The 52,520-nt window shown below is 73.0% G+C and carries 39 protein-coding genes (1 of these 39 only partly in view); 16 read left to right on the top strand and 23 right to left on the bottom strand.

Annotated elements, in window-relative coordinates; translation table 11 throughout:
- From ACWCPI_RS35250 to ACWCPI_RS35240, 3 genes are all read left to right on the top strand, one after another.
- Positions 1-393: DUF2461 family protein (locus ACWCPI_RS35250; protein WP_451042032.1), on the top strand; the 393-nt coding region annotated here is incomplete at its 5' end.
- Entirely contained in the window at positions 390-1,481 is a 1,092-nt protein-coding gene (locus ACWCPI_RS35245; protein WP_451042031.1) for a threonine aldolase family protein, read from the top strand. The genes ACWCPI_RS35250 and ACWCPI_RS35245, both read left to right, overlap by 4 nt.
- Entirely contained in the window at positions 1,481-2,062 is a 582-nt protein-coding gene (locus ACWCPI_RS35240; RefSeq protein WP_451042030.1) for a GNAT family N-acetyltransferase, read from the top strand. Before ACWCPI_RS35245 ends, ACWCPI_RS35240 begins: the two co-directional genes overlap by 1 nt.
- A 65-nt stretch (positions 2,063-2,127) precedes the next feature.
- Here ACWCPI_RS35240 and ACWCPI_RS35235 read toward each other — a convergent pair whose 3' ends face one another.
- From ACWCPI_RS35235 to ACWCPI_RS35170, 14 genes are all read right to left on the bottom strand, one after another.
- Complete coding sequence (locus tag ACWCPI_RS35235; protein ID WP_451042029.1) at positions 2,128-3,258, bottom strand: acyl-CoA dehydrogenase family protein; 1,131 nt, start codon at positions 3,256-3,258, stop codon at positions 2,128-2,130.
- Entirely contained in the window at positions 3,255-4,445 is a 1,191-nt protein-coding gene (locus tag ACWCPI_RS35230) for an acyl-CoA dehydrogenase family protein (RefSeq protein ID WP_451042028.1), read from the bottom strand. The genes ACWCPI_RS35235 and ACWCPI_RS35230 overlap by 4 nt, the downstream gene beginning before the upstream one ends.
- Positions 4,446-4,460: 15 nt before the next feature.
- Positions 4,461-5,876, bottom strand: coding sequence for a condensation domain-containing protein (locus ACWCPI_RS35225; protein WP_451042027.1), 1,416 nt, complete (start codon positions 5,874-5,876; stop codon positions 4,461-4,463).
- Positions 5,876-9,229, bottom strand: coding sequence for a non-ribosomal peptide synthetase (locus tag ACWCPI_RS35220; RefSeq protein WP_451042026.1), 3,354 nt, complete (start codon positions 9,227-9,229; stop codon positions 5,876-5,878). Before ACWCPI_RS35220 ends, ACWCPI_RS35225 begins: the two co-directional genes overlap by 1 nt.
- A complete protein-coding gene (locus tag ACWCPI_RS35215) occupies positions 9,222-13,304 on the bottom strand; it encodes a non-ribosomal peptide synthetase (RefSeq protein WP_451042025.1) in 4,083 nt (1,360 codons plus the stop codon). Before ACWCPI_RS35215 ends, ACWCPI_RS35220 begins: the two co-directional genes overlap by 8 nt.
- A 250-nt stretch (positions 13,305-13,554) precedes the next feature.
- Entirely contained in the window at positions 13,555-14,862 is a 1,308-nt protein-coding gene (locus tag ACWCPI_RS35210; protein ID WP_451042024.1) for an MFS transporter, read from the bottom strand.
- Positions 14,863-14,925: 63 nt separating this feature from the next.
- A complete protein-coding gene (locus ACWCPI_RS35205; RefSeq protein ID WP_451042023.1) occupies positions 14,926-16,023 on the bottom strand; it encodes a winged helix DNA-binding domain-containing protein in 1,098 nt (365 codons plus the stop codon).
- A gap of 212 nt (positions 16,024-16,235) precedes the next feature.
- Positions 16,236-20,183, bottom strand: a complete 3,948-nt coding sequence (locus ACWCPI_RS35200; RefSeq protein ID WP_451042022.1) for an amino acid adenylation domain-containing protein — start codon at positions 20,181-20,183, stop codon at positions 16,236-16,238.
- Positions 20,180-21,409, bottom strand: a complete 1,230-nt coding sequence (locus tag ACWCPI_RS35195) for a cytochrome P450 (RefSeq protein ID WP_451042021.1) — start codon at positions 21,407-21,409, stop codon at positions 20,180-20,182. The genes ACWCPI_RS35200 and ACWCPI_RS35195 overlap by 4 nt, the downstream gene beginning before the upstream one ends.
- Position 21,410: 1 nt before the next feature.
- Complete coding sequence (locus tag ACWCPI_RS35190) at positions 21,411-21,617, bottom strand: MbtH family protein (RefSeq protein WP_451042020.1); 207 nt, start codon at positions 21,615-21,617, stop codon at positions 21,411-21,413.
- Positions 21,618-21,750: 133 nt separating this feature from the next.
- Positions 21,751-22,500 (bottom strand): thioesterase II family protein, encoded by a 750-nt coding sequence (locus ACWCPI_RS35185; protein ID WP_451042019.1) that lies wholly within the window; start codon positions 22,498-22,500, stop codon positions 21,751-21,753.
- Between the two features lie 4 nt (positions 22,501-22,504).
- Positions 22,505-24,358 carry a non-ribosomal peptide synthetase gene (locus ACWCPI_RS35180; RefSeq protein ID WP_451042018.1) on the bottom strand — a complete coding sequence of 618 codons (1,854 nt, stop codon included), beginning with the start codon at positions 24,356-24,358 and terminating at the stop codon, positions 22,505-22,507.
- Positions 24,355-25,908: an aldehyde dehydrogenase family protein gene (locus ACWCPI_RS35175; protein WP_451042035.1), complete on the bottom strand. Its 1,554-nt coding sequence runs from the start codon at positions 25,906-25,908 to the stop codon at positions 24,355-24,357. Before ACWCPI_RS35175 ends, ACWCPI_RS35180 begins: the two co-directional genes overlap by 4 nt.
- 88 nt (positions 25,909-25,996) lie before the next feature.
- Positions 25,997-27,631, bottom strand: coding sequence for a BTAD domain-containing putative transcriptional regulator (locus tag ACWCPI_RS35170; protein ID WP_451042017.1), 1,635 nt, complete (start codon positions 27,629-27,631; stop codon positions 25,997-25,999).
- 277 nt (positions 27,632-27,908) lie between these two features.
- Between ACWCPI_RS35170 and ACWCPI_RS35165 the strand changes: the two genes are divergently transcribed.
- From ACWCPI_RS35165 to ACWCPI_RS35155, 3 genes are all read left to right on the top strand, one after another.
- Complete coding sequence (locus tag ACWCPI_RS35165) at positions 27,909-29,507, top strand: tryptophan halogenase family protein (RefSeq protein ID WP_451042016.1); 1,599 nt, start codon at positions 27,909-27,911, stop codon at positions 29,505-29,507.
- Between the two features lie 192 nt (positions 29,508-29,699).
- Positions 29,700-30,338 (top strand): flavin reductase family protein, encoded by a 639-nt coding sequence (locus tag ACWCPI_RS35160; RefSeq protein ID WP_451042015.1) that lies wholly within the window; start codon positions 29,700-29,702, stop codon positions 30,336-30,338.
- On the top strand, positions 30,325-31,605 hold the full coding sequence (locus tag ACWCPI_RS35155) for a cation:proton antiporter domain-containing protein (RefSeq protein WP_451042014.1): 1,281 nt from the start codon (positions 30,325-30,327) through the stop codon (positions 31,603-31,605). Before ACWCPI_RS35160 ends, ACWCPI_RS35155 begins: the two co-directional genes overlap by 14 nt.
- Positions 31,606-31,750: 145 nt before the next feature.
- Here ACWCPI_RS35155 and ACWCPI_RS35150 read toward each other — a convergent pair whose 3' ends face one another.
- Together ACWCPI_RS35150 and ACWCPI_RS35145 are read right to left on the bottom strand one after the other, a co-directional pair.
- Entirely contained in the window at positions 31,751-32,572 is an 822-nt protein-coding gene (locus ACWCPI_RS35150) for an SCO6745 family protein (RefSeq protein ID WP_451042013.1), read from the bottom strand.
- A complete protein-coding gene (locus ACWCPI_RS35145; RefSeq protein WP_451042012.1) occupies positions 32,569-33,459 on the bottom strand; it encodes an alpha/beta fold hydrolase in 891 nt (296 codons plus the stop codon). Before ACWCPI_RS35145 ends, ACWCPI_RS35150 begins: the two co-directional genes overlap by 4 nt.
- A 262-nt stretch (positions 33,460-33,721) precedes the next feature.
- On the opposite strand from ACWCPI_RS35145, the gene ACWCPI_RS35140 reads away from it, so the two are divergent.
- The 4 genes from ACWCPI_RS35140 (at position 33,722) to ACWCPI_RS35125 (ending at position 37,313) form a co-directional block, all read left to right on the top strand.
- Positions 33,722-34,921 carry an acetyl-CoA C-acyltransferase gene (locus ACWCPI_RS35140; protein WP_451042011.1) on the top strand — a complete coding sequence of 400 codons (1,200 nt, stop codon included), beginning with the start codon at positions 33,722-33,724 and terminating at the stop codon, positions 34,919-34,921.
- A gap of 96 nt (positions 34,922-35,017) precedes the next feature.
- Positions 35,018-35,683, top strand: coding sequence for an HAD family hydrolase (locus ACWCPI_RS35135; protein ID WP_451042010.1), 666 nt, complete (start codon positions 35,018-35,020; stop codon positions 35,681-35,683).
- A 63-nt stretch (positions 35,684-35,746) separates the two neighbouring features.
- Positions 35,747-36,436 (top strand): TetR/AcrR family transcriptional regulator, encoded by a 690-nt coding sequence (locus tag ACWCPI_RS35130; RefSeq protein ID WP_451042009.1) that lies wholly within the window; start codon positions 35,747-35,749, stop codon positions 36,434-36,436.
- 172 nt (positions 36,437-36,608) lie between these two features.
- On the top strand, positions 36,609-37,313 hold the full coding sequence (locus tag ACWCPI_RS35125) for an FAD binding domain-containing protein (RefSeq protein ID WP_451042008.1): 705 nt from the start codon (positions 36,609-36,611) through the stop codon (positions 37,311-37,313).
- Between the two features lie 75 nt (positions 37,314-37,388).
- Here ACWCPI_RS35125 and yidD read toward each other — a convergent pair whose 3' ends face one another.
- Entirely contained in the window at positions 37,389-37,829 is a 441-nt protein-coding gene (gene yidD, locus ACWCPI_RS35120) for a membrane protein insertion efficiency factor YidD (protein ID WP_451042007.1), read from the bottom strand.
- A gap of 31 nt (positions 37,830-37,860) precedes the next feature.
- The gene (locus ACWCPI_RS35115) at positions 37,861-38,046 is read right to left on the bottom strand and encodes a hypothetical protein (protein ID WP_451042006.1); all 186 of its coding nucleotides are present in this window, start codon (positions 38,044-38,046) and stop codon (positions 37,861-37,863) included.
- A 96-nt stretch (positions 38,047-38,142) separates the two neighbouring features.
- Here ACWCPI_RS35115 and ACWCPI_RS35110 point away from each other — a divergent pair, with 96 nt between their 5' ends.
- The gene (locus ACWCPI_RS35110; RefSeq protein WP_388796464.1) at positions 38,143-38,439 is read left to right on the top strand and encodes a GlsB/YeaQ/YmgE family stress response membrane protein; all 297 of its coding nucleotides are present in this window, start codon (positions 38,143-38,145) and stop codon (positions 38,437-38,439) included.
- A gap of 277 nt (positions 38,440-38,716) precedes the next feature.
- The gene (locus tag ACWCPI_RS35105) at positions 38,717-39,163 is read left to right on the top strand and encodes a hypothetical protein (RefSeq protein ID WP_451042005.1); all 447 of its coding nucleotides are present in this window, start codon (positions 38,717-38,719) and stop codon (positions 39,161-39,163) included.
- 22 nt (positions 39,164-39,185) lie between these two features.
- On the opposite strand, the gene ACWCPI_RS35100 is transcribed toward ACWCPI_RS35105, so the two are convergent.
- The 4 genes from ACWCPI_RS35100 to ACWCPI_RS35085 form a co-directional block, all read right to left on the bottom strand.
- The gene (locus tag ACWCPI_RS35100) at positions 39,186-43,769 is read right to left on the bottom strand and encodes an nSTAND1 domain-containing NTPase (protein WP_451042004.1); all 4,584 of its coding nucleotides are present in this window, start codon (positions 43,767-43,769) and stop codon (positions 39,186-39,188) included.
- Positions 43,770-43,793: 24 nt separating this feature from the next.
- On the bottom strand, positions 43,794-44,210 hold the full coding sequence (locus tag ACWCPI_RS35095; protein WP_451042003.1) for a CU044_2847 family protein: 417 nt from the start codon (positions 44,208-44,210) through the stop codon (positions 43,794-43,796).
- A 125-nt stretch (positions 44,211-44,335) separates the two neighbouring features.
- Positions 44,336-45,199 carry a hypothetical protein gene (locus ACWCPI_RS35090; RefSeq protein ID WP_451042002.1) on the bottom strand — a complete coding sequence of 288 codons (864 nt, stop codon included), beginning with the start codon at positions 45,197-45,199 and terminating at the stop codon, positions 44,336-44,338.
- Positions 45,196-46,848 carry a protein kinase domain-containing protein gene (locus tag ACWCPI_RS35085; RefSeq protein ID WP_451042001.1) on the bottom strand — a complete coding sequence of 551 codons (1,653 nt, stop codon included), beginning with the start codon at positions 46,846-46,848 and terminating at the stop codon, positions 45,196-45,198. The genes ACWCPI_RS35090 and ACWCPI_RS35085 overlap by 4 nt, the downstream gene beginning before the upstream one ends.
- Before the next feature lie 693 nt (positions 46,849-47,541).
- Here ACWCPI_RS35085 and ACWCPI_RS35080 point away from each other — a divergent pair.
- The 4 genes from ACWCPI_RS35080 to ACWCPI_RS35065 all read left to right on the top strand — a co-directional run bounded on the left by ACWCPI_RS35080 (position 47,542) and on the right by ACWCPI_RS35065 (position 51,699).
- Entirely contained in the window at positions 47,542-48,333 is a 792-nt protein-coding gene (locus ACWCPI_RS35080; RefSeq protein ID WP_451042000.1) for a calcium-binding protein, read from the top strand.
- Between the two features lie 188 nt (positions 48,334-48,521).
- A complete protein-coding gene (locus ACWCPI_RS35075) occupies positions 48,522-49,175 on the top strand; it encodes a calcium-binding protein (protein WP_451041999.1) in 654 nt (217 codons plus the stop codon).
- A gap of 154 nt (positions 49,176-49,329) precedes the next feature.
- Positions 49,330-49,896: a PadR family transcriptional regulator gene (locus ACWCPI_RS35070; protein WP_451041998.1), complete on the top strand. Its 567-nt coding sequence runs from the start codon at positions 49,330-49,332 to the stop codon at positions 49,894-49,896.
- A gap of 84 nt (positions 49,897-49,980) precedes the next feature.
- Positions 49,981-51,699: an acyl-CoA dehydrogenase family protein gene (locus tag ACWCPI_RS35065; protein ID WP_451041997.1), complete on the top strand. Its 1,719-nt coding sequence runs from the start codon at positions 49,981-49,983 to the stop codon at positions 51,697-51,699.
- 158 nt (positions 51,700-51,857) lie between these two features.
- Here the strand turns inward: ACWCPI_RS35065 and ACWCPI_RS35060 are convergent, their stop codons facing one another.
- Positions 51,858-52,520 carry the 3' portion of an L-threonylcarbamoyladenylate synthase gene (locus tag ACWCPI_RS35060; protein ID WP_451041996.1) on the bottom strand. Its footprint extends 309 nt past the window's final position, so the window shows 663 of its 972 coding nt (coding positions 310-972); the start codon falls outside the window, past its right edge; its stop codon occupies positions 51,858-51,860.

Here is a 52,520-nt window from a genome sequence, read left to right as displayed (position 1 = left end):
CCACAACCCCTAGCCCCACACTCTTCCCCACCCCCCCGACATCCCCACCCCCCCTCCACCCCCGGCCCCCCCCCCGCCCCCCCGCAGGCGCCGGGCCCCCCGCAACTCGCCGCGATCACCGCCCGGCTGACCGGGCAGGGCTTCACGATCGGCGGCGACCGGCTCGCCTCCCGGCCGCGCGGCGTGCCCGCCGACCACCCCCGGCTGGACCTGCTGCGCCACCGCAGGATCGACGCCGGCCGCCGCCTCGGTCCCGGCCCCGCCCTGCGATCCGCCCGCGCCGCCGACTTCGTACGTCGGACCTGGGAGCAGGTGCGCCCGCTGCTCGACTGGGCCGAGGCCCGCGGGATCACCCCCCGACCACCGCAGCGAGGAGCTGACCCGACGCCATGACCACGCACCCCGTCGACCTGCGCAGCGACACCGTCACCCGGCCCACCCCCGGGATGCGCAGAGCCATGGCGACCGCCGAGGTCGGCGACGACCTGTTCGGCGAGGACCCCACCGTCCGCGCGCTGGAGGACCGCCTGGCGGACCTGTTCGGCTTCCCCGGCGCGCTGTTCGTGCCCTCCGGGGTGATGGCCAACCAGATCGCGCTGCGCCTGCTCGCCGCACCCGGCCAGGAGATCGTCTGCGACGCGGAAGCGCACATCCTCGCCCACGAGGAAGGCTCGCCCGCCCGCTACGGCGGCATCCAGACCCGCACCGTGTCCGGTGAGCGCGGCCTGCTGTCCCCCGAAGCGGTGCGGCGGATCCTGCGGCCCGGCAACGCCTACACCGTCGGCACCCGGGCGCTGGCGCTCGAACAGACCCACACCCGGGCGGGCGGCACCGTCCACCCGCTGGAAACCCTGCGCGCCCTGCGACGGCTGACCGCACGGTCGGGTGTCGCGGTGCACATCGACGGGGCGCGCATCTGGAACGCGCACGCCGCCACCGGAACGCCCCTGTCCGCGTACGGCGCCCCGGTCGCGGACACCCTGGCGGTCTGCCTGTCGAAAGGGCTGGGCGCGCCCGCCGGGTCCGTCCTCCTCACGCCCGCCGAACACCTGGCGCGCGCCCGGGCGTTGCGGCACGGTCTCGGGGGCGGCATGCGGCAGGCCGGCATCCTCGCGGCCGCCGGCCTGCACGCCCTGGACCACCACCTGGAGCGCCTCGCCGAGGACCACGACCACGCGCGGCTGCTCGCCGAGGGCCTCAGCGAAGCGGGCTGCTCGGTACGGGACCCGGAGACCAACATCGTCCTCGTCGACACGCCCGGCGCCGAGGACCTCGTCGGACGGGCGGCTCAGGAGGGAGTTCTGGTGACCGCGCCCGGACCGGACGTGCTCCGGCTGGTCACCCATCTGGATGTCGGACGACGCGCGTGCCGTCGAGCCGTCGAAGTGCTGGCGGCGGCCGTGCGCGCCCACCGCCGGGAGAAGAGCGGGTCCGCCCAGCCGGAACCCGCACAGCAAGGGAAAGAGAGCGAAGCAGCCTGATGACTCTGGAAGTTCTGCCGGCGACCGCCGAGCGATGGAACGATCTGCGGGCGGTACTGCAGCCCCGCAAGAGCGCCCACACCTGCTGGTGCATGGCCTGGCGGCTGACCACGGGCGACTACGGGCGGATGACCGCCGACGAGCGGGGCGAGCACCTGCGCTCCCTCGTCGAGGCGGCCGACCCGCCCCCCGGCGTCCTCGGCTACCTCGACGGACAGGTGGCCGGCTGGTGCAACGTCGCCCCCCGCAAGCAACTGGACCGCCTGACCTCGTCCAAGACCATCCCCGAGGTCGACGGCCTGCCGGTGTGGTCCGTGACCTGCTTCGTCGTCCGCAAGGAGTTCCGCGGCCGGGGCGTCGCCTCGGGTCTGCTGGACGGTGCCGTCGAGCACGCGCGGGCCCACGGCGCTCCGGCCGTCGAGGGGTACCCCGTCGACGCGGAGGGCGGCCGGGTCAACCCGACGCTCGCCTACGTCGGCACCATGGAGATGTTCGAGCGGTCCGGTTTCCGCCGGGTGCGCAGGACCGAGGCCAAGAGCGACAAGCGCTACCGCTGGGTGATGCGCCGCGACCTCGACTGACCCGGCGTACACGGGAACGGGCCAGGGGCTTCCGCCGGTCGGGAGCCCCTGGCCCGTCGCTTCTGTCAGGTGCCGTGCGCGGCGATGTCCCACAGATGGGCCGGCCGCCCGCAGCGCAGCGCCTCCCAGGCCGCCCGCCGGTAGCATCCGGCCACCAGCCCGTCGCGCACCAGCCCCGACGCGCCGTGCAGATGGACCGCGTCCCGCGTCACGTCCAGGGCGGTCTCCGCGGTCAGCGCGATCAGACCGGCGGCCTCCCCGCTGGTGAGCCGCCCCTCGTCGAGGTCCTTCGCGGCGTCTCCCACCGCCCAGCGCACCGCGTCGAGCCGGGCCAGGAGACCGGCCACGCGCAGCCGGGGAGCCTGGTGCTTGACCAGCGCCTGCCCGAACTGTCGCCGGCTCCTGATCCGGGAGACCACGGCCGTCAGCGCGGCGGCGGTGATGCCCGCGAGCAGCGACGCCTGGTGCACGGCGGCCCGCAACCCCACCCGGGCCAGGGCCTGTTCGGCGGCGACCCCTTGCAGCAGCACCGCGTCTGCGGGCACGCGGGCCTGCTCGAACACCGTACCGGCGACGGCGCCGCCACCGTGGTCGGTCAGCGGGCGCAGCACGACCCCGGCGGCCGGCAGCTCCACGAGCGCCACGCACGGACCGTCCGGGCCGGAGGCCAGGACCAGCAGCGACCCCGGTTCGACCCCGGCTGCGAAGGGACCGCCGGTGCCGTCGAGGACGATGCCGCCGCGGTCCGCGTCGGGCTTCCACGTGATGCCCGGCGGCACCGCGCCGCGCGGATCGGGCAGCCGGCCCGGTACCGCGACGGGGTGCATGCCCTCCCGCACCCGGTCCAGGAGCCCGTCCAGGCCGTCCCGCGCCGGCGGGCCGAGCGCGGACAGCACGTCGAGGGCGAGCAGGGTGTCGGTCAGCGGTACGGGGCGCATCGCGTTGCCGCCCTCCTCGCACACCATCGCGACGACGGCCTGGCCGAGGTCGAGGCCGTCCATGCCGATCGGCAGCGGGAACTCCCAGGCGCCCACCTGCGTCAGGGCCTCCCAGGCGTGCCCGGGGGTGCCGGCGTTCTCCAGGCCCTGGCGCACGGTGAGCCGCAGCTGCCGGAAGAGGGCGTCCTCCTCCTCGCGCTCGCGCCACCGCTCGGCGGGCACCCCGCCGACGGCCTCCCGCTGTGTCCCGTGTGTCACGGCCGTACCTCCGCCCCTGAGTCCAGACGCAGGCGGGCCAGCGTCTCCAGCATCATCTCGGCGGTGCCGCCGGATATCCGCATCCCGGGCGCCTCCCGCAGCGCCGAGTCCAGTGGATGTGCCACCCCGTCGGCACCCGGGGCGTCGAGCGTCATGCTGTGGTCGCCGTCCAGCTCGGCGGCCCACCAGGCCACCTCGGCGGCGAGTTCGGTGGTGTACCACTTCGCCGCGGCGGCCTCGTCCTCGTTGAGCTCGCCGCGGTCGAGACGGGTCAGCACGCGCCGTACGAGCGTGCCGGCGGCGAGCAGCCGGGCGTTCAGCTTGGCCAGGCCGATGTGGTCGTGCTGGCCGGCCTCCAGCCGGTCGGTGTGCCCCTCCAGCCGTTCCACGGCGGCGCGGTACCAGCGCAGCGCCTTGACGTAGTAGTCCAGCCCGGTCCGCTCGAACGCGAGGGTCTTGACGACGATGGCCCAGCCCTGGCCGACGGAGCCGACCACGTCGTCGGCGGTGACGACGACACCGTCCAGGGTCACCTCGTGGAAGGCGTCGTCGCCGATCCCGGGAATCGCCTTGATCGTCACGCCCTTCTGGGCGAGGGGAACCAGGAACAGACTGAGGGCGTCGTTCTCACCGCGCGCCAGACACAGCCCGTAGTCGGCCAGCCCGGCGAACAGCGAGTGCACCTTCGTGCCGTACAGCTTGTAGCCGCCGGAGCCGTCGGAAACGGCGCGGGTGGACAGGATGTTGAGGTCGGAGCCGGCCTGCGGTTCGCTGAAGAGCACGCAGCCGAACGCCGTACCGGCCGCGAAGCCCGGCAGGTGCCTGGCCTTCATCGCGTCACTGGCCACGTTCAGCAGTGTCGAGCCGACGATCTGCACGGTCAGGGTGTGCAGCAGATCGGGGACGTCGTGCATCGCCAGTTCCTCGACGAGGACCGCGGCGGCGACCTGGCTCACGCCACGGCCGCCGTACTCCTTCGGCCACTGCGGGGCCAGCAGCCCCGCCTCGCCGAGGGCCCGGTGGACCGGGCGGGGGTCCCGGGTGCGCCGGGCGGCGGCGACCGGCGCGGACACCAGGACGTCGTGGATCTCCTCGCGCAGGACGCGCATCGGCGTCCGGGGCACGCCCTCGCCGCTGCGGACGAGACCGCAGTCGGCGGGCGCGCGGAAGAACTCGGTGGTGAGCAATGGAACTCCCAGGGGCTAGCGGGTGATCCCGGGGGCGGCGGGGGAGGCGACGGCGCGTCGCAGGACGTCCTCGATGCCGGTGAGCAGCGCCGTGACGTCCTCGGGTGCGGCGGAGCGCCGGTTGAACTCGGCGGTGCCGCCGATCTCGCCGTCGCGTTCGACCAGGCCGACGCAGGCGAAGGTCCTGGCGGGGTCGGGACTGTACAGCTGAAGGTGGCGTGCGGGCGGTCCGGGCAGCTGGCTCACCTCGATTCCGGGCAGGGCGAAAGGCACCGCGGGATAGTTGTGGAGGGCGAACAGCACGCTGTACGGCTGCCTGTCCCCGGCGCACAGCTCGTCGACGGGCAGCCGCTGGTGGCTCAGCGCCTCGGCGACCGCCGCCCGGGTGCGGTGCAGCAGCTCCGTGAACGACGGTGTGCCGGACAGGTCGATCTCCACCGGCACCACGTTCGTGAACTGCCCGACCGCGCCTTCCAGCGGGGTGGCGAAGCGGCCGGCGGCCGGGGTGCCGACGACGGTGTCCGTGCGTCCGTCGCGGCGGGCCAGCACCACCGCGAGGGCGGCGAGCAGCGTCATGAACGGCGTGGCGCCCTGCGCGGCACCGAGCGCCAGCCCCGCATTGAGCGCGCTGCCCGTCCCGTGGCCCAGCCGCACCGGCAGATGTCCCCGCTCGAACCCGCCCGGTGCGGGCGCCGCCATCGGCCTGCGGCCCAACCCCACACGCAGACGCGCCAGTTCGGCCTGCGCGTCGGGCGCGGCCAGCCAGCGCCGCTGCCAGTCGGCGTAGTCGGTGAACTGCAGTTCCGGCGGGGCGAGGCTTTCCGGGCCGTGCAGGTACCCGGCCGCCAGGTCGGTCAGGAACACCCCGGACGACCAGCCGTCGAAGACGGCCAGGTGCGAGGCGAGGACGAGGACGTGCTCGTCGGGGGCGAGGGTCAGCAGCCGGAACCAGCTGGTGCGACCCTGTTCCAGGGACAGCGCCGTCTGCGCGCTCTCGTCGAGGTGGCGCCGCACCGCGTCCCGCCGCGCCACCGCCGAGTGGTCCGAGAGGTCCGCCCGGGTCAGCCGCAGGCAGGGAGCGGCGTCCACGGTCAGCAGCGGCCCCGTACCGTCCGGGGCGTCGTCGATCCGGGTGCGCAGCGCCTCGTGCCGGGCGAGGACGCCGGTGAGCGCCTCGCGCAACCGCCCGTGGTCGAGGCGCCCGGTGAGCCGTACGGCGTGCGACCCGGTGCCGGTGCCCGGCTGCCGCCGTTCACCGTGCAGCAGCCGGGCCTGCAGGGCGGTCGCGGGGACCGGCCCCGCGCCGGAGCGCGGGGCCGGACGGGCGGGGACGGGCTGCCGGGCGGACAGCAGCATCCTGGCCAGTTCGCGCTTGGCCTCCGGCAGCGCGGCGAGCGCCCGGTCGACACCGGCGCCGGTGGGCGCGGCCATCACGGGCCGTCCGGGTTCTGCAGGGAGCTCAGCAGTGCCGCAGCCTCTTCGTCGCTCATGTTCTCGATCTGGTCGAAGACCGCCAGCAGCCGGTCCTGCTCGCCGGCCGCCTCGGCCTGTGCGGCGCGCACCAGGTCGGCGAGGCCCGCGACCGTGGGCCGCCCGAAGAAGTCGGCGAGCGCGATGTCGATGCCGAACACCGCACGGACCCGCGACACCACGATCGTGGCCTGCAGCGAACTGCCGCCCAGGGCGAAGAAGTCGCCCTCGACGTCGGGGTTCTGCCACTCCAGCAGCGGTGTGAGGATGTCGCGGCAGATCTGCTCCTCGACGGCGTCGCGCGGAGCCGTGCCGTCGGCCGCCTGGTCGACGGGCAGCGGCAGGGCGGCGGTGTCGACCTTGCCGTGCGGAGTCAGGGGCAGCTCGTCCAGGACGACCACGACCGGCACCATGTAGCCCGGGAGCCGGGCGGCCGCGTAGGCGCGCAGGCCCTCGGCGTCGGCGACTTCCGAGGCGTACGCCCCGACCTGCTCGACGGTGACGTACGCGACGAGCATCCGCTCGCCGCCCGCGGCCGGCTGGGCGAGGGCGACGGCCTGCTGGACCGAGGGGTGCCCGACGAGGACGGCCTCCACCTCACCCGGTTCGATGCGGTGGCCGCGCAGCTTCAGCTGGCGGTCGGTGCGGCCGAGGAACTCCAGGTTCCCGCCGGGCAGCCAGCGCACCAGGTCACCGGTGCGGTAGAGCCGCTCGGTCTCGGGGCCGTCGGCGAACGGGTTGGTGACGAAGCGTTCGGCGGTCAGGTCGGGCCGGCCGAGGTAGCCGCGGGCGATGCCGGGGCCGGCCACGCACAGTTCGGCGGGCACCCCGGGCGGTACCGGGCGCAGCCGCTCGTCCAGGACGAACGCCTGGTGGCCGGGCATGGGGCGGCCGATCGGCGGGTTGCGGTCGTAGGCGCCCGTGCAGTCCATGAGCGTGACGGCGACGGTGGCCTCGGTGGGGCCGTAGCCGTTGACGAACCGCCGCTCGCCGGCGGTCCACTCGGCGACCAGCTTGCCGGGGAACGCCTCGCCGCCGACGGACACCAGCCGCAGGTCCGGCAGCCGGGCCGGGTCGAGCAGCGGCAGCAGCGCGGGCGGCAGCTCCGCCACGGTCACCGCGTCGTCCCGCATCCGGGTCTGCAGCAGGGCCGGGTCCCGGCGCTCGTCGTCGGTGGCGATGACCAGTTCGGCGCCGGCCAGCAACGTGGTGAACACCTCGAAGACGGAGACGTCGAAGGTGAGCGGGGCGAAGTGCAGCACCCGGTCGCCGACGCCGATCTCGTAGGCCCGGGCGATGGTCCGGGAGAAGTGGGTGACCGAGCGGTGCTCGATCATCACGCCCTTGGGGGTGCCGCTGCTGCCGGAGGTGTACAGCACGTAGGCCAGGTCGGCGGGGGACGACGTCGGCGTCAGGGACGGCACCTCGCGCACCGGGGCGGCCGAGCCGGCCGGGACCAGCTCCAGCGGCACGGGCAGCCGCGCCGCGTCGTCGACCAGGGCGTGCCGGACGCCCGCGTCGGCGAGGACGGTCTTGGTGCGCTCGGCGGGCGCGGCCGGGTCGACGGGCACGTAGTGGGCACCGGACTTGAGGATGCCGAGGAGGGCCGCGACCGCCGCCGGGCCGCGCCCGAGGCAGACGGCGACCGGGTCGCCGTGCCGCACGCCGCGGTCGCGCAGGCGGTGGGCGATCGCCTCCGACCAGCGGTCCAGGGCCGCGTAGTCCAGCGTCGTCGCGCCGTGCCGGACGGCGACGGCGTCCGGTTCGATGGTGGCCCGCTCGCGGAAGGCCCGGTCGAGCGTGGTCGTCCAGGCGCTCTCGTCGACGGGGCCGCCCCGGGACAGCTCCCGGGCGTGCCGGGAGGCGGCCGGCTCCTCCACCAGGCTCAGTTCGCCGATACGGATGTCGGGGTTCTGCGCGACCTGCTCGATGACCCGCCGGAACGCGGCGAGCAGCGCGGAGGCGGTGCCGTGCCGGTACAGCGAGGTGTTGTACTCCAGCGACAGCTCCAGCCCGTCGTTCTCACCGACGAGGAAGCTCATGTCGAACTTGGCCGCCCCGTCGTGGAGTTGTTCCACGGCGAACCCGACCCCGGCGGCCTCGGTGGTGTGCGTGCCCCAGCGGCCCAGCGAGGTGAACTCGATCTGGAACAGCGGGTGGCGCAGCGGGTCGCGGACCGGCCGGACGGCCTCGACGACCTGCTCGAAGGGCAGCTCGCTGTTGGTGAAGGCGTCCATCACGGTGCCCGAGGTGCGCGCGACCAGCTCGCGGAAGGTGAGCCCGTCGCCGACCTCGGTGCGCAGGGTGATCATCTGCACGAAGCAGCCGATGACCCGCTCCAGGTCCGGGTGCGGACGGGACGCGCTCGCCGTGCCCACGACGACGTCCTCGGTGTGCGTCCAGTGCCGCAGCAGCGCGTTGAACGCCGCGAGCACGGTGGTGAAGACGGTGGTGTCGGAGCCCTCGGCCACCACCTTCAGCTTCTCCAGCAGCTCCTGCTCCAGCGTCAGCGTCAGACCGCGGCCGTCACCGCGGGTCTCGGGGCTGCGCGGATGGTCGGGCATCACCTCGGTGGCCGCGGCGCCGGCGAGCAGCTGCCGCCACTTGTCGGCCAGTGCCCTGCGGTGCTCGGCGTTGTCGAGCTTGGCGCGCTGCCAGGCGGCGAAGTCGGCGTACTCGACAGGCGGTTCACCGGCCTGCGGGCGGCGGCCCTGGGCGGCCTCGGCGTAGCAGGACGTCAGCTCCTCGGTGAAGATCCGCGTGGAGCCCGGGTCCCAGACCACGTGGTGGACCACCCACAGCAGGACGTGCCGCTCCTCGCCCAGGCGCACCAGATGGGCCCGCACGGGCGGGGCCGCGGCCAGGTCGAAGGGTGCCGCCGCGCAGGAGGCGACGAGCTCGGCGAGGTCCCGGTCCGGGTCGTCGCTGCCGGCGAAGTCGCTGGTCTGCACGCCGAGGACGAAGGCGGGCACGGGCTCCTGCCACGGCACGCCGTCCACCTCGACGAGCCTGCTGTGCAGCACCTGGTGGCCGGCGACGACGGCGTTGAGCGCCTCGTGCAGCGCCGCCCGGTCGAGCGGACCGTCCAGGCGTATCGCCAGGGCTATGTTGTTGCGGGCTTTGCCCGCGCCCAGCCGGTCGACGAACCACATCTGTTCCTGCTGGAAGGAGGCGCGGGAACGCGGCCCGTGGTCGGCCCGCTTGAGTTCGTTGCGGTGACCGACACCGGCGGTCATCTGGTTGCGCATCCGGCCCAGCAGCCGGGAGCGCTGTCCCTGGGGCAGCCGGCCGAGACGTTCGGCGAGGTCAGACATGGGTTCCTCCGTTGCGGTGCAGTTCGGCCAGCAGGGCGGCGAGCCGGTCCGGCAGATGCTTGGCGAAGTAGTGGCGGCCGCCGGGGATCACGGCGAGCCGCAGGTCGCGGGCGTACCGGCCCCAGGCTCGATAGCCCTCCTCGTAGCCCCGGGTGGCGTCGTCGGCGTCACCGATGACGCAGGTCAGCGGGGTGAGAAGCGGCTGCTCGTAGCCGTCGGGGGTCCGGGCGAAGAATCGGGCGGCCTCCGTCATGTCGTGCCGGACCATGCGCAGCACGGCCGACAGGTCGCTGTCGTCGAGGACGCCGTCGAAGCCGTCCATGGTGGTCAGGTAGCCGACCAGGTCGTCGTCGGTGGAGATACGTTCCATCTCCAGGGCGAAGTCGGGGTCGTCCTCCGGCAGGGCGGCCGCGAGGTGCAGGGCGAGGGGCCGCAGTCCGTCGCGTTCCAGGACCCGGGTGGTCTCCAGGGCGGTGACGACCCCGGCGCAGTGCCCGTACACCGCGAACGGACCGGTGACGGTGCGGGCGATCTCGCGGGCGGCGAGCTCGGCGAACTCGGTGACCGGCAGCATCGGCCCCGGGTTCAGCGGGTCGTGTCCGGGCGGGGACACGGCCACCAGTTCGATGTGCGGCGGGAGTTGGGCGGCCAGCGGCTGGTAGGCGATCGCGTCACCGCCACCGTGCGGGAAGCACACCAGCGTGAGCGCGGCCGGCGGGCCGGAGGGCGGGGGAGTGAGCCGGTGCAGCAGCCGGTGCCCCGTCAGGTCGCCGCCCTGCCCGGCCAGTTCGGCGGCGCGGGCGGCCAGGCCGGCGGGGGTCGGATTGCTGAACAGGTCCACCACCCGCAGGGCGCCCGCCCCCGGCAGTGCCTCGGCGACGGCCCGCACCGCCCGGACGGCCGCGAAGGAGTCGCCGCCCAGGGCGAAGAAGTCGTCGTCGGGCCCGACGGCGGGCAGGCCGAGGACCTCCGCCCAGACGGCCGCGATCCGCTGCGCCGCAGGATCACCACCGGCTGCCCGGGTGGGTGCCGCCGACGGGACCCGCGGCGCGGGCAGGGCCTTGCGGTCGACCTTGCCGTTGGGGCTGAGCGGCAACCGGTCCAGCACGACGAGTTCGGCCGGAACGCAGTGCGGCGGCAGCACGGCCCCCAGGGCGGCGCGCAGCGCGGCCGGGTCCGGGCTCGCGCCGTCCTGGGGGACGACGTACCCGGTCAGCCGGGCCGAGCCGGCCGCCTGCCGGGCGACGACCACGGCCTCGCGGACCCCGTCCTGCTCCCGCAGGGCGCTCTCCACCTCGCCGGGCTCGATGCGCAGTCCGTTCAGCTTGATACGGAAGTCGGTGCGGCCGAGGAGCTCGATCGTGCCGTCGGGCCGGTAACGGGCCAGGTCCCCGGTGCGGTAGAGCCGCTCGGTGCGCCCGGGCTCCAGTTCGACCTGCACGAACTTCTCGGCGGTCAGCTCCGGCCGGTTGAGGTAGCCGCGCGCCAGGCCCGTCCCGCCGAGGTGCAGTTCCCCGGGCACGCCGACCGGGACGAGCCGGTCGGCGGCGTCGAGGATGTAGGTGCGCTGGTTCGCCATGGGGCGGCCGTACGGGAGCTTCGTCCACTCGGGTGCGACACGGCCGACGCGGTACTCCACGGAGTGGATGGACGCCTCCGTGGCCCCGCCCAGTGCGGCGAACGCCACCGAGGGGGCGAACGCCCGCAGCCGGCCCGGCTGGGTGACGGGGATCCAGTCACCGCCGAGGAACGCGGCCCGCAGACCGGGCAGCGCCGGTCCGTCGGCGTGCTCCAGCTGGTCGAGGAGGAGGCCGAGCAGCGCGGGCGCGGAGTTCCACACGCTGACGCCGTGCCGCTCGATCAGGTCGGCCCAGTGCGCCGGGTCCTTCGCGGCGGCCGGGTCGGGCAGCACGATCGTGCCGCCGGCGGCGAGCATGCCGAGCGTCTCGTACACGCTCATGTCGAAGCTCGGCGACGACAGCGCCAGCACCGCGTCACCGGGCCCGATGCCGTACGAGCGGTTCAGGTCGAGCAGGTTGTTGACGACTCCGCGGTGCTCCAGCGCGATGCCCTTGGGCGTACCGGTGGAGCCCGACGTGAAGATGACGTACGCCAGGTTCCGGGACGTGACCGCGACCGCGGGCCGGGTCGCGGGCAGCGACTCCAGCTCCCTGCGGTCGGCGTCCAGCAGGATCCGGCTGGTGCCGGGGCCGAGCGGCAGCCGGCCCACCAGCTCCGAGTCGCTGACCACGATCGGCGGTGCCGCGTCCCGCAGCAGCAGGCCCAGGCGCTCGGCCGGGTACTCGGGGTCGAGCGGCACATAGGCCGCGCCCGCCTTGAGCACCGCCAGGATCGCGGTCACCAGCCCGGGGCCGCGCCGCAGGCACAGGGCCACGGTCCGGTCCGGTCCCGCGCCCGCCTCGGTGAGCCGGTGCGCGAGCCGGTTGGCGCGCTGCTCCAGTTCCCGGTAGGTGACGCTCCAGCCGCCCAGCCCGCCGCAGACGACGGCCGCGGCGTCGGGCCGCCGGTCGGCGTGCTCCTCGAACAGCTGGTGCAGACAGGCGTCCTGGGGGAACGGCGCGCGGGTGGCGTTCCAGTCGTCCAGGGCGGCGCGGCGCTCGGCCTCGGTGAGCAGCGGCAGCGCCGACAGCGGCTCGGCGGGCCGCTCGACGGCCGCTGCCAGGGTGGTGAGGAAGTGGCCCAGCAGCCGATCGACGGTCGTGGCGTCGAAGAGGTCGGTGGGGTACTCCACGAGGGCGCGCACCGCGCTGCCGGTGTCGTGGACGCTGATCATCAGGTCGTACTTGGTGGCGCGGGAGGAGAAGTCGATGGGCTCGGTGGCCAGTCCGGCGAGGCCGGGCGCGGTGTCCGGGGTCTCGTCCAGCAGGAACATCACCGAGGTCAGCGGCGGCCGGCTCGGGTCGCGCGGCAGACCGAGCGCGTCGACGATCAGGTCGAAGGGCAGCTCCTGGTGGGCGTACGCCTGGAGCGTGGTGTGCCGCGTGGCGCGGACCAGCTCCGCGAAGCCCGGGTCGCCGCCCGTCCTGATGCGCAGCGGCAGGGTGTTGACGAAGAAGCCGATCAGCTCGCCGAAGGCCGGGTGGTCGCGGCCGGACACGGAGGTGCCGACGACGATGTCCTCCTGCCCGGTCCAGCGCCGCAGGGTCGCGGCGAAGCCGGCCAGCAACGTCATGTAGAGGGTGGCGCCCTCCGACTTGCCGAACTCCCGCAGCCGGGCGATGAGTCCGGGCGGCAGCTCGATGTACCGGGAGGCCCCGGCGTGGCCGAACACCGGCGGGCGCGGGCGGTCGGTGGGCAGGTCCACCGGGGCGGCGCCGGCGAGTTCCTCGCGCCAGAAACCGGTCAGCGACCGCAGCCGCTCGCCGCCGATGCGGTCGCGCTGCCAGGCCGCGAAGTCCGCGTACTGCAGGGCGAGCGGGGCCGGCGGCCCACCGTGGTCTCCGTCTGCGGCTCCGGTGCGGCCCGCGTACGCGCGTTCCAGCTCCGTCGCGAGCAGCCGCATCGACCATCCGTCGGTCACGATGTGATGGAGGTTCAGCACGAGGACGTGGTCGTCGGGGGAGAGCCGGGCCAGCGAGGCGCGCAGCGGGACCGCGCCGGCGAGGTCGAAGGGGGCGGAGGCGTCCGCGTCGTAGAAGGCCCGCACGGCCTCCTCGTCGGGCAGGTCGGTGACGGGCAGCGGCAGCCGGTAGCCGTCGATCACCCGGGGCACGGCCTCGGCGGCGCCGGGGGCGTCCTGGTAGACGGTCCGCAGCACCTCGTGCCGGTCCACCACGTCCTGGAGGGCGCCGTGCAGGGCGGCGACGTCCAGGTGACCGCGGATACGGGTCGCGACCGGCACGTTGTACGCCGGGCTGCCGGGCTGGAGCTGGTCGATGAACCACAGGCGGCGCTGGGCGAAGGAGAGCACCGGTTCCGCGTCGGGGTCCCGGGGCGCCGGCTCGGGGTCCTCCCGTACGCCGGCCCGCCCTCCGGTGCGGCCCGCGAGGGCCTGGAACAGTGCCCGGCGGGACTTCGGCAGTGCGGCTATGCGTTCGGCGAGGGACTCGCTCACCTTGTGCCTCCGTGCGTCTGGTGAAGAGGGATACAGCAAGGGGTGCGGGGGAGTGCCGGACGGCGCGGGACGCGGGTACGGCGGGTGGGGCCGGGGAGGGTGAGGCGGCCCGCCGGGGTGGCGGTGCCGGCTCTCGGCTGTGCGGCGGCTGCCGCTGGGGCGGCCGCGGTGGGGGTGCGGATCCGCCGGTGCACGGGTGCGGAGCGGGTGCCGGACCGGCCGGCACCCCCTCCGACGTGCTGGGGTCGCGCTACGCGCCGACCTTCGTGCCGTCCGCGGAGGACTGCGCCGGATCGGCGTCCGGGGTGTCGGAGGTGCCCGCGTCGGCGGGGGCGTCCCCGCCCGGCATCTCCTTGATCGCGGCGACCGGGCCCCCGAGGAGCGTCAGACCGCCGATGATGCTGAGTGCTCCGGCGACGGCCAGGCCCCCGGTCAGACCGAGCACCTCCCCGAGCGCGCCGCCCGCGAAGTAGCCGATGGACAGGGCGCCGTAGACCGCCGACAGCGCGCTACCGCTGACCCGGCCCATCTGCTCGTTGGGCGTGACGCCCTGCACCAGGCTCAGGACGTGGATGTCGAACATCGGGGACACGAACCCGATGACGGCCTGGACCACGATCAGGCCGGCGAAGCCGGCGACCGCACCGCCCGTCGGCACCAGGATGTACCCGGCGCCCAGCACGACCGCGGTCAGCACGAGCGTGCGGCCGACGGTGAGCACCTTGGTGACGACCTCGGACAGGACCGCGCCGACGATCACGAACACCGACATCACGGCGAACGCCGCGCCGACCTGGCCGGGGCTCAGGTCGAGGACCTTGTACGCGTAGACGATGAGGAGCGCGTCACCCATCGCGGCACCGAGGTTGACCACGACGTTGGCGGTGAACAGGCCCCGCAGGACCGGGTTGCCGAAGAGGGTCTTCAGGCCCTCCTTCATCTCCGCCTTGGCGGACGCCTTCGTCTCCTCCACCTTCGCCCGCGTGTCACGGTGCCGGATGAGCAGCAGCGCGACCAGCGAGACCAGGAAGGTGAAGGCGTCGGCCGTGATGGCGCGAGCCGCGCCGAGCAGCTGGATCAGCGCACCACCGGCGCCGGCGCCGACGGCCTCGGCGACGCTGCGGCTGATCTGGAGCTTGGTGTTGCCCTCGACGAGGTTGTCCGTGCCGATGAGCTGCGGCAGCCAGGACTGGTAGGAGACCTCGAAGAACGCGGTCAGGATGCCGGCGAGACCGGCCACGACGTAGACGTGCGCCATCGTGACGGAGTCCAGCGCGAACGCCAGCGGGATGGAACCCAGGGCCAGGAAGCGGCCCAGGTCCGCCATGATCATGATGCTGCGGCGCGAGAACCTGTCGGCGACGAGACCGGCGACCGGCGCCAACAGGAGGAAGGGCAGGAAACGCAGCGCGCCGAGGACACCGACCTCGAACGCACCCCCGTCGAGGAAGACGACCGCGAGGGTCGGCAGCGCGAGCAGGGAGATCTTGTCGCCGAAGTTGCTGACGGTCTGCCCGAACCACAGGCGGTTGAAATCGGAATGCCGACCGAGTGCCATGTCGACGCCCTTTTCTGATTGGGGACGGATTTGTCGGACGGCACTGACCGTAGGGAGGGCGGGTTAGGGACCGGTTACGAATCCGGGCGGCCGGAGATCCGGTGTAGAGAGCGTATGAGAACTTTCATAGGCGCCGAAGAAGCGCTCGATGTCGGCGCTCTCCCGGGCGATCCCCGACGCCGTCGCGTCGTCGAAGGCACCGCTCCCAAGGAAGGGCTCCACCACCGGTGGGCCGCCGCGCCGACCGCCCGACCAGGTGCCGACGGCCCAGCCGTCGACCACGACCGTCGGCCGGATCACCCCGCCTCCCGGACACACCTGGCGCTCGTGCTCGGCGGGCACCGACAGTTCCCTGCGACGATATGCGAGAAGGTAGTTGTCGTACGCGGGGAGCAGTCGCACATCACCTCGCGCAATGCCTTCCGCGTCCTGTGCGGGCATTTCACCGGCGGCCGCCCAGGCCTTTTTGCACGCGCTCGCGCGCAACCCCGACCAGTGCGCGAAATCCACGGCGTCCGCGGGTCCGTGGGCCGCGCGGTAACGGCGGGCGAGCTCGATCTGCGCGGCATCCCCCGTGAACGGCAGCGGACCGGTGGCCGGCACCCAGTCGTCGAGCAGGGCGAAGGTGGCCTCACCGGCACGCTGAGGGCCGTGGCAGATCAGCCCGGACAGCGCGGCGCGCCGGATGAGATGGAACGCCGACTGGCCCTTGGACTCCACGCCCAACGTGGCCAGCCGCTCCGTGAGTTCGGCCCGGGTCAGCGGGCCCTCGCCGTCGACGGCCCGCACGATCAGCCGCGCCGCCCGTTCGCACAGGTCCTCCTCCAGGCCGAGCTCACGCAGCCGGCGCGCCCCGAGAGCCAGGTACACCGGGCCGAACAGGCCCAGCAGCCAGCGCACGTCGGCGGCGGGCACCAGTTGGAGGGTGCCGCGCATGAACCAGCCGCGTACGGCGGTCCGCTCGACGTCGGTGGCCCTGCGTACGTCGTCGGCGGTCAGGCCCGCCACCCGGGCGCGCAGGCCGAGGCCCGCCGCCGCGAGGTCCTGCGCCTGCACGGCGAGGACCCGGTCCAGGGCGGCGGCGACCGTCGTCTCACGGGCCCGCCCCCCGATCGCCTGTGCGCGTGCCCTCAGCAGCCGGTCGGCAGTTCGTCGTTCCACGGTCTCCACTCTTTCACCGAGAAAGGGGTGGGCGGCCGCGGGACACCGCCCGCGGCCGCATGGTGTTCGCATACCTGTGCGTACCGGCCCGGCGGCCGGCGACGGACCGCACGCCCGTCAGGCTCCGAGCCGCGCGAGCCCCTGTGGGCCCGCGGCACGGAGCCTGACCTGTGCTGTCCGGTGCTCCGGCCGCGTGGCCGGCGCACCACACCTCAGCGCCTGCGGCGCAGGACCGCGTAGTAGCCCGGCAGCAGCAGTGCCTGCGCGTCGGACTGCGGGTCGATGGCGTGCAGCTGGATCGGCTGGTCCTGAAGGACCTCCCAGTCGTCCGCGGGGAAGGCGGCGCTCAGTTCCGGCCGGGTGAAGCGGTGGGAGTGCCGTACACCGGCGGCCTCCAGCGGCGCGACCAGGTCCTCGGCACGGCCGCGCTTGCCGCCGACGAAGCCGAGGTAGCCGAAGGAGTTCCCGGAGTAGTCCGGCTCGTGGACGATCAGCACCCCGTCGGGTCCCAGCAGCCGCCCCGCGACGGCCGCGAGCCGGGCCCGGGCCGCGCCGTCGAGGACGTGGAAGACACCGCGGACGAAGATGTTGTACGGGCCCTCGCCGAGGGCGGCTGCCTGCTCGGCGTCGGTCATGTCGACGGCGTGGTAGTCCACGTTCGCCACGCCCTCGGCGCGGGCCTCCCGCTCGGCGTGCTCGATGGCGCTGACGGACACGTCCACCCCGACCACCCGCGGGTAGTGCGGGGCGAGTTCACGGCTGTAGCGGCCGTTGCCGCAGCCCAGGTCGATGACGGGCAGGTCGTCGCGGAAGTGCCGCCGGGCCTGGCCGAGCAGCCAGCGGAACTCCTCGCCGCTGGCCGCGTCCCAGATGACGTCGCCGCCCCTGCCGGTGCGCCGGACGCCCGCCCAGTAGCGCTCCCACGCGTCACCGGTGTCCCGCTCCTCGACGGGCTCGGCGGCCTCCTCCTCCTGGTCGCCGGGCGGCGGCGAGAAGCGCTCCCAGGTCTCCTCCTCGCCGAGCGCCTCCAGCAGGGCGACGAAGTCCTCGAACATGGACCGCACCAGCCCGTCCGGGTAGACGGCGGGCAGGTGGTCCCAGTTGAAGGTCAGCCCACCGGCCTTCTCGAACACCTGGAAGTCCAGCGAGACCTGCGGCGTCTGGGAGATGCCGTACACCGGCACGCCCAGCTCGGTCTCCTCGTACTGCGGTGGATGGCCGGCCAGGCTCGTCATCACCACCGGCATCGCGGGCGCGAGGGTTCCGCGCATCTTCGTCAGCTCGCGCAGCACCTGGACGCCGCTGAAGTAGCGGTGCTCCAGATCGGCCCACAGCCGGCGCTGCACGGCCTGGGCACGGCCGGCGAACGTCGTCTCCCGCTGCTCCACGGCCAGCAGCAACGTGGTCGTGGTGTCCGCGAGCAGGGCGTTGACCTGCGGGTGCAGCGGAAGCCGGTTGAACAGCGGGAAGTTGATGGTGAACCGCGACTGCCCACTGGCCCGGCCGAGGATCTCGGCATAGGCGGCGGCCAGCACCCCGGACGGGGTCACCTTGCGCTCCCCGGCCCGCTCCTGGATGCGGTCCCACAGCTCCGCGGGCACGACGTGGCTGAGCCGCTCGAAGCGCACGGGCAGCGCCGGGGCGCCGTCCGGGCGTTCCGGCAGGGCAGGGGCGGGCGGCAGGGTGGCGAGCCGGTCCCGCCAGTACCACTCCGAGCGGCGGTACAGCTCGCTGTCGCGCAGGGAACTGCCGACGGCCAGGACGTAGTCGCGGAACGACAGCTCCAGCGGCGGAAGTTCGGCGTCCGGATCGGCGTAGTAGGTCACCAGGTCCGGGACCAGCACCTGGAAGTAGCTCCAGGCGTCGGCCACGAGGAAGTCCAGGCACAGGTGGATCCGGGCGCGGCCGCCGCCGAGCAGGCTGATCCGCACGTCGAACAGCGGCCAGCCGTCTGCGTCGAGGACCTGGTGGGACAGCTGCTCGCGCAGCGCGTCCAGCTCCGCCTGCCGCTGCGCCGCGTCCAGCCCGCCGAGGTCGGTGACCGGGATGTCGTACGCGGGGATCTCCTCGTACACCTGCTGGGAGCCGTCGGGCAGGATGCGGGTGCGCAGCGCGTCGTGGCGCTCGACGAGCCGGCGCCACGCGGTCGCGAACCGCTCCACGTCGAGCTGCTCGCTCTCCCACTCGAAGTAGCCGTGGCAGCCCACGTTGCCCAGGTCCACCAGGCCGCCGCGACCGATCCACAGCGCCTGCTGGCTCTCGGTCAGCGGGAACGGCTCGAAGCGGGCCGCCGGGTCCGGGACGATGGCGGCCAGACCACCGAACTCGCCGCGCCCGCCGGTGCGTTCGGTCACGATGAGGGTGCCGAGTTCGGCGACGGTCGGGCAGGACGACAGGTCGGACAGGCTCAGTTCGACGCCGTAGCGGCGGCGGATCTCGTCGATGAGCTGGAACGCGAGCAGCGAGTGCCCGCCCAGGTCGAAGAAGTTGTCGTGGATGCCGACGGTCTCGGTGCGGAACGCCTCGCCCCACAGCCGCACCAGGCCGTCCTCGACCTCGTTGCGCGGCGGCTCGTACCCGGCGCTGACGCCCTCGCGGGGCTCCGGCGGCTCCGGCAGGCTCTGCCGGTCCACCTTCCCGTTGGGCAGGCGGGGCAGCGCGGGCAGGACGACGACCGTGCCGGGGACCATGTAGTACGGCAGGGTGCGGGCCACGGCCGCCCGGATCGCGCCGGGGTCCGCGCTCGCGTCGCCGTCCGCGGAGACGTACGCCACGAGGCGCTTGTCGTTGGGGCCGCGCTCCTGGGTGACGACCACGGCCTCGGCGACAGCGTCGACCCGGGCGACGTGCGTCTCGACCTCGCCGAGCTCCACGCGGAAGCCTCGGATCTTCACCTGCGTGTCGGACCGGCCGAGCAGCTCCAGCGCCCCGTCCTCCCGTCGCCGCGCCAGGTCACCGGTGTCGTACAGCACCGGATACGGGTCGTCCGCGACGACCCCGGACCGGAACTTCGCCGCCGTCAGTTCCGGGCGGCCGTGGTACCCGGCGGCCACGCCGGCACCCGAGACGTGCAGCCGGCCCACCTCGCCGTGCGGGACCGGCCGGTCCTCCCCGTCGAGCAGGTGGACGCGCATGTTGGCGATGGGCACCCCGACGGGCACCTGCCGCTCGGCGCGGACCTCGGCGGGGGTGGCCTGGCTGGTGAAGTCGACGCCCGCGCCGAGATCCAGGCAGGTCAGCACGTTGGTCGTCTCGGTGGTGCCGTACGTCATGACCACCCGGAACGGCGTGTCGACCGGCGGCCAGCTGTGCACCCGCTCCGCCGTCGTCACCAGGATGCGCAGCGCCGTGTCCTGCGGCCAGTCCAGTGCCCAGACGGGTTCCGCGAGCGCGGCCACCAGCATGGTGTGGGTGATGCGCTGCTCGCTCAGCCAGTCCCGGATCTGCTCGGGGGTCTGCGCCCGGCCCGCCTCCGGTATGTGGATCGCCGCGCCCAGCGGCAGGTACGGCAGCCACTCCATGATCTGCACCGCGAAGCCGGGCGTGGACATCCACGACGCCCGGTCGCCGGGGCGCACCCCGTAGGCCCGCCCGGTCCAGTGCACCAGGTTGGTCAGGGCGCCGTGCCGCTCCAGGACGGCCTTGGGTGTGCCGGTGGACCCCGATGTGTAGATGAGGTGGCTGACGGTGTCCGGGCCGGTGGGCACACCGGTCGGGGTGTCCGGCCGGCCGTCCCCGGCGGTGGCGGCGTCGGCGCATGCCACGCCCCCGGGCAGCCGCGGGACGGTCGCGGGCGCGGTGAGCACGAGCAGCGGGCCCGCGTCGGCGATCATCGCGGCGAGCCGTTCGTCGGGGTTGACGGGGTCCAGCGCCACGATCGCCGCCCCGGTCTTGAGGACGGCGAGGGACCCGATGACGTACTCGGCGCCCCGCGGGTAGCACAGCCCGATCCGCTCGCCGGGGGCCGCGCCCTCGGCGATCAGTGCGTGGGCCAGCCGGTTGGTGACGGCCTCCAGTTCCGCGTACGTCCAGGAACGCTCGCCCTGCACGAGGGCGGGCGCGCCGGGGGTACGGGCGGCCTGCTCGGCGAGGAGCCCGGCATAGCCGGTGGCGGGGAAGTCGGTGTCGGTCCGGTTGAAGTCGAGGAGTGCGGTGGTCACAGCGAGGCCCTTTCTCGGCGTGCGAAAGCCCGGCTGCGCAGCAGCCGCACCGGGAGACTCTTGATCCCCCACGTGAAGTTGGACGAGTTGAACTGGACGGGCCCGGTCGTCTCGAAACCGTCCAGTGTGGCGAGCATCTCGGTCAGCAGCGCACCGAGTTCGAAGCGGGCGAGCCGGGCGCCCAGGCACAGATGGCGCCCGTGGCCGAAGGCGACGTGGCGGTTGGGACGCCGGTCGACCCGGAAGGCGTGCGGGTCGGTGAACACGTCCTCGTCGCGGTTGGCGGAGACGTTCCACAGCGTGACCCGGTCCCCGGCGGCGATACGCGTGCCGGCGATCTGCGTGTCGCGCACCGCGGTGCGCAGGGCGTGCACCCCGGGCGTGGTCCAGCGCAGGATCTCCTCGACCGCCGGCGCGATGCCGGCGGGGCCGAGGGAGCGCAGCAGCTCCCACTGCTGCGGCAGTTCGGCGAACATGTGCACCGCCCCGGCGGCGGAGTAGCGGGTGGTCTCGTTGGCGCCGGACAGCACCCCGTTGCAGTTGAAGACGATCTCCTCGTCGCTCAGGGGGCGTTCGGTGCCGTCCCCCTCGTCGACCAGGGTGTCGTGCGCGATGTGGCTGACCAGGTCGTCGCCGGGGCGGGCCCGGCGCTCCCCGAGCAGCTCGATGAAGTAGAGGAAGATCTCCGAGTGCGCGTTGCTGCGCACGCTCTCGTCGGGGGAGTCGAACGCGTCGGTGGTCAGCGCCCCGATCCACGCCCAGTCGGCGCGAGGGATACCCATCATGGCGCAGACCACCCGGTTGGGCAGCTGCTTGGCCAGGTCGATGAAGTCCAGCTCGTCGAGGTCTGCGGCCTCGGCCACCAGCTCGCCGACGACCCTCTCGACGAGGGCCTCCAGGCGGGGCATCTGCTGCGGCCCGAACGCCTGGTACAGCGCCCGCTTGAGCCGGGTGTGCTGGGGCGCGTCGGAGACGATCAGCATCCGCTGGCTGACGGCGGCGACGGCCGCCGGGTCACTGCCGAGCCGCATGCCCCGCGCCGAGCTGAAGGTGTCGCTGTCGGCGTACACGGCCATGATGTCGCGGTGCTTGCTCAGCACCCAGAAGCCGTCGTCGCCACCGGGCTCGGGGTGCCAGTGCACCGGCGCGTGGGCTCGCAGCCAGCTGAAGGTGGACCAGAAGTCGTTACGGGCGAAAGGCGCCGGGTCGAGCAGGTCGATGTGCATCTCAACTGCCCCCGCCCCGGGCCGCGATGGCCGCGGTACGCACGCTGCGCGGGCGGGTGTCGCTCCAGCGGGCGTCCACATGGGCGACGCACTCGTCCTCGGTGCCGCTGAACCCGGTCGGCGTCCAGCCGTCGGGCAGCTCGCGTGCCACGGGATACAGCGCGTACTGCTCCTCGTGGTTGACGAGGACCTGATAAATGGTGGGCACGACGTCCTCCGGGCTCGGTCGTGTGGGCTTGGGGCTCGGGCACACGGGTCTCGGGCAGGGGTGGCCCTGCGGGCTGGTTCGTGACATGACGTGATGTCACGTGACGCTGGATTTGCTGTGATGTGACGTGGCGTCAGGTAGTGCCGGCCGGTGCCGCGGCGGCGTGCCGCAGCAGTCCCGCCAGGTGCTCCAGGAGCGCCTCCGGGCGGCGCAGCACGGCGTGGTGGCCGCCCCGGACGCGGTGGACGTGGAAGGCGCCCGTGGTGACCGCGGCCCACCCGGCCAGGTCCTCCTCACTGACGGTGTCGTCGCCCGTGGCTCGCCAGGTGTGCACGGGGAAGGACAGCGCGATGCCGGGGGAGTGGGTGTAACTCAGCGACAGCACCGCGTCCTTGCGGAGCATCGCGACCATCAGCGCGCGGGTGTCCTCGTCGAGGAAGGAGGGGTCGAGGCCGGCGGTGTCGAACAGCTTGTCCAGCTCGTCGTCGTCCTCGACGATGCCCCGCCCGGCGCCGTCCCAGTGGCCGGGCGCCCGGCAGGCACTGACCACCAGCGCGGCGGGCCGCACCCGGCGGGCGACCTCGTAGCCGAGGAGCCCGCCGAAGCTGTGGCCGAAGACGACCAGAGGGCGTCCGCCCGCGACGACCGGCCGCAACTCGTCGGCGATCGCCTCGACGGCCTCACCGAACGTCTGCGGCATCGGCTCGCGCCAGCGGTTCTCACGGCCCGGCAGCTGCGCGCCGTACACCTGCCCGATGCCGGCGAGGGCCGGCGTCCAGGCGCGGAACTGCTGGCAGCCCGCGCCGGCGGGCGGCAGGCACAGCAGCGCCGGGAGCGCCTCGTCGTCGGGACCGGACGGCCAGGTGGAGAGCCAGCGGCCCATGGCGTCAGGCCCCCTCGGCTGCGAGGACGGGCTCGGCCGCCGCGGATCCGCTTCCGAGGACGGGTCCGGCGGCCTCGCCGGCCGCGGCAAGCCGGTCCAGTTCGGCGGCGAGGTCCCCGACCGTGGGCCGGGCGAGCAGCTTGCCGAGCGTGAGCGGCAGACCGGTGACCCGGCGCAGCTCCGCCACGACCCGGGCGGCTGCCAGGGAATGGCCGCCCAGCTCGAAGAAGTCGGCGTCCGGCCCGGGGACCTCGCACTCCAGTACCTCGGCCCAGACCGCCATCACCGCGCGTTCCCGCGCCGTGCCGGCCGCCGGCTCGGGTGCCCGAGCCGGTGCGGTGAACCCGGCGGCGAGCGCCGCACGGTCCGCCTTGCCGGTGCCCAGCGTGGGGATACGGTCCACCACCCGGACCGTGGCGGGCACCGCCGCCTGCGGCAGCAGCGCGGCGCAGTGGGCGGCGACCTCGGCGGCCAGCCGCTCGGAGGTACCCGCGTCCGGGGCGGCGACGACCGCCAGGCCCAGCGACTGGCCCGAGGCGAGCGGGCAGCAGGCCGCGGCGACCACGCCGGGCACCTCCGCGGCGATCCGCTCCACCTCGCCCAGTTCGACGCGGTGGCCCCGCACCTTGACCTGGTCGTCACGCCGCCCCCGGTACTCCAGCTCGCCGCTCGCCAGCCGGACCACCACGTCCCCGGTGCGGTACATCCGCGCCCCGCCGCCCTGGAACGGGTCGGGCAGGAACCGGGCGGCGGTCAGGCCCGCGCGGTTGCGGTAGCCCCGGGCCACGGCAGGCCCGCCGAGATAGAGCTCGCCCTCGGTCCCCGCGGGCACCGGGCGCAGGTCGTCGTCCAGGACGTACGCCCGGTAGTCGGGCAACGGCCGTCCGATGCTGCTCACGTCGTCCCCCCGTTCGCTGTCGGCCCAGGTCGCCGCGATCGTGGCCTCCGTCGGCCCGTACACGTTCAGCAGCCGCCGGCCCCGGGCGTAGCGCGCGGCGAGCGCCGCCGGGCAGGTCTCGCCGGCCACGACGACCACCTCCGCCTCGTCGAGCGCGCCGCCGTGGGCGGCCAGCAGCGACGGGGTCAGGGAGGCCGTGCGCAGGCCCGCGGGCAGCGGCTCGCGGCCCTGTGCGTCGGCGCGGCGCAGTCCGTCCAGGGACAGGTCCACGAGGGCGACGCCCTGACCGTGGACGAGGTAGAGCAGCGTGCACCACAGCCAGCCGTCGAAGGCGGGCGAGACGGCGTTGAGGCCGAGACCACCGGACGGCAGGCCCACTGCGGCCAGCGCGCCGAGGAAGGTGTCCAGGCCGCGGTAGGTGACCTCGACGCCCTTGGGGCGGCCCGTGGTGCCGGACGTGTAGATGACGTACGCGCATGTGTCGGGCGCGGGGGCGGTCACGGCGAGCTTCCCGCTTCCGGCGTCGGCCGGGCAGACCGTGCGGATGCCCGCGAGGTCGAGCCCCTCGGGGACGTCGGCGGCGACCAGCAGCGAAGCCTGGGCGTCCAGCAGGACCGAAGCGAGCCGCTCCACCGGATGGCCCGGATCCAGCGGCACGGCCGTGGCACCCAGGCTCCACACCGCGAGGAGCGCGGGCACGCTCTCGCGGGAACGCCCGAGGAGCAGTCCGACGGCGCTCTCGGGCCCGGCGCCGGCGGCGGCCAGCGCCGCCGCGGTGGCGGCGGTGCGCGCGGTGAGATCCGCGTAGGTGAGGGTGCCGTCCTCGGCCGCCACGGCGGGCGCGTCCGGCTGCTCACGGGTCCAGCGCGCCAGCGCGGCGAACAGCGGGGGGACAGTTCCCCCCGACGGCCCGTGGGCGGGCCGCGGGGCCGGTACGGAACCGGCGTGCTGGGCCGTCATCCGTCGTTCCTCTCCTCGTCGGGGACAGCGGTGGGTGCGGCCGTCGCGGCCGCCGGGGGTGCCGAGGCCGGAGCGGTGCCGCGCAGGCGCGGGCCGACCACCGGTCCGCCGCCCCCGCCGCGCTGCGGCAGCTGCATCGACTTGGTCTCCAGGAAGGCCTCCAACCCGGCGGTCCCGCACTCCCGGCCGATGCCGGACTGCTTGAAACCGCCGAACGGCGCCGCCGGGTTGAACGACCCGCCGTTGACGTCGACCAGGCCGGTACGGAACCGGCGTGCGACGCGCTCGGCCCGGCCGTCGTCACCGGACCAGACCGCGCCGTGCAGCCCGTACCGGGTGCCGTTGACGATCCGGACCGCCTCGTCCTCGTCGTCGTACGGGATGACGGACAGCACCGGCCCGAAGATCTCCTCCTGGCCGATCGTCGTCAGCGGGTCGACGTCGGCGAAGACGGTCGGCCGGACGTAGTAGCCGGTGTCGAGACCGGCGGGGCGGCCGGTACCGCCGTGCGTCAGACGGGCGCCGCCCTCGGACGCGCCCCGCGCGATGTAGTCGGTGACCCGCGCGTGAGCGGCGGCCGACACCAGCGGGCCCAGGTCGGTCGCGGGATCGCGGGGGTCGCCCGTGACGTACCCGTCCATGATCCGTCCGGCCAGCTCCACCGCCTCGTCCTGGCGGTCCCGGGGGACCAGCAGCCGGCTCCACTGCAGACACGTCTGGCCCGTGTTGAACAGCACCTGGTCGACGGTGGCGCCCACCGCCGCGTGCAGGTCGGCGTCGGGCAGGACCAAGGAGGCGTTCTTGCCGCCGAGTTCGAGGTGGATCCGCTTGACGCCGTCGGCGCCCAGGGCAGCGACCCGGCGTCCGGCGCGGGTGGACCCGGTCAGCGACACCACATCGACCAGCGGGTGGGTGACGAGCGCCGTGCCGACGGTGTCACCGGTGCCGACGACCATGTTGACCACGCCGGGCGGCAGATCGGCCTCCGCGAACACCTCGGCGAGGAGCCTGGCGTGCAGCGGTGTCAGTTCGCTCGGCTTGTGCACGACGGTGCAGCCGGCCGCGAGGGCGGGCAGCAGCTTCTGCACGGTCAGCAGCAGGGGCACGTTCCACGGGGTGATGCACGCGGCGACACCGGCGGCCTCACGGACCACCAGGGAGTGGCCGACCCGCTGCTCGAACCCGTAGGACACGGCGGTCTCCACGCAGTGCGCCGCCATGCCGACGGCCAGGCCGACGTGGGTCTGCAGCGCCATCCGCGACGGCGCCCCCACCTCGGCCGTGATGATCCCGGCGAACCGGGTGGCGTTGCGCTCCAGCCCCTCGACCACCCTCCGCAACAGGGCCGCCCGCTCCCGGGCGGGGGTGACGGACCAGCCGGGGAAGGCGGTGGCGGCGGCGCGTACGGCCAGGTCGGCGTCGCGGGTGGTCCCCGCGGGCACCGCGGCGAGCGGCGCTTCGGTGCTGGGGTCGGTGACGACCAGCCGGCGATCGGCGTCGGACGTCGTCCAGCGGCCCCCGATGAAGTGGTCGTCGTAGCGGGGCGGCACAGCGCCCGGGGACGGCTCGGCCGTCGGTACGGCGGAGCCCTGCGGCTCGGTCAGCACGGTCACGGTGGTTCCTCACTGGGTCGCTCGGTCACGGTATGCGCGGAGGCGGGACGAGCCCCGGGGCCGGCCCGGGACGGGGGGCGACGGCCCAGGGGCCGACCGCCGGACCGGTGAGACGGGGTGCGGGACGGGTGTCGGCGCGGGCAGCGGCGGCGCGACTCGCGGTGTCCGCCGGGCCGAAGGCGGTGGCGCGTGCTTCGGGTGGGACGCCGTGGCGGTTCTCGGGCGGCCGGGTGGCGGGACCGACCGGGGGCCGGGCGTCGGCACCGATACCGGTACGGGCTTCGCGCCGGGTCTCGGGACCGATACCGCTACGGCCTTCGGGCCGGGCGTCGGTGCGGCCACCGGTACCGACTTCGGGCCGCGCGTCGGTACGGCTACCACTACGGCCTTCGGGCCGCAGGCCGGTAGGGACCTCGAATCGGGCCGCAGCGCGGTCACCGGGCCGGACCCCGGCGCGAACCTCGGGACGGGCACCGGCACCGGCCTCGGGCCGAGTGCCGACAGGCGCACCGTCACCGACGTCGCGTCGGCCGCCGCCGCGGGCGTCGGACCGGGCGGCAGGGAGGACCGCGGGCCGGGCGTCGCCACGAGGCGCGGGCCGGGCGTCGCCACGAGGCGCGGGCCGGGCGTCGCCACGAAGGTCGGACCGGGCGTCGCCACGAAGGTCGGACCGGGCGTCGCCAAGAAGCTCGGACGGGGCGTCGCCACGAGGGTCGTGCCGGACGACGTCCGCGAGGACGCCGGGCCGGGCGCCGCCACGGGCGTCGGGCCGGGCGCGGCGTAAGGGGCGCGGGCGCAGTCCCGTGGCGGACCAGCCGGGCGCGGCGGGCACTCGGGCCGAGTGCTCGGCGGGCACCGTCGCGGGCGGCAGAGCGACGGGCAGGATCGCTTGCAGCAGCCGGTCGGTCTCCCGGGACGGCGCCACCGCGAGGTCCTCGCGCAGGCGACGCGCGCACAGGTCGTACCAGCGGCGCACGCAGGCGTGTTCGCCGAGCTTGCCGTGCGCCGTCATCAGCGCCCGGTACGTCTCCTCGTGGTGCCGGTCGATGCCGAGGGTGCTGCGGCAGACCTCGATGAGCTCGGGAAAGTCCTCGCGCTCGACGGCGTCCGCGCGCAGCACCTCCAGCGCGCGCAACGCCAGCGACCGCAGGTACTCGCGCTGCTCCACCACCCAGTCCGCGCTCTCGCCGCGCAGGAACTCCCCCGCGTACAGCGCCACGGCGGACCGCAGCCGTTCGCGGGCGGCACCCCGGTCGCCGGCGCCGGCGGCCCGGAGCCCGCTGTGCACCAGCTCCCGGAAACGGTCCACGTCCGACCAGAGGTCGGCGACATCCAGGACGTAGCCGAAGTCGCGGTAGGACAGCCTGATCCCCGATGCGCACGGGCTGTCGGGGTGCGCGTCCAGGACCCGGCGCAGCGCGTGCGCGGCCACCTTCAGCGAGCTGTCCCCGGCACAGCGGTCGGAGCCCGGCCACAGCGCCTCGTACAGCCGCTCGCGGGTGAGGGTCTGACCGCGGTGGATCACCAGGAACTGGAACAGCCCGCGCGCCTTGCCGGCCCGCCAGCGCCGCACCGGGGCGCCGTTCACGGTCAGTTCGAAGTCGCCGAAGAAGCGGATGCGTACCGCCTGCCGTGCGATTCCGGTCACCGCGGTCGTCATCGCGTCCTCCCGGGGGCCGTCGTATGCCGTTCTGCCTGCGGCGAGTCTGTTCCCCGGCTCTACACGCGCCCTATATCGGCCGGATCCCGCTGCTGTAGGTCCGTCATAGAGCCGCTCCCCAGACTGAGTCTCCGATGGCCCGGGCCGCCGCCACCGGCGGTGGACGGCCCCGGTCCGGACACGGCCGGCCCCAGCCCGGTCCCCCCACCGCACGTCGCCCCTCCCCAGCTCCTCGGCTTCCGGCCGTGACTCCCGACTCCGAAATGAGGGCTGCTCCATGACCAGCACCGACACCCGACTGAAGAAGGTCGTCATCCTGGGCGGTGGCACGGCGGGCTGGATGACCGCCGCGTATCTCGGCAAGGCCCTCCAGGGCACCGTCGACATCACCGTGCTGGAAGCCCCGGCGATTCCGCGGATCGGGGTCGGCGAGGCGACGGTGCCCAACCTGCAGCGTGCCTTCTTCGACTACCTCGGCATCGCCGAGGACGAGTGGATGCGCGAGTGCAACGCCAGCTTCAAGATGGCGGTGCGCTTCGTGAACTGGCGCACCGAGGGCACGGGCGAGGCCACCGCCCGGGAGCTGCCCGACGGCCGGCCCGACCACTTCTACCACCCGTTCGGTCTGCTGCCCGACTACGACCAGACGCCGCTGTCGCACTACTGGTTCAAGCGCAAGTACGAGGGCAGCACCACGGAGCCCTTCGACTACGCCTGCTTCCGCGAGCCCCCGATCATGGACGCGATGAAGGCGCCGCGCTGGCTCGACGGCCGCTCCGCCACCCGCTACGCCTGGCACTTCGACGCCCAGCTCGTCGCCGACTTCCTGCGCCGCTTCGCCACCGAGAAGCAGGGCGTCCACCACGTCCAGGACGAGATGACGGAGGTCCGCCAGGACGCCCGCGGCTACGTCACCGCGCTGCGCACCCGCGGCGGCCAGGAACTCGACGCCGACCTGTTCGTCGACTGCTCCGGCTTCCGCGGGCTGCTGATCAACAAGGCGATGGCCGAGCCGTTCATCGACATGAGCGACCACCTGCTGTGCGACAGCGCGGTCGCCACCGCCGTCCCGCACGACGACGAGGCCGGCGGCGTGGAGCCGTACACCTCGGCCATCGCGATGTCGTCCGGCTGGGCCTGGAAGATCCCCATGCTGGGGCGGTTCGGCACCGGCTACGTGTACTCCAGCAAGTTCACCGAGAAGGACGAGGCCACCGCCGAGTTCGCGGCGATGTGGGGCCTCGACCCCGAGACGACGGCGTTCAACCACATCCGCTTCCGGGTCGGCCGCAACCGGCGCGCCTGGGTGAAGAACGTCGTCAGCATCGGCCTGTCGTCCTGCTTCCTGGAGCCGCTGGAGTCGACCGGCATCTACTTCATCACCGCGGCGATCTACCAGCTGGCCAAGCACTTCCCCGACACGACCTTCAACCAGGGCCTGATCGACAGCTTCAACAACGAGATCGAGGTGATGTTCGACGACACCCGCGACTTCATCCAGGCCCACTTCTTCTACGCGCCCCGCAACGACACCCCGTTCTGGCAGGCCAACAAGAAGCTGACCCTGCCCGAGAACATCCAGCGCAAGATCTCCGCCTACCGGGCGGGACTGCCCATCAACTCGCCGATCACCGACGAGTCGACGTACTACGGCAACTTCGAGGCCGAGTTCCGCAACTTCTGGACCAACGGCAGCTACTACTGCATCTTCGCGGGCCTGGGCCTGGAGCCCGACGCGCCCCTGCCGGCCCTGGCGTACAAGCCGGAGTCGGTGGCTGCCGCCGAGCCGCTGTTCGAGACGGTCAAGCGCCAGCAGCAGAACCTGCTGGAGACGCTGCCCACCGCCTACGAGTACCTCAAGCGACTGCACGGGTAGCGGCGGGCCGGGGCCGGGCGCGGCCCAGCGTCCCCTCCCTCGCATCTCACCGGCACCGCAGCACTCCGGCGCGGAAACCGGCGGTCACCCCCCGGGCCGCTCCGGCTTCCGCCGCCGCTCCCACGGCCCGGCGCCCGGCGCAGTCATCCGGGTGCCGGGCCGCACTGCATCGTCCTCCACAGGGAGTCAGACATGCCCAACTCCGCTCGACACCCGGACACCCCGGGCGGCGACCGCAACGAAACGGCCGCCGCCGCGGACCGCGCCGCACCCCGGGCCACGGACCTGCGGCCCTTCATGGCCGCCTTCCCCTCCGGCGTCAGCGTCGTCACCGCCCTCGACGCCGACGGTCTGCCCCGCGGCATGACGTGCAGCTCGATGACGAGCGTCGCCCTGGACCCGCCCACCCTGGTGGTGTGCGTGCGCACGGCGAGCCCGACCCTGCGGGCCCTCCTCGACCAGGGTCAGTTCGCCGTCAACCTGCTGCACGAGCAGGCCCGTTCGACCTCCGACCTCTTCGCCTCCGGAGCGCCCGACCGCTTCGACCGCGTCGGCTGGCGGCTGCCGCTCGGCGCCGGCGGCCCGCACCTGACCTCGTCCGCCCATGCCATAGCCGACTGCACCGTCGTGGAGAGCGCCGCCTTCGGCGACCACACGGCCGTCTTCGCACAGGCCTGCCGCATCAGCGTGCGCCCGACCGCACAACCCCTCCTGTACGGCCTGCGCCGCTACGCCGAGTGGTCCGCCGCCACGTCCGGCCCCCCGCCGGCCGCGCTGCCGCTCCCGACCCGTTCCGTCCCGGCCGAAGGAGCCGCCCGTGTCCGCAGGTGAGGCCATGCCCGCCCTGCTCGTCGCCGTTCCCGCCGCCGTCCTCGCCTGCCAGGCCGGCGCCGGCCTGCTCAGACGCCTCGGCCAGCCACCCGTGATCGGTGAGATCACCATGGGCATCGTCCTCGGACCGTCCCTGCTCGGCTGGCTCTGGCCCGAGGCGCAGCACTGGCTGTTCCCCGAGTCCGTCCTGCCGTACACCTCGGTGCTCGGCCAGCTCGGCCTGCTCGCGTTCATGTTCCTCGTCGGTCTGGAGCTCGACCTGGGCGCGCTGCGCGGCAACTCACGCACCGCCGTCGCCGTCAGCCAGGCCGGCATCCTGCTCCCGCTGGGCATGGGCGCGCTGCTCGCCTTCCCGCTGTACGGCCACCTGGCCCCCGACGGCGTCGAGTTCACACCGTTCATGCTGTTCGTCGCGGTGGCCATGGCCATCACCGCCTTCCCGGTGCTGGCCCGGATCCTGGTCGACCGCGGCCTGTACGGGACTCCGCTCGGCGCCCTGGCGATGGCCTGCGCGGCGGTCGACGACGTGATCGCCTGGTGTCTGCTGGCGTTGGTGGTCGCGTTCAGCACGGCGGGCTCCCCGCTCGACGCGCTGACCGCGGCAGGGTTCACCGTCGCCTTCGGTGCCGCCATGCTGCTGGTGGTGCGCCCCCTGCTCGCCCGGTTGGCCCGGGGGCGGGTGGACCGCGCGAGCGACGGGGCCGTGATGGTCCTGCTGTTCAGCGGGCTGAGCGTCTCCGCGCTGGCGACCGACCTCATCGGGGTGCACACGCTGTTCGGCGCGTTCCTGTTCGGCGTGGTCACCCCGCGCGGCCACCGCCGTATCGAGGCGTCGGCCGCCCGGCTGCGCGCCGTGGTGGTGCCGGTGCTGCTGCCGCTGTTCTTCGTGCACACCGGGCTCAGCACCGAGATCGGGACCCTGGCCGCCGACCCGGTGCAGTGGCTGTGGACCGGGGCGCTGCTGGCGGTCGCGGTGCTCGGCAAGTGGGGCGGGGCGGCGGGCGCCGCCCGGGCCTGCGGGCAGCCGTGGCGGCAGGCCATGTCGATCGGCGCCCTGATGAACTGCCGGGGCCTGACGGAACTCGTGGTGCTGTCCATCGGCCTGGAACTCGGCGTGATCGGCCCCGAACTGTTCACCATGCTGGTCCTGGTGGCCCTGATCACCACGGCGGTCACGTCCCCGGCGGTCTCCCGCTTCGTGCCGGCCCGGCCGGTGGTCCCGGTCCCGGAACCGGCTGCCACCGCCTCGGCCGAGCCTCGTCCCTGAACCCCGGCGAGGGCACCCGTCGCCACCGTCGCTGCCGTACGTCCTGACCGCGGTCGACCGCTTTCGCCGGCGTACCGAAGCCGAGTCGGTACGACCCGGCAGCGGGCGCAGTGCCCACGGTACCGCCGGAAGGGAGGTGGCCGGATCAGCGCAACCTGAGCAGGCCGGCTTCGACCACGGCCCGGCCGAAGGCGCTCGCGAGTCGGGCGAGACGCTCGCAGCCGGCTTCGCCCAGAGCGGCGTAGGCGGGAAGGGCCAGACGGTCCGTACGGTCCTCGATGTGGCGCCGCAACGCGACACCGTCCGGACTGAGCAAGTCGCCGTCCAGCAGGCCCCGCTCGCGCAGCCGCTCCTGGGCACCGGCCCACTCCGCCTCGGGCCAGGCGCGGCTCGCCCTGAGGAAGTCGACGGGCACCTCCCCGGTGGCGGCGTGCAGGATCAGGGCTTCCAGCCCCCCGACGCCCTCGCTCAGCAGGCACGCGACATGGCCGTCCCCCCGGAACTCCCTGAGCAGCGTCTGGGCGTGCCACAGACGCAGTACCGGCTCCTGGGGCCAGGGCAGCGCGGCGTGCGCGGCGAAGAGCGCGCGGCCCTGCGCATGTTCGCAGGCACTCTCGGCGGCCCGGCGGGTCAGCGCCACGACCTCGTCCAGGGCGGGAAGCTCGTGGAGTCCCGCCCGTCGCAGGGCCTCGTCCGCCGCCGCGTACCGGGCGTCCAGCACGTGCTGCGGTGTCGTCCCGTCCCAGGCCCCGTCCAGCGCCCGCCGTACGAGGTCGGGGTTGAAGTTGTAGAAGGTCGAGACCACCAACTCGACGGATGCGCGGCCGAACGCGGCGCTGCGGGAGGTGAAGTACCCGGCACGTCCGCTCAGTCCCAGCTCCGCGTACCGTCGCCTTGCCTCGGGGACGAAGTAGATCATCCCGTGTACCGGTTCGAGTCCGCGCCAGGCCGCGCGCGCTGCCTTCATGAGTCACCTCTGTCGGGAGTCGCAGAACGGGGAGTACGCGCCGCGGCCGGGAACTCGCCGTGCTCTCGCAGGTGTTCGAGCAGCATGCGGCTCAGGGTGTCGGGAGCCTCCTCGGGCACCCAGTGGCTGACGTCGTGCAAGGTCTCGAAGCGGTACGGCCCCTTGACCCGCCGCCCGGTCTCATGTGCGGCCGCCGCGCCGAACGCGCTGTCCTGCGTGCTCCAGACATACAGCGTGGGCACGTCGATGGCGCCGATCGTGCCGTCGGGGCGGCCGGCCCGGTACCAGTTCAACGCGGCGGTGAGAGCACCTGGCCGGGACAGGTGCCGGACGTAGGCGTCGGCACTGTCCTGCGGGACCCTGCCGGCGAAGGCGGCGCGCAGTTCTCGCGCGTCGTGGGCCAGCATGCGCTGCTCGGTGGCGGGCGTCTCACGCCAGTCGATCATGTACTGCGAACGCTCGCGCTGATCGTCGTCGGTGCGCAGGGCGGTCGCCAGTGCGCCGGGATGAGGCGTCGAGACGACGGTCAGGGTGCGTACGCGCTCAGGGTGGGCATCGGCGGTCCACCAGGCCACCGCGCCGCCCCAGTCGTGGCCCACGAGGTCGAACGCCGCCCAGCCCAGTGCCTCCGTGATCGCGAGGACGTCCCCGACGAGAAGGTCCATGCGATAGTCCTCGGGCCGCTGCGGGCGGGCTCCGGGGGAGTACCCGCGCTGGTCGGGCGCCACGACCCGGTGGCCGTGGGCGGCCAATGCCGCGATCTGGCGCCGCCAGACCAGCCCGGTCTGTGGGAAGCCGTGCAGCAGCAGCACCGGGCGGCCCTCCGGCGGCCCTGCCGTGATCGCATCGAACACGCCCGCACCGGTGGTGATGCTCAGCTCGGTCACGCGGTCCACCCCTTCATACCGACTGGTCGGTAGACTCTCGGCAGGGGGGTGCACTGTCAAGACCGCGAGTGGTGCGGACCCGCGTAGCCGGCGCTCGCTGGAGGGGGTGGGGGGAGCCGGGTCCGGTGAGCCAGGCTGTTGAACCTGACGTCGGATTCAACTATAACCATCCGGAAGTCGGCTCCCGTCGGCTCACGGAAAACGCACTCCCGGCCCCGGCCCAGGGACGACCCGGGCCACCCCTGGAAACAGTGAGGCGACATTGAGGGAAGCAGTCATCGTTTCGACGGCACGCACGCCGATCGGAAAGGCCTACCGCGGCGCGTTCAACGACACCCAGGCGCAGGAACTCGCCGCCCACGCCCTCTCCCACGCCGTACGGCGCGCGGGACTCGAGGGAGGCGAGGTCGAGGATGTGATCTTCGGTTGCGCCGTGCAGCAGGGGGCCTCCGGATTCAACGTCGCGCGTCAGGCCGCCCTGCGTGCCGGACTTCCGGACACCGTGCCGGGGATGTCGATCGACCGGCAGTGCTCGTCGGGTCTGATGGCGATCGCGACGGCAGCCAAGCAGATCGTCGCCGACGGCATGCAGGTCGCCGTCGGCGGCGGCGTGGAGTCGATCTCCCTGGTGCAGAACGAGCACATGAACACCCACCGCATGACCGATCCCTGGCTCGTCGAGCACAAGCCGAGCATCTACATGCCGATGCTGCAGACCGCGGAGATCGTCGCGGAACGGTACGGCGTCAGCCGCGAACGCCAGGACGAGTTCGCCCTGCTGTCCCAGCAGCGCACCGCGGCGGCCCAGGAAGCCGGCCGGTTCGACCAGGAGATCGTCGCGCTCGAGAGCGTCAAGAAGGTGACCGACAAGCAGTCCGGGGCGGTACGGGACGAGGAGGTGACCCTGACGCGGGACGAGGGCAACCGTGCGTCGACGACCCTCGAAGGTCTGGCCGGGCTCGCGCCGGTCCTGCCCGACGGTCGGGTGAGCGCGCGCTCCAGCGTGACGGCGGGCAACTCCTCGCAGCTGTCGGACGGGGCATCGGCGTCGGTGCTGATGGAGGCGACAGAGGCCGAGCGCCGCGGACTGCACCCCCTGGGCATCTATCGCGGCATGGCGGTCGCCGGTTGCGCCCCGGACGAGATGGGCATCGGCCCGGTGCTCGCCATCCCGAAGCTGCTGAAGCAGCACCAGCTCACCGTCGACGACATCGGTCTGTGGGAGCTCAACGAGGCCTTCGCCTCCCAGGCGTTGTACTGCCGCGACGAACTGCACATCGACCCTGAGCGGTTCAACGTCGACGGCGGCGCGATCGCGGTCGGTCATCCCTACGGAATGACCGGTGCCCGCCTGGTGGGGCACGCCCTCATCGAGGGCAAGCGGCGCGGTGTTCGGTATGTCGTGATCTCGATGTGCGTCGGTGGTGGCATGGGCGCGGCCGGACTGTTCGAGGTCGCCTGAGTCCGGCCTCACCCCTACGGAACCGGTTCCGGAGCAAGCACCGCTGCCTCGTACGGGGTGGCGGTGAGCCGATCACGAGAGAGAGGTGTGGTCACCGTGCCGCACACGGTTGCAGAGGCCCGAAGCGCGGTCCTGGTCGACTTCGGTGGAGTGATCACCTCCAGTGTGTTGCGGGCGTTCACCGACTTCGGCGCCTCCCTCGGCGTCGATCCGCGCCTGCCACTGGACCTCCTGCGCCGGGACCAGCCGTCGCGCACCCTCTTGGCCGACCACGAGTGCGGCCGTATCGGCACCGAAGCCTTCGAACGGGGATTCGCCGAACGGCTCCGGGTGCACGGCGCCGAGGTACCGGCCGAAGGACTGACGGCCCGGATGCAGGCGGGGATGTCGATCGACCAGGAGATGCTCGCGCTGCTCGGTGATCTCCGAGCCGCCGGCCACCCCGTCGCACTGGTGTCCAACTCGTTCGGCACCGGCACCTACGACGGTGTCGACCTCGCGGCCGTCGCCGACGTGATCGTCATCTCCGCCGAGGTCGGCATCCGCAAGCCGTCCCGGCGGATCTACGCGCTCGCGTGCGAACGTCTCGGCGTGGGCCCCGAAGAGGCCGTCATGATCGACGACTTGCAGCAGAACCTCGACGGAGCCGCTCGGATCGGCATCCGGGGCGTCCTGCACAGCAGCGCCGCCGAGACCCGCCGCCAACTCGCCGGACGCTTCGGAATCAGCGGGCCGCCCGGTCACCGTACCCGCCCTCACTGAGCAGCTCTTCTTCCACCTACGCAGCAGGTGATGACGGCCTCGGATTCAAGTACAGTCACCGCGATGGACAGCACCGCGCCCGAGGACACCGACGACGAGCAGGCACCCCCCGTGGCGCCCCTGTCACTCCTTCGCGAGCCGCCCGCGACGCAGCGCGGAGCGCGGACACGGGCCGCTTTGGTGAAGGCGGCCCGCAAGGTGTTCGAACGGGACGGCTATCTGGACGCCCGCCTGACCGACATCACGAAAGAGGCCCGGTGCGCGGCGGGCTCGTTCTACACCTACTTCACCAACAAGGAAGAGGTACTCGCCGCCGTCCTGCTGGAGGCGCAGGAGGACATGATGCACCCCGGCATGGCCCGGGTGGAGGACGCCGACGACCCGTATGCGGTGCTCCAGGCCAGCAACCGCGCGTATCTCCAGGCCTATCGGCGCAACGCCAAGCTGATGGCGCTGCTCGAGCAGGTCGCGCAGGTGGAACCGGAGTTCCGCAGGTTCCGCAGCCGACGCGCCGACGCGTTCGTCCGCCGCAACGCCCGCGGCATCGCCGATCTGCAGGCGCGGGGTGTCGCGGACCGCGAGGTCGATCCGATGCTGGCCTCCCGTGCGCTGTCGGGCATGGTCAGCGTCATGGCGTACAACGCCTTCGTACTCGGCGAACCGCTGGAAGAAGGCAGGCCGGTGGACTTCGAGGAGCTGGTGTCGACGGTGACCCGGCTCTGGGCGAACGCCCTGCGGTTCCCTGGCCCCTGATGACGGGCGGAGCCACAAGGCTCCTGCGGCATGGCTGATGCGCCACCCGGGTTCCGTGCTCATGTGAGCCCTTCATGCGCCCCCCGTCGGAACGATTGTCTTACTGCGAGACGGGTGGCTGAAAACCACCATGTGCTGCCCGTCCGGCTCTTGAGGAAGGCAGGGTGTCACTGTGCTGTTGCGTCTCCCCACATCCGTGTCCGATGCGCAGGAGTGTCTGGCCGAGGGGGCTGTGCCCATCGGTGGGGCGACCCTGCTGTGGGCCACCTGGCAGCGGGAAGGCTTCCCGGCCCTGGCCATGTCACTGCGTGAGCTGCCGGAGGCCAACGTCCTGGAACGCGGCGCCGTGGGCGGCGCCGTGGTGCTGCATCAGTTGGACGAGCGGATGCCGGACGCCCTGCGCCTGGCCGCCGCCCAGGTGGGCACCGGTGCCGTACGCCGCAGCGCCACGGTCGGCGGCAACCTCGTCGGCAGTGCCCTTCGCTGCCTGCTGCCCGCTGCCCTCGTCCTGGACGCCGGCGCCACGGTGCTGGAACCCGAAGGCGTCCGCGAGACGGATCTGTCGGAGGTGGTGGCCAAGCGTGCGCTCCTGCTCAGCCTCCGCTGGCCCGAGCCGATCGCCAGCACGTTCACCAAGCTGCCCGCTGAGGCGTCCGGGCCGCCGCCCCTCGTGGTCGCTTCGGCGGTCCACGCCGCCGGCGACGGGCTGCGTACCTTCCGGGTCGCCGTCCGCGACGGCTATGAAGTACTGAGCGCGACGGCCACGGGCACCGACTGCGCCGATACTCTCCCCGCACTGCGGGGGACGGCCCTGGGCGAACTCCCGCCCGCAGCCTGGGACGTGATCGGCTCGCAAGCCGCCGCCCTCCTGCCCTGAGAGCCTGTGCCGCACCCGCGCCGGTACGGGCGAGGCACAGCCGCAGGAGACGATTGGGCAGCCGGGGCGGGGTGGTCAGCCGCGACCAGGTGGCACCGGATCGCGGAAATTCCGGCGCAGAGCCGCCCCCGGCCGGCACCGCAGCAGGCGCGCCAGGATCAGCCGGCCGCCGCGCAGGGCGCCGTGGCGGTGGAGCGCCTGCACCGCGTAGGTGGAGCAGCTCGGAGTGTACGGGCAGCACGCCGGGCGGGCCGGGCTGACCGTGACGCGGTAGTGCCGTACGGACCGGTACATGGCGGCGGCCACCCTCCCGCCCGGTGGGGGCGCGGCGGGGTCCGGCCCGTGGCCGCCGGCCACGAGCGAGGGGCGCAGGACGGCCAGCAGCATGGCGGCCTGCGCCCCCACACCACCGCAGCAGCAGGGATGCGCCAGCGTGTCGAGCGTGGCCGCGCAGCAGCCCTCGCCCTCCTCGCCGTCCGCGTTCTTCCTCCGGCCGCGCCGACTGCTTCCCGCCACTGTCCGCCCTCCCCGTCGCATCACGGAAAGATCATACGGAGGAACGGGGCGGGCCCGGCTGCGCGTTGGGGCCCGCGTCCAGCGACGCACGGGGCGCCGGTCCGACGGGCCGCGCCACCGGCGACGGCATCGGCACCGTCGACAGCTTGCTGCGGCGCCGCGGCCCCGCGCCTGGTTCGCTCCCGCTGCTGTCGTAGTCGGGCTCAAGCTCGCGCACGAGGGACAGTGGCAAAGCCCGCCGGCTCCACTGCGCAGTTTGGCAGCCCCTTATGTGGAAACACGTCCGGCGAACCGAAAGCAAGGGAGACTTGTCATGGGCATCATTGCGTGGATAGTCATCGGTCTGCTCGCCGGGGCAATTGCCAAGGCGCTCATGCCGGGCAGGGACCCGGGCGGAATCATTGTCACCATGCTCATCGGCATAGCCGGAGGTCTGCTCGGCGGCTTCCTCGGCAAGGTGATCTTCGGTGTCGACTCGATCGACGGCTTCTTCGATCTGTCCACCTGGATCGCGGCGATCGTCGGATCCGTCATTCTCCTCGCGCTGTACCGGGTCTTCACCAACCGCGGGCACGGTCGCGGCCACCGGCGGGGCCACGCTCACGCCTGACCCCGCCCTCCTGGCCGACAGGCCCCACCTTCGGGTGGGGCCTTCGTGCGTTCCGGGACGGGTGGCGTCGCTCCGCGCCGGGTGTCCGTCGGCGAGGTGCCATGTCCACCAGGGGCGTGCCGCGGCGGTCCTCTCGGAGGAATTCCGGTGTGGTCGCGTGCGAACCGGCGACGCGGTGGTCAGTAAGCAGACGAAAGGAACGCCATCGGCATGGCACCGGGCCGTACGGGGCCGTGCCGCAAGGAGCCCCGAACGACCCGGTTGAAAGGCAGTCACCATGACCACACAGCGTGAAACCCGTCGGGTGAGCGACGCGGTGTTCCAGGCCGTCTACGACTCGCCGGCCGCGCTGCCCGGCCGCCACCGCTGGACCACCAGGGCGGAGGACGTACGCAAGGTCGAGGAGCTCCTTGGCATGGAGGCCGGGACCATCGGGGCTCCGCTCTGGGTGAGCGGCGACTCGCGCGCATGCGGATCATGCGGCCGCGAACCGAGCTGGCTGGACATCGTGTCGTCGGCACTGACCCGGACGCATGACCCAGCCATGATCGCGGAAGTGATCCTGGGCGACCAGAAGTACGTGAACACCGAGGCGCCCGAGGCCATCGACGGGCTGATGTGCCACGGCTGCGGCAGCGCGATCACGGATCTGCGCAGCTTCAAGTGCCACAACTGGGCCTACGCCTTCGAGGACCTCCAGGTGGTGCTGGAGCGGATCCGCTGACCGACGCACCGGGGCGCCGGGCTCAGGGACACAGTCCGGAGATCTCCGACGGGGCGAGGAACTGCTCAAGGTCCGACGCGTCGAAGGCGTCGAAGACGGCCACCTCGTCCTGCGCGTCGTCCGGCCGGGAGATCGACTGGTCCAGGCGCAGCATCCGGCACACCCGCTGCAACGCCCGCTCGGGAACCGCGGACTCCACGTCGACCAGCCGGACAGTCCTGCCGGACGACATCGCGATCAGGGCCCCGTCCGCACTGAACGCCACCTTCGCGTCGCCCTCCTCGGGGAAGGCGCGCATACCTTTCAACGCGGCCACCTGCTTCCTGGCCCGGGTGTCCCACAGCCGAACGGTGCCGTGGGCGTCGCAGGAGGCGAGGAGAGTGCCGTCCGGGCTGAAGGCCAGGCCCTGGATGCTCACGCGGGTGTCCGGCACACGCCGCCACGACTCCTCTGCCGTATCGGCGCTCCGCACGACGACCGAGCCGTCGGCCCCCGCACTGGCCAGCGTCCGACCGTCCGGGCTGAAGACCAGGGCTCTGGCCTCCAGTTGGTCGGCGTCGCGCACCGCACGCAGCGTGCCGTTCCCCGTGTCCCACAGCCGCAGCCGATCGCTGATGTCGTAGGTGCTCACGGTGCGGGAATCCGGGCTGACGGCGAACGCGGCCACGGGCTCGCCGGAGCCTCGCAGGGTGTGCAGTGCCCGGCCGGTCGCGGTGTCCCAGAGACGTACGGTCCCGTCCCGGCCCTCCGACACGAGGATCCTGCCGTCCGGGCCGAACTCCACCTGGACCACGGCACCCCGGTGCCCGCGCAGCACGGCGCGCTCGGGTTCGATGACGCCCGCGTCGGGATGCGGGCCGAACCAGAGCCGAACCGTGCCGTCCTCTCCCGCCGTTGCGACGCTCTCGCCGTCCGGGGTGACGGCCAGGTCGTTGACGGCGTCCTCGTGCCCCGTGAGGACGCCCTTCCAGCTGCCGTCCGTGCGGTCCCAATAGGTGACGCCGGCATCGTCGGTCATGGTGATGACGGTGTCCTTCACCGAGCTCACGATCGCGTCGTCGGGGAGGCTCTCCTCACTGTCCCAGCGCCGTACCGGCACCCCGGTCCGGGTGTCCCACAGCAGGGTGCGACGGTCGGCGGCCGTGGTGACGAGGTCCTTTCCGTCCTGGCTGAATTCCATCGACCGGATGGGCCGGTTGTGCCCGTCGAGCTGAGGAAGGGGCCGCACACGGCCCGTCGCCCAGATCCTGACCCGGCCGTCGTGGTCGGCCGTGGCCAGCAGGGTGCTGTCCGGGCTGAAGGCCAGCAGTTCCTGCGCGGCGGCGGAGCCTCGCAGCACCATCCGGTCCGCGTGCTTCGTCGCCTCGTACAGCCGAGTCGTGCCGTCGTCCCCCGCCGTGGCGAGCAGGTTGCCGTCGGGGCTGTAGGACACCGCGTTGACCGTCTGGGCATGGGCCGACAGATACGTGTTCAGCACACCCGTGTCCGCATGGTTGACGAAGGTGAACCCGTCGTCGGACGCGGTGGCGAGCCGCTTGCCGGGACGGTCGAAGGCCAGACCGTTGACGGCCCCAGTGTGTTCCCGCACCGTCGCCGTCAACCGGCCCTTGCCCACGTCCCAGACGCGGGCGGTGTGTTCTCCGCCGCCGACCGTGGCCACCCGCTTGCCGTCCCGGCTGAAGGCAACGGCGGTGACCCCGCTCCCGTGCCCGGGCAGCGTCGCCTTGTGGCGTCCGGTGCGGGTGTCCCACAGACGTACGGTCTCGTCGTCGCTGCCGGTTGCGACGGTGCGGCCGTCCGGACTGTAGGCGACGAGGCCGACCGGCTCGCGATGGCCGCGCAGGCGGAAGCGGGTCTTGCCGGTGGCCGGGTCGAGCAGGAGGACGTCGCCATGGGCGGTGCTGACGGTCGTGGATCGCCAGTCCGGGCTGACCGCGGCGGAGCCGGTCGCCTGCGGCTCGCCCCTGAAGGTACGCAGCACCCGGCTGGTGGTGGTGTCCCACAGGCGTTTGACGCCGTTCGCGTCGCCCGTCATCAGCCGCACACCGTCACGTGCGGGAACGACCGAGACGACCGCCGACTCCGTCTGCCGTTTCCCTGCCCGTGGCGCGAGCGTGGCGATGCGGCGTGCCGCCACGGGGTGCCAGAGCTGGGTTCGGCCGTCCTCCAGTCCCAGCGCGAGGACTTCGGTGTCCGGCGCGAACGCCATCGCGGTGACCGGGCGGACACCGGGCTCGGTCCGCAGAATCCGCAACAGGGGCCGGTCGGACGCCTGGTAGAGGCTGTCCGCGGCCTCCTGCGTGGGACTGCGCCGGTAGGCGGCGACGGCCAGGACAGCGGCGAGTTCGGGATCCGTGGCCGCGAGAGCGAACGACGCCGACGCCAACTGGCGCGCCTGCGCGACCTGTTGGGCCTCATGCGTCCGGGTGCGCTGCCACTGGGCCAGACCCGCTGCCGTGAGGACGAGTACGAGCAGGAGTGCCAGGGTGACGTTCAGACGCCGTGCACGGCGCACGGCACGGCGCGCGTGCCGTTCACTCGCCGCGACGAACTCGCCCATCTCGGAGGGCAACCGGCGCTGTCGCCGCCAGACGCGGCCGTCCTCCAGCGCCGTGCCGGAGAGCAGGTCCTGGGCATCGCCGTGTGGCTCCCAGCGGGCGTACTGGCGGCGCGCGGTGTCCAGCCACGCGGTGAACCGCCGGTCGCGTTCCACCCATCTGCCCAGGTTGTCCCAAGCGGGTATGAGTGCGTCGTGGACGAGTTCGGCCACTGGCTCCCCGGGCTCTTCCAGCTCGCCGGCCCGGTTCCCGGCGGCGGCCCCGGCGGTGACCAGCGGGCTGCCGGTGAGCACCCTGAGCACCGTGTCGAAGTCGGCGTCGTCCTGGGTGTCGGGTGCCTCCGGAGCACGTGATCGGGACCTCCTCGTCAGGAAACCGACGGATCGGCCCCACACCGCACGCACGCCTCGCGCCCGCTCCGGCGCGGGAGCCGCCTCCAGCGACAGCGCCCGCAACTCGGCGATGGTGCGCCGACGCCGAGTCGCCGGGGTCTTCCGCTCGACGTCGGCGGGCTCGACCAGGGCTGCCAGGAAACGCTGTGCCGCCAGATGCAGCCGGGGCTCCAGACGGGCGAACAGCGCCTCCTCCGCACGCACCAGGATCCTGGTGACCTCGCCCGCGCTGCGGTAGGCGTCGTGGGTCAGCGCACCACCGGTCCGGTGCTCCCAGAGCTGTCGCAGGGTGAGCTGGAGCAGCGGCAGCAGGGTCACGGGGAAACGGTCGGCGTGGCCCGGGTCCTGCCCGCCGGAATCCGGGGAGAGCCGGGGCAGCTGGTCGATGATCCGGTCCCGAAGACCTTCCTGAAGGCTGTGGTTGGCCTTCCTGGCGGGTTCTTCGATGATCTCCGTGATCTCGTCTCGTGTCAGCGCCGCCGGCACGTTGACCACGCGCAGATCCGGGGCGTCCAAGAAGTCCGGCACCGCGGACGCGAGCCGGGAGTAGAAGTCGTCGCGCATGACGAGCAGCAGGGTCAGGCCCGGATGGTGCGCGCGCAGGCAATCGGTGAGCTGCCGCAGCGCCCTGGCTGCGGCGGGCGTGGCGGCCGCGAGCAGTTCCTCGAGGGGGTCCACGACGAGCAGCAGCCGGTCGTGACGCGGATCGTCCCGCAACGCCTGCGCCACCGCTCCGGCGAGTCCGCTCTCCTCGACGCCCGTGACACCGCCCGCCGCCAGCGGACCGTCGAGGCCGTCGGTCGGGCGTACGCACAACTGCCGTTGCCGCTCGGTCTTCGCCACCTCGGGCAGCACTCCTGCGTGTACCAGCGACGTCTTGCCCGCGCCCGAGGGCCCGAGCAGGAGCAGCCCGCCTCGTCCCGCGCACGTGCCGAGCGCGTGCACCAGACGTTCCACCGCGGCGGAACGCCCGTGGAAGTAGAGATCGTCCTGCGCGCAGTACGGCTCCAGGCCCGGGTAGGGCCGGTCCTCGGCGAGGGCGAGTTCGGGGCAGGCGCGGCGCAGCGCCTCACTGGTCGTGGCGTACGCGATGTGCTGCCCGCGGGCCATGCGGTCGGGTACGACGAGCCTGGTCACCATGCCGATGACGCGCCCTGTTCGGTCGTCGGCGACGGGCCCTCCACTGAAGCCCTTCGTGATGTCGTTGGCGTGGGTCAGCTGCAAGAAGTCGTCCGCTTCGCCGTCCTGGGAGGGCCGCGGCAGGAAGTGCGCGGCGACCGCACCGCCGAAGTGGCCGCCGGGCCCGGCCTGCGCCGGATAGCCGTACGCGTGCACCGGGCCGCCGAGGGAATCCGCGGCGGCCCCGAGCGTGACCGGCGTGATCACCGTCGTGTCGACGGGACGATCCAGTTCGACCACGGCGACGTCCTGCGCGTCCTCGCCCTGCCAGCCTTCGGCGCGCACTCGGCCGGTCCGCACCGAGTCGTGGCCCTCCCCGGCGTGCGGGAAGTCCAGACGCACCGCGTCGCCAGGACCGGCCCCGGCGGCCACCGCCACGTGGGCGCAGGTCAGCACAAGGGTGTCGGTCACCAGCACGCCCGCTCCGGCCACGGCCCCGCCGGCCTTCAGGAGCCGTGCCGTGCTCGTCTGCAGCAAGGAGCCGTGCGACGGTGACACGGCTCAGCCCGTCCGGTGCACGCCACCTGAAGCGGGCGGCAGCTCCGGCCCGGTGCCTGACTGCTCGTCCCCGTCCTGCGTGGCCGGATCGGGCTCCGCGTCGGATCTGCGCCACACCAGCCGCACGGCGAGGTTCGACTTGACGGCGGTATTGGTGATGACGACGCCCGCCGACGTGGACAGATCCACTCCGAACTGGACCTCGACCTCGTGCGGTCGGGCCGCCCGCAGCTGGTCCAGGACCGCTTGTGCCGTCTCCCGTACCGGCGCCAGGGCCGACTGCAGTGTGCCCGGCAGGTCCCGCACCGCATCACCGATGCGGCTCGCACCCACGGGACTCTCGTCGTGCCGAACGCCCTCGGGCGCTTCGAACAGGATGAACCCCCCACCCTCCAGCGGTACCCGCGTGAAATCGCCCATTCCCCACCCCGTCGGCTCACCGCCGCCCCGGCTCCCCTGCCTGGGACGATCGCACCCGAATTGTGCCTCAACGGACGCAGGCCCGTACCGCGGAAACCCGGATTCACTCACGCCGTGCCGGGCCGTCAGCGGCAGTCGTAGGTGAACCGGGTGGCGACCGTGCGGTGGGCGGGGGAGAGGATCCGCAGTTCGGCCCGCGCCGTGCGGTGACCCTCGCCGCGGAAGGTCCACAGCAGGTGCAGCCGCGCCTGCCGCTGGCCGCGGACGACTTCTTCACGCAGCACTCCGGAGGAGGTGCCGTCGCTGCGGATCCAGCGGTAGGAGAGCGTTCCCGGACGGCCGTTGGTACGGACGAGGGCGACGATGTCCGCGGTGTCCGCACATCCCAGCACCGTCGGCCGCGATGTCACAGCCACCGTGCTCACTTCGACGGACGGCCCGAGGCGCTGCCAGGCGAGGAACGCAAGGACGCAGAGCAGCACCACCGCGGGCAGCGCGTGTCTGCGCAGGTTCCGGCGCGGGCGGACCGGTTGCACCGGCACGGTCGGGAGCGTCCGGTGGGTGCGGTGTGCGACGGCGGCGCTCACGCCCGGACCGAACCGCAACACGGTGTCCTCACCCGGGTCGGCCGGGGGCGTCGGCCACGTCGTCGAGTCCGACTGTGCGGGGAGCGTGTCGTCCCGTCGGGGCCTTTGTATCCACTGGCTGCCCAGCACGGTGGCGCTGTACTCGGCGCCGTCGGGGTCGTGCCCGTCGCCCACGCCGCGCCCCTCGGCCGGGCCCGGGGAGAGGGTGATGGCGTGTGCGTCGGTGGAGGCGAGGACCTGAGTGGGCTCCTGCTTCTCGGCGGGGGCGAGGACCTGAGTGGGCTCGTGGTCGTCGGCGGGGGCGAGGACCTGAGTGGGCTCGTGGTCGTCGGCGGGGGCGAGGATCCGAGTGGGCTCATGGTCGTCGGCGGGCCCGGGAGCGCGGTCTTTCTGAAGGGTCATCGAATGTCACACTGCCTGGTCAGAAGCTGCTGAGAGGCACCTCCGTCGGCCGAGCCGGGGTTGGTCGTGGCCTGGACCGACCAGTAACAGCCGGTGTTCTGGAAGGTGTGGTCGACGGTGATCGAGTACTGCGTGGCTCCGCTGCGCGTGACGGTCACCGGCGCGCCGTCGGGGGTGCCGAGCGGCCCCGCGACGGGGCCCGTGAACCACGAGACGGAGAGGGAGAAGGGCCCGGTACCGTCCGTGGTGACGCTGAAGGTTGCCGTCGCGGTGGTGGGACCCGTCTGCCGGAAACCCGACACCGCGACGTCCTTGACGGCGGGTGCGGCAGGCGGTGCGGGGGAGGCGGTCGTCGGCGTGGCCGTGCTCTCCACGCCGCCGGGCGGCGTCGTCTCGGGGCCCCCGGCCGAGGTGGCGGAGGCCGGGGGTGCCCCGGTACCCGTGGCCACCGGGACCGAGGGCGAGGCGCCGGGTGACGACGACGGGCCGGCCGACTCGGTGGGCGTGGAGGACGGGGACGGGGAGCCCGAGGCGGTCGGCGCGGTGGTCCCGGCAGGCTCCGCGCCGGGCTGGGCACTGGTGGTGGCCAGCGCGTGCGCCGCCCGTTGCGAGGCGGCCCCCGGGGCGTTCGGGATGCCGTAGGTCAGGAGAACGCCGAGGACAACGGCGGCACCGGACACGAGCAACCCGGACCGGCCGGGCAGCCACGACCGGACCGGCGCCGGACGCGGCCCTTGACTCAGGACCGTGCGTGCGGTGTCCGTGGTGGTCCGGGGGGAGCTGCGGGCCGAGGGCAGCAGCAGCGGCAGCAGTGCCACCAGCGAGGCGAGTCGACCGCGGCCGCGTTCCTCCCAGTCGGGCCCGTAGGCGGCACCGGCGACCCTTTCCAGTTCCGCGACGAACTCCGCCTGCCCGGGCCGCTCCGCCGGATCCTTGGCCAGACCTCGGCGAACCAGCTCACGCACCTCCTCGGGCGCCTCGTCGGCGGGGACGGGTGCCTCGATGTGCTTCAGCGCCAGCTCGGCGAGGTTGTCGCCCGCGAACGGCTTGTGGCCCGTCAGGCACTCGAAGAAGGTGGCCGTGGCCGCGTAGACGTCGGCGGCGGGGGAGGCGGGCGCGCCGGTCCACTGCTCCGGAGCCATGTAGGACGGCGTCCCCGCCACACCGGCGGTCGTGCCCGCGTCCACCGCGATCCCGAAGTCGACGAGCTTGGACCACCCGTCGGGCATGACCAGGACGTTCTCCGGCTTGTAGTCGCGGTGGACGACGCCGACACGGTGCGCGTCGACCAGTCCCAGCAGTGATCCCTTGAGGATGACGAGGGCGGATTCGGGGTCGAGCGGACCTCGACGGCTCAGCAGACCGCGCAAGGAGACACCGTCCACCAGTTCCATGACGATGGCGGCGCCGTGCGCGCTCTCGACGTACTCGTACAAGCCGGTGACGTACGGGCTCTCCAGGTCGCCGAGCAGTCGCGCCTCCGCCCGGAAGCCGTGCACGAAGCCCGGCCGGGTGCGCAGTGAGTCGCAGAGGTACTTCACCGCGACCGGAGTACCGGTCTCCTCGTGGACGGCCAGGACGACCCGCCCGCTCGCCCCTGACCCGAGTTCGAGCGACTCGGTGTATCCGGGCACTTCCCATGTGCTCATTTCGTCCCCCCGAGACCGGCTGGTGCACTGCCGCGGTGTCGTCGGAGCCCGACGACTGCGCCGCGACCATGCCACGCGCTCAGAGACACATTTTCGGCCACTGCGGTTGCGTGACCAGACGTACCCGCGAGGTGTGCTCCGACCGTGACACGGCGACCGCGGGAGAAGTGGACCCGACAGTGGGCGAGAAGCGGCCCCCCGGGCACGGTGGTGCCGAGCGGAAGTTCTCGGCGCGGGGGCCGGACACGTGCCCGGTGCAGGACCGGGGTTGGCCGGAACGACCGCGCACCCCTCGCGGAATCCAAGGCACCGTTGCGCACAATCCCGCCACATCCGTTCGGACGGCGTTCGCGCAGGGTGCTGCGGGTCGGAGGACGCCGAGCAGCCGTGGCGGTGCAGCGCCACCTCCGGTCCGAGCCGCCGGGGATTGGCGCTAATCACGCTTCAAGGCGGCGCGACGGCACGGCATGCTCGCAGTGCCCAGCCGCGTGCTGGGCCACTCACGGCACTTCGCTCGTCGCATGCGGCCGGGCAGCTGGGCGAACCGGCGCCGCGCAGCACAGCGGATGGATGACGCGTCACCGCACCGGCACCACAACGGGCAGAAACTGCCGATGTTCCCCACCGGGACCCCCGGTGCTTCACAGCTCGGAAGCGAGTCACCGAACGGTCTCCACTTCCTCAGGAGCAAGCATGGTCAGAACGACTCTGCGAGCCACCGCACTTGTGACGACGGTCTGCGGCTTCGCATTCCACCTCAGCGGTACGGCGGGTGCCGCCGGTGCCGCCACCGGCGAAGCGCCCCGGGCCGAGGCCCTCGCCACCACCCTCGTCAACAAGACCGGCACCACCGTGACCGTCACCGCGGGTGTGGGTTACGGCAACACGATCTCCGTATGGCAGGTGGGTGACAGCATCAGGATCAGGGACACCGGCGACTACATCGCAGCGTCCGGCGGTTGCACCTCGGTCAGCGTCAACGAGGCCGTCTGTCCCGGCGCCGCCACGACGACGGAGCTGGTGGTCGCCGCCGGCGACCAGAACGACAGCGTCACGTCGTCCCTGAGCGGGCTCGGGGTCACCCTGCTCGGCGGTGGGGGTGACGACAGCCTCGGCGGCGGGGGAGCCAACGACACTCTCGAAGGGGAGGAAGGCGCCGACACGCTGTCCGGCGGAGGCGGGAACGACACGCTGATCGGTGGCTCAGGCGCGGACAGGATCACCGGCGGCTCCGGGAACGACTCCGTCGAGGGACGTGACGGTGCGGACGTCGTCGGATCCGGTTCCGGCAACGATGTCGTCGAAGGAGGCAACGGCGCCGACCACATCGTCGCCGCGGAAGGGTCCGACCACGTCGACGGAGGAAACGGCAGAGACACCATCGACGTGGTGGACGAGATCGGTGGCAACGACTACGCCAACGGCGGCGCGGGAGCCGACAGGTGCAGCTACGACCTCGGCGACTCCGTGACGGGTTGCCCCTGAAGGCCGGCGAGCGTGACCGCACACCGCACACCCCATCCGACGGGACGACAGGGGAGTACGTGATGACGAACACCAGACGCGCGCGAGCCACGCTGTGCGTCGCTGTACTCGTTTGCCTATCGGCCGGCTCATCGGCCTGGGCCGGTTCGAACTCCGCCGCAGCCGGCCGGCTCGCGGACACGACCGTCGTGTCCTTCTCGAACGACAGCGTCATCGTCACGGCGAGCACCGGCGTGGCGAACGACATCACCGTCCGGCGGCAGGGAGACCTCCTCGTGGTCTCGGACGCCGGGGACGCCGTATCGGCCGTGGGCCCGTGCCAGGTGCGATCGGAGCACTCGGCGACCTGTCCATTGCCCGGGACCTCCGTCCACGTCGCCGCTCAGGACAGCGACGACCAGGTCACGGTCTCGCCGAACGTGGAGACGCCTTCGACGGTGTTCGGAGGCGACGGTGACGACCGCCTCAACGGAGGCCCCAGGGCGGACCGGCTCTTCGGTGACGACACGGCCCTCGGCATCAGAGCCGCGACGCCGGGAAACGACACCATCAACGGCGGGCCGGGCAACGACACGCTTTCGGGCCTGGGCGGAAACGACACGATCAACGGCAACGCCGGGAACGACACGCTGAACGGCAACGAGGGCAACGACACCCTGAACGGAAACATCGGCAACGACACCCTCAGGGGAGGCACCGGCAACGACAGCCACAACGGCCAGGAAGGCGTCGACACCCTTGAGGCCGTCGACGGCATCGCGATGAACGACTCGCTCGACGGCGGTCTGGCCATCGACACCTGCAACCGCGACCCCGGGGACACGGCGGTCAACTGCCCCTGAGACCGACACCGACGGTGCCCCACGCGGCACCGGGCACGACCGGCGTCCCCCAGGCTCTCCAGCCGGGGGACGCTGTACGCCGCACCACGTGAGCCCCGTCTCACTCGGGCGGCACCCCTTGGCTATGCAACTAGTTGCATAGCAAGATCGAGGAATGGCGCTCGAGCACGCGATCCTCGTCTCCCTGCTGGAGAAGCCGGGCTCCGGCTACGAGCTGGCCCGGCGGTTCGAACGGTCCATCGGATACTTCTGGACCGCCACGCACCAGCAGATCTACCGGGTTCTCAAACGCATGGAGAGCGACGGCCTGCTCGCCGTCCGGTCGCTTCCGCAGCAGAGCCGGCCGGACAAGAAGGAGTACTCCGTCGTGGGACCCGGCCGTGCAGCGCTCTCCCGATGGCTGCACGAACCGATCGAGCCCGAGAGCATCCGGCACGACCTCGCCGTGAAGATCCGCGGCGCCGCCTTCGACGATCCGTCCGCGCTGATCCACGAGGTCGAAAGGCACCGACAGGTGCACAGTGACCGGCTCGCGCACTATCTCGCCGGCGAGCTGCGTGACTTCACCGGCCCGACGGCCCCCACCCCGCTCGACGCCGGTCAGGAGCTGCAGCATGTCGTGCTGCGCGGTGGCATCGCGTTCGAGCGGATGACGATCGCCTGGCTCGACGACGTGCTCGCCACCCTCCGCAGGCTCGGCACAGCACGCTCGCACGCCTGAACCGCCGGCCCCGCCGCCCGCGCCCCGCGGCGTTCACCCGCACCACCTCACCCTCAACCCTCGACCCTCGGAAGGCGGACCTCCATGGCCGACCCGCTCCTGTTCAACCCGCGCACGTACGACCCGGCGCAGTTCGACCCCGAGACCCGCAGGTTGCTGCGTGCCACCGTCGACTGGTTCGAGGACCGCGGCAAGCGCAGGCTCATCGAGGACTACCGCTCCCGCGCCTGGCTGGCCGACTTCCTCGCGTTCGCCGCCAAGGAAGGACTGTTCGCCACCTTCCTCACCCCGCAGTCCGCCGCCGGACACAAGGACCAGCGGTGGGACACGGCGAGGATCGCCGCACTCAACGAGATCTTCGGGTTCTACGGTCTCGACTACTGGTACGCGTGGCAGGTGACCATCCTCGGTCTCGGCCCGGTCTGGCAGAGCGACAACGCCGCGGCCCGCACCCGCGCGGCGGACCTCCTCGCCCAGGGTGAGGTGTTCGCCTTCGGCCTCTCCGAGAAGACCCATGGCGCCGACATCTACTCCACCGACATGCTGCTGACGCCGGACGGCAACGGCGGCTTCAGGGCGACGGGTTCCAAGTACTACATCGGCAACGGCAACGCCGCCGGCCTCGTCTCGGTCTTCGGCCGACGCACCGACATCGAGGGCCCGGACGGCTACGTCTTCTTCGCCGCCGACAGCCGCCACCCGGCCTACCACCTCGTGAAGAACGTCGTCGACTCCTCGAAGTACGTCAGCGAGTTCCGCCTCGACGACTACCCGGTGGGCCCGGAGGACATCCTGCACACGGGCCGCGCCGCCTTCGACGCCGCCCTCAACACCGTCAACGTCGGCAAGTTCAACCTCTGCACCGCCTCGATCGGCATCTGCGAGCACGCGATGTACGAGGCCGTCACCCACGCCCACAACCGCATCCTGTACGGCCGCCCCGTCACCGCCTTCCCGCACGTGCGCCGTGAGCTGGCCGACGCGTACGTCCGCCTCGTCGGCATGAAGCTGTTCAGCGACCGCGCCGTCGACTACTTCCGCTCCGCCTCGCCGGACGACCGCCGTTACCTGCTCTTCAACCCGATGACGAAGATGAAGGTGACCACGGAGGGCGAGAAGGTCATCGACCTCATGTGGGACGTCATCGCCGCCAAGGGCTTCGAGAAGGACACCTACTTCGCCCAGGCCGCCGTCGAGATCCGCGGGTTGCCCAAGCTCGAAGGCACCGTCCACGTCAACCTCGCGCTGATCCTCAAGTTCATGCGCAACCACCTGCTGAACCCGGCCGAGTTCCCGGCCGTGCCGACCCGCCTCGACGCGGCCGACGACACGTTCCTCTTCGAGCAGGGACCGGCCCGCGGCCTCGGCTCGGTGCGCTTCCACGACTGGCGCCCCGCCTACGACGCATACGCCGGCGTGCCGAACGTCGCCCGCTTCCGGGAGCAGGCCGACGCCCTGTGCGAGTTCGTCGCCACCGCGGCCCCCGACGAGGAGCAGAGCCGCGACCTCGATCTCCTTCTCGCCGTCGGCCAGCTGTTCGCGCTGGTCGTGCACGGCCAGCTGATCCTGGAGCAGGCCCGCCTGACCAACCTCGACGAGGACGTGCTCGACGAACTGTTCTCCGTACTCGTCCGCGACTTCTCCGCCTACGCCGTCGAGCTGCACGGCAAGGACTCCGCCACCGCGGACCAGCAGCACTGGGCGCTCGGTGCCGTCCGTCGACCCGTCGTCGACGAAGCACGTTCGGGGCGCGTCTGGGAGCGGGTGGTGGCACTGTCCGGGGCGTACGAGATGGCTCCGTGACGCCTGCCCGCACCTAGAGGACGCGACACCTGACGGTCGTACCCCCTGGACGCGGTGACACCGCCACCGTGGCCCTCCGCGCGACCTCCCGCGCGGAGGGCCACGGTGCGTGGCGCTGCCGGCGCACCGGGCGTACCCGCTGCCCCGGCAGGGTCCTCTCAAGTGGACCGGGGTCCCGCGGCGCGGCGGAGTCGGTTGGCGATCGCCAGCCCCAGCCCGTCCTCCTTCGGCAGCGAGGCGACGATGAGGTCGCAGCCCTGCAGATCGAGCTCGCGCAGGTACCCGTACAGCCCGCGAGCGTAGGCGGCCGTCGACCCGGGGACCGCCACCACGGCGTTCGCCTTCACCGCGGCGCCGGCGTGTGCCGGGGGAAGCAGGACACCCACCTGGTGCCCCAGCCCTTGTGCCCGCTCCGCCTCGGTGACGACGTCCTCCGGCTCGACGAGAACGACCGTGGCCCGCGGCGCGTAGTGGGACGGGTGCTGGCCGGGCACCCGGACACGGCTCGTCGAGGGGACCGCAACCGGGCGCCCCAGCACCGCTTCGAGCTCCTCGCGCGTCACGCCGCCGGGCCGAAGGACGCTCGGGAACTCGCCCGTGGCGTCGACGATGGTCGACTCGACGCCGACCTGGCAGGGGCCGCCGTCCAGCACGAAGTCGACAGCGTCACCGAGCTCCGCACGGACATGGTCGGCCGTGGTGGGGCTGACCGAACCGAAGCGGTTGGCGGACGGTGCCGCGACACCGCCGCCGAAGGCCGACAGCAGCGCGAGCGCGAGGGGGTGGTCGGGCACGCGCACGGCCACGGTCTCAAGACCACC

This window comes from Streptomyces sp. NPDC001920 (genome assembly GCF_053594495.1).
The sequence above is the reverse complement of the archived record's forward strand: the minus strand, read 5'-3'. Positions and strand labels throughout refer to the sequence as shown.

Excerpts from the sequence above, each read along its gene's own strand:
- ACWCPI_RS35195 (WP_451042021.1), bottom strand. The coding sequence starts at position 21,409 with ATGCACATCGACCTGCTCGACCCGGCGCCTTTCGCCCGTAACGACTTC.
- ACWCPI_RS35130 (WP_451042009.1), top strand. The coding sequence starts at position 35,747 with ATGGACAGCACCGCGCCCGAGGACACCGACGACGAGCAGGCACCCCCC.
- ACWCPI_RS35150 (WP_451042013.1), bottom strand. The coding sequence starts at position 32,572 with ATGAAGGCAGCGCGCGCGGCCTGGCGCGGACTCGAACCGGTACACGGG.
- ACWCPI_RS35220 (WP_451042026.1), bottom strand. The coding sequence starts at position 9,229 with ATGTCTGACCTCGCCGAACGTCTCGGCCGGCTGCCCCAGGGACAGCGC.
- ACWCPI_RS35240 (WP_451042030.1), top strand. The coding sequence starts at position 1,481 with ATGACTCTGGAAGTTCTGCCGGCGACCGCCGAGCGATGGAACGATCTG.
- ACWCPI_RS35065 (WP_451041997.1), top strand. The coding sequence starts at position 49,981 with ATGGCCGACCCGCTCCTGTTCAACCCGCGCACGTACGACCCGGCGCAG.
- ACWCPI_RS35160 (WP_451042015.1), top strand. The coding sequence starts at position 29,700 with ATGCCCAACTCCGCTCGACACCCGGACACCCCGGGCGGCGACCGCAAC.
- ACWCPI_RS35090 (WP_451042002.1), bottom strand. The coding sequence starts at position 45,199 with ATGACCCTTCAGAAAGACCGCGCTCCCGGGCCCGCCGACGACCATGAG.
- ACWCPI_RS35180 (WP_451042018.1), bottom strand. The coding sequence starts at position 24,358 with ATGACGGCCCAGCACGCCGGTTCCGTACCGGCCCCGCGGCCCGCCCAC.
- ACWCPI_RS35105 (WP_451042005.1), top strand. The coding sequence starts at position 38,717 with ATGACCACACAGCGTGAAACCCGTCGGGTGAGCGACGCGGTGTTCCAG.
- ACWCPI_RS35170 (WP_451042017.1), bottom strand. The coding sequence starts at position 27,631 with ATGACGACCGCGGTGACCGGAATCGCACGGCAGGCGGTACGCATCCGC.
- ACWCPI_RS35165 (WP_451042016.1), top strand. The coding sequence starts at position 27,909 with ATGACCAGCACCGACACCCGACTGAAGAAGGTCGTCATCCTGGGCGGT.
- ACWCPI_RS35185 (WP_451042019.1), bottom strand. The coding sequence starts at position 22,500 with ATGGGCCGCTGGCTCTCCACCTGGCCGTCCGGTCCCGACGACGAGGCG.
- ACWCPI_RS35080 (WP_451042000.1), top strand. The coding sequence starts at position 47,542 with ATGGTCAGAACGACTCTGCGAGCCACCGCACTTGTGACGACGGTCTGC.
- ACWCPI_RS35110 (WP_388796464.1), top strand. The coding sequence starts at position 38,143 with ATGGGCATCATTGCGTGGATAGTCATCGGTCTGCTCGCCGGGGCAATT.
- ACWCPI_RS35095 (WP_451042003.1), bottom strand. The coding sequence starts at position 44,210 with ATGGGCGATTTCACGCGGGTACCGCTGGAGGGTGGGGGGTTCATCCTG.
- ACWCPI_RS35210 (WP_451042024.1), bottom strand. The coding sequence starts at position 14,862 with ATGGCACTCGGTCGGCATTCCGATTTCAACCGCCTGTGGTTCGGGCAG.
- ACWCPI_RS35070 (WP_451041998.1), top strand. The coding sequence starts at position 49,330 with ATGGCGCTCGAGCACGCGATCCTCGTCTCCCTGCTGGAGAAGCCGGGC.
- ACWCPI_RS35225 (WP_451042027.1), bottom strand. The coding sequence starts at position 5,876 with ATGGCCGCGCCCACCGGCGCCGGTGTCGACCGGGCGCTCGCCGCGCTG.
- ACWCPI_RS35245 (WP_451042031.1), top strand. The coding sequence starts at position 390 with ATGACCACGCACCCCGTCGACCTGCGCAGCGACACCGTCACCCGGCCC.
- ACWCPI_RS35085 (WP_451042001.1), bottom strand. The coding sequence starts at position 46,848 with ATGAGCACATGGGAAGTGCCCGGATACACCGAGTCGCTCGAACTCGGG.